Annotated in this window: 54 protein-coding genes (1 of these 54 cut by a window edge); 38 read left to right on the forward strand and 16 right to left on the reverse strand. The window is 50.0% G+C overall.

Annotated features, from left to right (window positions below):
• Positions 1–606 precede the first annotated feature (606 nt).
• The 5 genes from Q1A04_RS02005 (at position 607) to Q1A04_RS02025 (ending at position 4689) form a co-directional block, all read left to right on the forward strand.
• Positions 607–1503, forward strand: coding sequence for a DoxX family membrane protein (locus Q1A04_RS02005; RefSeq protein ID WP_299700463.1), 897 nt, complete (start codon positions 607–609; stop codon positions 1501–1503).
• Between the two features lie 91 nt (positions 1504–1594).
• Positions 1595–2224 (forward strand): TlpA disulfide reductase family protein, encoded by a 630-nt coding sequence (locus Q1A04_RS02010; RefSeq protein WP_299700465.1) that lies wholly within the window; start codon positions 1595–1597, stop codon positions 2222–2224.
• Positions 2225–2380: 156 nt separating this feature from the next.
• Entirely contained in the window at positions 2381–2833 is a 453-nt protein-coding gene (locus Q1A04_RS02015; protein WP_299700467.1) for a DsrE family protein, read from the forward strand.
• A gap of 22 nt (positions 2834–2855) precedes the next feature.
• Positions 2856–3797 carry a sterol desaturase family protein gene (locus tag Q1A04_RS02020; protein WP_299700470.1) on the forward strand — a complete coding sequence of 314 codons (942 nt, stop codon included), beginning with the start codon at positions 2856–2858 and terminating at the stop codon, positions 3795–3797.
• Positions 3798–3960: 163 nt separating this feature from the next.
• Complete coding sequence (locus tag Q1A04_RS02025) at positions 3961–4689, forward strand: VIT1/CCC1 transporter family protein (protein WP_299700473.1); 729 nt, start codon at positions 3961–3963, stop codon at positions 4687–4689.
• An 80-nt stretch (positions 4690–4769) separates the two neighbouring features.
• Here Q1A04_RS02025 and Q1A04_RS02030 read toward each other — a convergent pair whose 3' ends face one another.
• The gene (locus Q1A04_RS02030) at positions 4770–6398 is read right to left on the reverse strand and encodes a bifunctional UDP-sugar hydrolase/5'-nucleotidase (RefSeq protein WP_299700476.1); all 1629 of its coding nucleotides are present in this window, start codon (positions 6396–6398) and stop codon (positions 4770–4772) included.
• A 63-nt stretch (positions 6399–6461) separates the two neighbouring features.
• Entirely contained in the window at positions 6462–7910 is a 1449-nt protein-coding gene (locus Q1A04_RS02035) for a 5'-nucleotidase C-terminal domain-containing protein (protein ID WP_299700479.1), read from the reverse strand.
• Between the two features lie 214 nt (positions 7911–8124).
• Here Q1A04_RS02035 and Q1A04_RS02040 point away from each other — a divergent pair, with 214 nt between their 5' ends.
• The 13 genes from Q1A04_RS02040 to Q1A04_RS02100 all read left to right on the forward strand — a co-directional run bounded on the left by Q1A04_RS02040 (position 8125) and on the right by Q1A04_RS02100 (position 19077).
• Positions 8125–8478 carry a hypothetical protein gene (locus Q1A04_RS02040; RefSeq protein WP_299700482.1) on the forward strand — a complete coding sequence of 118 codons (354 nt, stop codon included), beginning with the start codon at positions 8125–8127 and terminating at the stop codon, positions 8476–8478.
• Positions 8479–8693: 215 nt separating this feature from the next.
• Entirely contained in the window at positions 8694–9149 is a 456-nt protein-coding gene (locus tag Q1A04_RS02045) for a DsrE family protein (protein ID WP_299700485.1), read from the forward strand.
• Positions 9150–9160: 11 nt separating this feature from the next.
• Positions 9161–10813, forward strand: coding sequence for a bifunctional metallophosphatase/5'-nucleotidase (locus tag Q1A04_RS02050; RefSeq protein ID WP_299700488.1), 1653 nt, complete (start codon positions 9161–9163; stop codon positions 10811–10813).
• Between the two features lie 234 nt (positions 10814–11047).
• A complete protein-coding gene (locus Q1A04_RS02055; protein ID WP_299700491.1) occupies positions 11048–12109 on the forward strand; it encodes a c-type cytochrome in 1062 nt (353 codons plus the stop codon).
• A gap of 155 nt (positions 12110–12264) precedes the next feature.
• Positions 12265–12651, forward strand: a complete 387-nt coding sequence (locus tag Q1A04_RS02060; protein WP_299700494.1) for a hypothetical protein — start codon at positions 12265–12267, stop codon at positions 12649–12651.
• 268 nt (positions 12652–12919) lie between these two features.
• Positions 12920–13132, forward strand: a complete 213-nt coding sequence (locus Q1A04_RS02065; protein WP_299700497.1) for a twin-arginine translocase TatA/TatE family subunit — start codon at positions 12920–12922, stop codon at positions 13130–13132.
• Positions 13133–13165: 33 nt separating this feature from the next.
• Positions 13166–13828 (forward strand): DedA family protein, encoded by a 663-nt coding sequence (locus Q1A04_RS02070; RefSeq protein WP_299700500.1) that lies wholly within the window; start codon positions 13166–13168, stop codon positions 13826–13828.
• 28 nt (positions 13829–13856) lie between these two features.
• Positions 13857–15281: a cation:dicarboxylase symporter family transporter gene (locus Q1A04_RS02075; RefSeq protein ID WP_299700503.1), complete on the forward strand. Its 1425-nt coding sequence runs from the start codon at positions 13857–13859 to the stop codon at positions 15279–15281.
• A gap of 16 nt (positions 15282–15297) precedes the next feature.
• Positions 15298–16434, forward strand: coding sequence for a hypothetical protein (locus tag Q1A04_RS02080; RefSeq protein ID WP_299700506.1), 1137 nt, complete (start codon positions 15298–15300; stop codon positions 16432–16434).
• A gap of 34 nt (positions 16435–16468) precedes the next feature.
• A complete protein-coding gene (locus Q1A04_RS02085; protein WP_299700509.1) occupies positions 16469–16936 on the forward strand; it encodes a small multi-drug export protein in 468 nt (155 codons plus the stop codon).
• Between the two features lie 61 nt (positions 16937–16997).
• Entirely contained in the window at positions 16998–17954 is a 957-nt protein-coding gene (locus tag Q1A04_RS02090) for a calcium/sodium antiporter (RefSeq protein ID WP_299700512.1), read from the forward strand.
• A 153-nt stretch (positions 17955–18107) separates the two neighbouring features.
• Positions 18108–18362, forward strand: coding sequence for a hypothetical protein (locus Q1A04_RS02095; RefSeq protein WP_299700515.1), 255 nt, complete (start codon positions 18108–18110; stop codon positions 18360–18362).
• A gap of 367 nt (positions 18363–18729) precedes the next feature.
• Positions 18730–19077, forward strand: a complete 348-nt coding sequence (locus tag Q1A04_RS02100; RefSeq protein ID WP_299700518.1) for a hypothetical protein — start codon at positions 18730–18732, stop codon at positions 19075–19077.
• 195 nt (positions 19078–19272) lie between these two features.
• Here Q1A04_RS02100 and Q1A04_RS02105 read toward each other — a convergent pair whose 3' ends face one another.
• Positions 19273–22161, reverse strand: a complete 2889-nt coding sequence (locus Q1A04_RS02105; RefSeq protein WP_299700520.1) for a PKD domain-containing protein — start codon at positions 22159–22161, stop codon at positions 19273–19275.
• A 941-nt stretch (positions 22162–23102) separates the two neighbouring features.
• On the opposite strand from Q1A04_RS02105, the gene Q1A04_RS02110 reads away from it, so the two are divergent.
• The 3 genes from Q1A04_RS02110 (at position 23103) to Q1A04_RS02120 (ending at position 28340) form a co-directional block, all read left to right on the forward strand.
• Entirely contained in the window at positions 23103–23588 is a 486-nt protein-coding gene (locus tag Q1A04_RS02110; protein ID WP_299700523.1) for a hypothetical protein, read from the forward strand.
• Positions 23589–23668: 80 nt separating this feature from the next.
• Positions 23669–24766: a hypothetical protein gene (locus Q1A04_RS02115; protein WP_299700526.1), complete on the forward strand. Its 1098-nt coding sequence runs from the start codon at positions 23669–23671 to the stop codon at positions 24764–24766.
• A 106-nt stretch (positions 24767–24872) separates the two neighbouring features.
• The gene (locus tag Q1A04_RS02120) at positions 24873–28340 is read left to right on the forward strand and encodes a DNA methyltransferase (protein ID WP_299700529.1); all 3468 of its coding nucleotides are present in this window, start codon (positions 24873–24875) and stop codon (positions 28338–28340) included.
• An 86-nt stretch (positions 28341–28426) separates the two neighbouring features.
• Here Q1A04_RS02120 and Q1A04_RS02125 read toward each other — a convergent pair whose 3' ends face one another.
• From Q1A04_RS02125 to Q1A04_RS02135, 3 genes are all read right to left on the reverse strand, one after another.
• Complete coding sequence (locus tag Q1A04_RS02125) at positions 28427–28693, reverse strand: hypothetical protein (RefSeq protein WP_299700532.1); 267 nt, start codon at positions 28691–28693, stop codon at positions 28427–28429.
• 325 nt (positions 28694–29018) lie between these two features.
• On the reverse strand, positions 29019–29513 hold the full coding sequence (locus Q1A04_RS02130; protein ID WP_299700534.1) for a hypothetical protein: 495 nt from the start codon (positions 29511–29513) through the stop codon (positions 29019–29021).
• Between the two features lie 131 nt (positions 29514–29644).
• The gene (locus Q1A04_RS02135; protein ID WP_299700537.1) at positions 29645–30082 is read right to left on the reverse strand and encodes a hypothetical protein; all 438 of its coding nucleotides are present in this window, start codon (positions 30080–30082) and stop codon (positions 29645–29647) included.
• 148 nt (positions 30083–30230) lie between these two features.
• Between Q1A04_RS02135 and Q1A04_RS02140 the strand changes: the two genes are divergently transcribed.
• The 3 genes from Q1A04_RS02140 (at position 30231) to Q1A04_RS02150 (ending at position 32619) form a co-directional block, all read left to right on the forward strand.
• The gene (locus Q1A04_RS02140) at positions 30231–30425 is read left to right on the forward strand and encodes a hypothetical protein (protein ID WP_299700540.1); all 195 of its coding nucleotides are present in this window, start codon (positions 30231–30233) and stop codon (positions 30423–30425) included.
• 10 nt (positions 30426–30435) lie between these two features.
• On the forward strand, positions 30436–31206 hold the full coding sequence (locus tag Q1A04_RS02145; RefSeq protein ID WP_299700543.1) for a PRC-barrel domain-containing protein: 771 nt from the start codon (positions 30436–30438) through the stop codon (positions 31204–31206).
• Between the two features lie 150 nt (positions 31207–31356).
• A complete protein-coding gene (locus Q1A04_RS02150; protein WP_299700546.1) occupies positions 31357–32619 on the forward strand; it encodes a PQQ-dependent sugar dehydrogenase in 1263 nt (420 codons plus the stop codon).
• A 74-nt stretch (positions 32620–32693) separates the two neighbouring features.
• On the opposite strand, the gene Q1A04_RS02155 is transcribed toward Q1A04_RS02150, so the two are convergent.
• From Q1A04_RS02155 to Q1A04_RS02165, 3 genes are all read right to left on the reverse strand, one after another.
• Positions 32694–33338 carry a DUF2911 domain-containing protein gene (locus Q1A04_RS02155; protein WP_299700549.1) on the reverse strand — a complete coding sequence of 215 codons (645 nt, stop codon included), beginning with the start codon at positions 33336–33338 and terminating at the stop codon, positions 32694–32696.
• Between the two features lie 149 nt (positions 33339–33487).
• Positions 33488–36079, reverse strand: a complete 2592-nt coding sequence (locus Q1A04_RS02160) for a multicopper oxidase domain-containing protein (protein WP_299700552.1) — start codon at positions 36077–36079, stop codon at positions 33488–33490.
• 145 nt (positions 36080–36224) lie between these two features.
• Entirely contained in the window at positions 36225–36536 is a 312-nt protein-coding gene (locus tag Q1A04_RS02165) for a four-helix bundle copper-binding protein (RefSeq protein WP_299700555.1), read from the reverse strand.
• A gap of 328 nt (positions 36537–36864) precedes the next feature.
• Here Q1A04_RS02165 and Q1A04_RS02170 point away from each other — a divergent pair, with 328 nt between their 5' ends.
• The 6 genes from Q1A04_RS02170 to Q1A04_RS02195 all read left to right on the forward strand — a co-directional run bounded on the left by Q1A04_RS02170 (position 36865) and on the right by Q1A04_RS02195 (position 42369).
• A complete protein-coding gene (locus Q1A04_RS02170) occupies positions 36865–37437 on the forward strand; it encodes an AraC family transcriptional regulator (protein ID WP_299700558.1) in 573 nt (190 codons plus the stop codon).
• Positions 37438–37470: 33 nt separating this feature from the next.
• On the forward strand, positions 37471–37773 hold the full coding sequence (locus Q1A04_RS02175) for a phosphoribosylpyrophosphate synthetase (protein WP_299700561.1): 303 nt from the start codon (positions 37471–37473) through the stop codon (positions 37771–37773).
• Positions 37774–37786: 13 nt separating this feature from the next.
• Positions 37787–39889 carry a copper-translocating P-type ATPase gene (locus Q1A04_RS02180; RefSeq protein ID WP_299700564.1) on the forward strand — a complete coding sequence of 701 codons (2103 nt, stop codon included), beginning with the start codon at positions 37787–37789 and terminating at the stop codon, positions 39887–39889.
• Between the two features lie 87 nt (positions 39890–39976).
• Entirely contained in the window at positions 39977–40711 is a 735-nt protein-coding gene (locus Q1A04_RS02185) for a DUF305 domain-containing protein (RefSeq protein ID WP_299700567.1), read from the forward strand.
• Between the two features lie 76 nt (positions 40712–40787).
• Positions 40788–41243: a hypothetical protein gene (locus Q1A04_RS02190; protein ID WP_299700570.1), complete on the forward strand. Its 456-nt coding sequence runs from the start codon at positions 40788–40790 to the stop codon at positions 41241–41243.
• Positions 41244–41352: 109 nt separating this feature from the next.
• Entirely contained in the window at positions 41353–42369 is a 1017-nt protein-coding gene (locus Q1A04_RS02195) for a potassium channel family protein (protein ID WP_299700573.1), read from the forward strand.
• A gap of 52 nt (positions 42370–42421) precedes the next feature.
• Here Q1A04_RS02195 and Q1A04_RS02200 read toward each other — a convergent pair whose 3' ends face one another.
• The 5 genes from Q1A04_RS02200 to Q1A04_RS02220 form a co-directional block, all read right to left on the reverse strand.
• Positions 42422–42727 carry a hypothetical protein gene (locus Q1A04_RS02200; protein ID WP_299700576.1) on the reverse strand — a complete coding sequence of 102 codons (306 nt, stop codon included), beginning with the start codon at positions 42725–42727 and terminating at the stop codon, positions 42422–42424.
• 20 nt (positions 42728–42747) lie between these two features.
• Positions 42748–43560 (reverse strand): DsbA family protein, encoded by an 813-nt coding sequence (locus Q1A04_RS02205; RefSeq protein WP_299700579.1) that lies wholly within the window; start codon positions 43558–43560, stop codon positions 42748–42750.
• A gap of 19 nt (positions 43561–43579) precedes the next feature.
• Positions 43580–44524, reverse strand: a complete 945-nt coding sequence (locus tag Q1A04_RS02210; RefSeq protein WP_299700582.1) for a manganese catalase family protein — start codon at positions 44522–44524, stop codon at positions 43580–43582.
• Positions 44525–44618: 94 nt separating this feature from the next.
• Positions 44619–45944, reverse strand: a complete 1326-nt coding sequence (locus tag Q1A04_RS02215) for a trehalase family glycosidase (RefSeq protein WP_299700585.1) — start codon at positions 45942–45944, stop codon at positions 44619–44621.
• Entirely contained in the window at positions 45928–47517 is a 1590-nt protein-coding gene (locus tag Q1A04_RS02220; protein ID WP_299700588.1) for a vitamin K epoxide reductase family protein, read from the reverse strand. Before Q1A04_RS02220 ends, Q1A04_RS02215 begins: the two co-directional genes overlap by 17 nt.
• Positions 47518–47731: 214 nt before the next feature.
• On the opposite strand from Q1A04_RS02220, the gene Q1A04_RS02225 reads away from it, so the two are divergent.
• The 4 genes from Q1A04_RS02225 to Q1A04_RS02240 all read left to right on the forward strand — a co-directional run bounded on the left by Q1A04_RS02225 (position 47732) and on the right by Q1A04_RS02240 (position 50988).
• Positions 47732–48739, forward strand: coding sequence for an SDR family oxidoreductase (locus Q1A04_RS02225; protein ID WP_299700590.1), 1008 nt, complete (start codon positions 47732–47734; stop codon positions 48737–48739).
• A gap of 35 nt (positions 48740–48774) precedes the next feature.
• The gene (locus tag Q1A04_RS02230) at positions 48775–49671 is read left to right on the forward strand and encodes a hypothetical protein (RefSeq protein WP_299700592.1); all 897 of its coding nucleotides are present in this window, start codon (positions 48775–48777) and stop codon (positions 49669–49671) included.
• Positions 49672–49756: 85 nt separating this feature from the next.
• Positions 49757–50089, forward strand: a complete 333-nt coding sequence (locus Q1A04_RS02235) for a metalloregulator ArsR/SmtB family transcription factor (protein WP_299700595.1) — start codon at positions 49757–49759, stop codon at positions 50087–50089.
• A 53-nt stretch (positions 50090–50142) separates the two neighbouring features.
• Positions 50143–50988, forward strand: coding sequence for an arsenite methyltransferase (locus tag Q1A04_RS02240; protein WP_299700598.1), 846 nt, complete (start codon positions 50143–50145; stop codon positions 50986–50988).
• Positions 50989–51092: 104 nt separating this feature from the next.
• On the opposite strand, the gene Q1A04_RS02245 is transcribed toward Q1A04_RS02240, so the two are convergent.
• Positions 51093–51812, reverse strand: a complete 720-nt coding sequence (locus Q1A04_RS02245; protein WP_299700601.1) for a hypothetical protein — start codon at positions 51810–51812, stop codon at positions 51093–51095.
• A gap of 215 nt (positions 51813–52027) precedes the next feature.
• On the opposite strand from Q1A04_RS02245, the gene Q1A04_RS02250 reads away from it, so the two are divergent.
• The 3 genes from Q1A04_RS02250 to Q1A04_RS02260 all read left to right on the forward strand — a co-directional run bounded on the left by Q1A04_RS02250 (position 52028) and on the right by Q1A04_RS02260 (position 54722).
• Positions 52028–53551: a hypothetical protein gene (locus Q1A04_RS02250; protein ID WP_299700604.1), complete on the forward strand. Its 1524-nt coding sequence runs from the start codon at positions 52028–52030 to the stop codon at positions 53549–53551.
• An 88-nt stretch (positions 53552–53639) separates the two neighbouring features.
• Complete coding sequence (locus tag Q1A04_RS02255; protein WP_299700607.1) at positions 53640–54137, forward strand: VOC family protein; 498 nt, start codon at positions 53640–53642, stop codon at positions 54135–54137.
• A 24-nt stretch (positions 54138–54161) separates the two neighbouring features.
• A complete protein-coding gene (locus Q1A04_RS02260) occupies positions 54162–54722 on the forward strand; it encodes an NADPH-dependent FMN reductase (protein ID WP_299700609.1) in 561 nt (186 codons plus the stop codon).
• A gap of 3 nt (positions 54723–54725) precedes the next feature.
• Here Q1A04_RS02260 and Q1A04_RS02265 read toward each other — a convergent pair whose 3' ends face one another.
• Complete coding sequence (locus Q1A04_RS02265) at positions 54726–55163, reverse strand: thioesterase family protein (RefSeq protein WP_299700612.1); 438 nt, start codon at positions 55161–55163, stop codon at positions 54726–54728.
• 271 nt (positions 55164–55434) lie between these two features.
• Between Q1A04_RS02265 and Q1A04_RS02270 the strand changes: the two genes are divergently transcribed.
• On the forward strand, positions 55435–57209 hold the beginning of the coding sequence (locus Q1A04_RS02270; RefSeq protein ID WP_299700615.1) for an IPT/TIG domain-containing protein. The gene runs 2632 nt beyond the window's last position; the window shows 1775 of its 4407 coding nt (coding positions 1–1775); it begins with the start codon at positions 55435–55437; its stop codon lies beyond the right edge, outside the window.

Below are 57209 nucleotides of genomic sequence, written 5' to 3' on the forward strand. Positions count from 1 at the left end.
CGGCCAAGGATGCGAAACAAAAAGACTCCTGAGCTTGGCATTTTAGATCTACGCGAGAACTGGCTGGCTATACCTGCTGAAAATCCGAAAAATGAACCACTATCTGCTAGTACTTTTAAGCACGTTGCTTTTCCTTTTCACTCTGGCACAACCACAAAAGCCAGCGAACGGGTTTGCCTGCACGCTTAAAAGTGAGTTAAAGACAGCAGATGATCACAAAAAACTTAAGCGTCCCTGCGCTAAAAAATGTCTGAAGCACCAGACGCATTCTGAGCAGAAAGACGCAGCTAATATACCAATTGACTGCGGCCAGCAGCTTCACGCTATTGTGGACGACAGGCAGTCCAATACTCTTTTCAATTCCAGTGCTAGGCAGCAGTTCTTGGCTTCTGCCCACCTCAAGCACCTTGCTCCTAACTTAGGAGCTGATCCTGACCCTCCGAGATTTTCTTAAAATACTGTACGCATTATGCTGACACAGCCGAAACATAACGGGTTTACACATATTTCTATCACAACCCTGCTGCTGTGCCTTATTCGACATGTCAACGCGATAGGTATACCCTGTACCGCCGAGACCATTATTTCAAGAAAATAATCTCAATCATGGAAAATAATTCTTTGCAAAAAATATCATTTCTGGTGCTACGTGTCATGGGTAGCCTTATCTTCATCATGGCTGGCTTCAACCACCTAGTACAAACAGCCGGAGCCGCTGCCCGCCTCGAAAAGGCACCCTTTGCCCAGCTAGCTACTTGGATGGCACCTGCCGAAACCCTGATCATCCTGTCAGGCGTTGGTTTACTGATTGGCGGCTCTATGCTGTTGGTCGGTTTCAAAACCAGAATCGCGGCCGCTTTGCTGCTTTCCATCCTGATTCCGATCACCCTGACGGTGCAGGTAGGCGCCGAAGGCTCTGGGCCCCTCTTTAAGAACATCGCGCTAATTGGGATGCTCGTATTTTTCATCGTGAATGGCGCTATCTATTACGGATTGGACCAGTCACTTTTTCAAAATAAGCAAATGAAATCAAGCCTTAAGAATAAATTAAATGGTAAAATTGTAACCGTGCTGGCATTCGGGCTGACGATGTTCCTCGGCTCATGCGCCACAGGTACAACGGTTGCCCAAAGCACTGCCACACCGGGAGCTGTCACAGAAACGAACGCTAAAAAATACGCCGTCCTGATCAGTCAGCCCAACCACCTGAAAGCCGCAGTGAACACAGCTGAAACCATTACAAAAGAAAGTCGCTACAAGCGTGAAAGTTTTGTGGTGATGGCCTGCGGCAAGTCCGTGGAAGCCTTTGTGAAAGGGAGCAACATGGCACAGGAATTTGAAAAAGGCAAAGCGGCCGGCATTACCTACAGGGTTTGCGGCATGTCGCTCAAGCAATTCAACATAGACGCCAGTTCGCTGGTTGAAGGTGTGGAAGTGATCCCGAACGGTTTGACCTACATGTTCGATCTGCAGGAACAAGGCTATACCACAGTGGAACTCTAAGCCTGAGAAGACGAAGCGTTACGCTCAAATTGACTAAATAAAATTGATTTAGACTGATTCGGGAAAGCCGAATTCTATTAACAATAATATCATGGACAAGAATAAATTTTCAATCAAAAACATACCCGGTTGGGCTGTGATGCTGGCCATTTTCGGTATCCTCTACCTGACTGGTTTGCATACCGAAGCCATCGGGCAGGTGCAGCGCATACTGTTGGCGACAGGTATAAAAAACGCTGATGTGCCAGCCATTGATGAAGTTTCCACCGCAACTGAAACGGCAGCTTACGAAACTGCCGGAGCGCCTATGGCGGGTGCCGGCTTCAAGATGGTGGATCTAGAGGGTAAAACCGTTGAGTTTGAAAGCCTGAAAGGCAAAGTGATCTTCCTCAACATCTGGGCGACTTGGTGTCCGCCATGTATTGCGGAGATGCCGAACATACAGAAACTCCACGATAAAGTAGGTTCAGACAAAATCGCTTTCGTTATGTTGTCAGTGGATGAAGGCGGTATGGCCAAGGTGAAAAAATTCATCGATAAGAAGGGCTATACCTTCCCGGTATACATGCCGGCAAGCCAGTTTCCGCAGGAGTTTTACAGCACTGCTATACCTACCACTTTCATTATCTCGCCGGAGGGCAAGATAGTAGCCAAGCAGGAAGGTATGGCTGAGTACGACACCAAGGAAGTACGCGAATTCCTACTGGGTATGGCAAAATAATGCATAAAACAAGCTGGCTGAGATGTATCGGCCAGCTTGTTTTATTAAATGCCTATACCTGACCTTCAACTGAAACAAAGCACTACTGGGCTTGTGTTATAGTGCACAAGCTTATACCTTGACCTTACATTCCAACATCTCATTTATCTGCCTGTTATGAAACTGAAACTGATCTTTGTTATCCTGCTGGCGGTACTGGCTGCTCCAACAGCCTTCGCCCAAAAGCAAACGAATAAAAAGGCAACAGCTGCCAAGGCTGAGCAAACCACGCCGCGCCGCATTGTGTACGATATGGCCGAAGGGGACACGGCCCGGCATAGCGGACTGATGCGGCAGCTCAACAACATCAAACGCGGCTGGCCTGACGCACAGGTTGAAATTGTGGTACATGGCAAGGCACTTAACCTGCTCGTGACAGACAAAACCACACAGGCAGCCGCAATTAAATCCTTGCAGGAAAAAGGCGTTAGTTTTGTGGCCTGCGAAAACACCATGCGGGTGCAAAAAGTGGAGAAAAACCAGCTGCTGCCCGGCGTGACGACAGTACCGATGGGTATAGGCGAAATCATTACAAAACAGGACGAGGGCTGGGGCTATATAAAGTTTTAAGCCGCTAGCTCAGGTATAGTACATGGAAAAATACTGGAACATTTTCACGAGCTCTTTTTCGGACTACGGTAACTACCTGTGGCGTGAAATGCTGCACCCTAGCTGGGGCAACTATTTCTACTGGCTGCTGGGCTTGTCACTGTTTTTCTGGCTGCTCGAGATCGTGTTACCGTGGCGTAAAAGTCAGGCCAAAATAAGGCAGGATTTTTGGCTCGACGGCTTCTACATGTTCTTCAATTTCTTCCTGTTCTCGCTGGTCGGATTCAATGCCATTTCCAATATCGGCGTAGAGGCTTTCAACGACTTTCTGGCCCTGTTCGGAATCCAGAATCTGGTGGCCTTCGAGATACAGTCGTGGCCGGTATGGGCGCAGCTGCTCACACTGTTTGTGCTGCGCGATTTTATTCAGTGGAACGTGCACCGCCTGCTGCACCGCTCCGATTTCCTGTGGCGTTTCCACAAAGTGCACCACTCGGTGCAACAAATGGGCTTTGCAGCGCACCTGCGCTTCCACTGGGGCGAAACGGTGGTATACCGCACCCTCGAGTATATCCCCTTAGCCATGATCGGCTTCGGCATACAAGACTTCTTTCTGGTGCACATTTTCGCTACGGCCATCGGGCATTTTAACCACTCCAACCTGCATATTCCGCTGGGTCCGCTGCGCTTCCTGTTCAACAACCCGCAAATGCACATCTGGCATCACGCCAAGCACATGCCGCACCGCTACGGCGCCAACTACGGCATCAGCCTGAGCGTGTGGGATTACCTCTTCGGCACGGCCTATATGCCGGACGACGGACGCGATATCGAGCTCGGTTTTGAGGAAGTCGAAGCTTATCCAAAGTCCTTTTTAGAACAGCAGTTTTATCCTTTCCGTGAGCGCGCGGTTATAGCTGAAGAAGTAGTATCGCAGAAAGAGAAGGATTCTATACCTGCTGAAGAAGTGGGGCAGTTGAATTAAGATCTGTACTGCAATGTAGAACCCTTATATGGCGCGAGTCGCAGATCCCGTACTAGATTCGAACAGGTCGCGACCTGTCCCTACAAATAATGAAATCATCCGATTTTTTGTTAACTTTCTACCTTATAATGTTTCCAACTAGCTAATTCCTAAAACTTCCCCCATGCAGCACCACGAAGTTCAATCGGAAGACAAAATACTTTTCTTCAAGAAAGAGTACATCTCGGAGTTCGTGTATGGGGGTATAGATGGGGCAATTACAACCTTTGCCGTGGTAGCAGGAGCTGAAGGGGCGAGTTTGGGTATAGCGGTGGTCATCATTCTTGGCTTGGCTAACCTGATTGCGGATGGTTTCTCTATGTCAGTCGGAAACTATTTCTCTACAAAAGCGCAGCGTGACAACTTTGACCGTCACCGAGCCCGTGAATATTGGGAAGTCGATAACTTAGGGGAAATCGAGAAAGAGGAGATACGGGAAATTTACGAGGCTAAAGGCTTTAAAGGCGAACTGCTCAATCAAGTGGTGGAGGTGATCACAGCCGATAAAGACGTATGGGTGGACACCATGATGAAGGAGGAACTGGAAATGACCAAAGACGACAAAACCCCCATCAAAACTGCTTCCGTTACCTTCATCAGCTTTATCATTGTGGGGTCTATACCGCTGCTGGCCTACATTTTTGCCGGCCTCGACTCAGGTATAGCAGGCGCCGATCTTTTCATATACTCCAGCGTGCTCACAGGTATAGCCCTTACAATTGTGGGTGCTCTGAAAAGTATTGTAACGGAACGCAATATCATGGCAGGTATAGCCGAAACACTGCTGCTCGGTGGTCTGGCTGCCACACTAGCCTATGTTGTGGGCGATGTGCTCGAAAGCGTGTTTATGTAATCACACCATAGCTGAAACAAAAAGTCACACAACCTTAAACAGTTCATGTGACTTTTTCCACTGTTTGAGCGAAGTTAAACTTACTGTCTGATAATCTTCGCTTCTCCCATATTCTCCGGCATACCGACTGTCTTCTTTTCCTTCAGTTTTTCGATGATAAATTCCGTTAAGGGCTTTTCAGTTCTATTGATGTTCTGTCCTTTTCCGATCTCGTCGAAGTTGTGCAGACCGGTTAGCAGTCCGTTGTGAGTGACCACTTCGTAGGTCTTCGAATCGCTTACCGCGCTATTGCCAATCTGCATGTTGTTAATTCGCTGTCCGATGGGCTTGGTGAGGTCCATCTGGTAGGCTATACCTGATGTTTGAATGAGACCTCCGACTGCGTCGAGTTTGTTGTCAGGTTTAAGGTTTTTGGCGGCTTGCTCGAGGGTTTGCTTGAGTTGCTTGCCTGTCATTTGCAGGGTTACGATTTTGGATGGGTGCGGCAACAGTTTGTATACCTCCTCGCTGGATACAGGTCCGGGCTTAAACGATATGCCATAGCCAACGCCTGGCATGATCGCCACTTCGCCCTTATACCCTTCCAGCAGTAGGTTGCCTACCAGTTTGTCAAACGGGCTCTCCGATTTATACTGCCTTCCGATCACATCGCGGCTGTCCACCACTTTCTCCTGCAATTTGTTAAGATGTGGCTTTCTCAACTCATCCACTATAATTTGCACCTCCGGATCAGGCTGCCACTCCTCGTGCCACAGCCAGTGGTAGTGGTCCTTCACATCCACCAGTTTATTGCCTGACAGGATCAGTTCCGTATCACCCAAAATCGAAGCGTCTGACATAGCCTGCACCACGTACGTTTGCCCGATTTTCTTGCGCGGCTCAATGATGTCGTGGCTGTGCGCCCCGATGATCAGGTCTATCCCTTCCACTTCACGAGCCATCTTGTAATCCACTGCCGTGCCTTCATGCGAGAGCACTACCACCACATCGGCCTGCTCGCGCAGTTTCGGCACATACTGCTGAGCCACTTCCTGCCCTATGCTGAAGCGGAGTCCTTTCACATTATCCGGGTTGCCTGTCTTGGGTGTGTTGCGATAACCCAGCGTGAGAATCGCTATTTTCACGCCTTGTTTTTCGGTGATGATATAAGGTTCCCCAAAGATCGGCTGCTGCGTCTGCTCGTCTACAATATTAGCCGCGCGCATCGGGAAATTCGCCAGTTGCTCAAGCTCGCGGGTTCTTTCCAAACCATAATCGAAGTCATGGTTGCCCAATGCCATCAGGTCGTATTGCACTGTATTCATCAGCCGGATCATGGCCTCTCCCTTGGTGAGGTTACCCAACTGGTCGTCGCTAAAGGTGTCACCGCCATCCAGTAGCAGTACGTTCTCCTCCCCCTTTTCCTGCCGCACTTTCTTGATCGCACTAGCCAGATAGGCAAAGCCTCCGATCTCGGCTTCTTTTCCGAACGTAATCAGCGTATCACGTCCCGCGTCACCGGTCTGGGCGGTAGCGTTATCAGCCGTTGTCCGGAATGGCATATAAGATCCGTGCATATCATTGGTGTGCAGGATCGTGATGGACTTGTTATCTCCTTCTGCCATATCGGTAGCTTCTGTAGTTGATTCGTTTGTCGTAGAAGTGCAGGCACCGGCCAATAAAAGCGGAGCGAACAGCACAGGTATAAAATGACTTTTTTTCAGGTTCATTGATTTAAAGTTTTATAAGTAAAACCGGTTTTATGACTTTACCAATTAATATGAAAAGTTGATTTACACAGCTGTGAAAGTGCCCAACAGCTTTATCTCCACAGGTGAGTGCTTCTGCAGGTATTGCTTCATGGCTTCGATGGCTTTTATACCTGCAGCCTCTCGTTGCTGACCGTAATTTTCGGGTACGCCCTGCTCGGTTACAAAAGCTGCCTTATACCTGCGCTGCGGGTCCAGCTCCTCTCCGTTCACGAAGAGTTTCTGAATACGATTGCCTTTCGGCGCTTCGATTTTAATGAAAGCCTTCAATCCGAAACTGCGCTTCACGAAACCTCCCAACTGGTTATAGGCATCCGGCGCAAAAGTCTTCTCTAGATTATCCTCCAGCATCTCCAGTAGTTCCTCGCCGCTTATGTTCACAGTTTGAACAGGCGGGTTCATCGGGATAATATTGTAAAGATCATTCAGAGTGATGGGACCGGGCACAATGGGAGCTCCATAGCGCCAGCCGTTTGAAAAAGCCAGTTCAGCACCGGTTGCCTCCAGCATGCTATGCAGTAGGAGATTATCCATGGTCGACTCCAGAATGGTATTGCGGTCGAGGGCTGTTGTGGTCTCCCCTACTTGCTGACTCAACTCCTCCCGGTAAGGCTTTACTGCTTCTTCCACCAGTTGCTTTACCTGCCCGTCCTCCGGCAGTTTATCTGACACTTCCACTAATTCGTGCTTAAAATCAGTGATTTTTCCGTCCTCTATGTCCAGGTCCAACCTGCCTAGAAAAGAGCCGTGGCAGCCGGACTCGATCACGATCGTGTTGCCCTGTCTGGCTGGTTTGGCCGTGCGATAATGTGTGTGGCTACTCAGGCAGACATCCACCCCCTCCACTTCCGAAAGTAGTTTCATGTTCTGTGGAAATCCCAAGTGCGAGATCAGCACGATCAAGTCGACTTTTTCTTCTTCTCTGAGTTTTTGAATGTAGCCGGGTAGCTCTTCGTTGCCAAGGGTGAATCGCAACCCTTCGCTGAAATGTGGTGGCATGGTCTTGTCCACGATGTTGCAAGCGATCCCGATGATACCGACTTTCAAACCTTTCAGTTCCTGTACGATGTAGGGCTTATAAACCAGCTCATCGGTCTGCTTCTCGTAGATGTTGATGGCCAGCATGGGATAGTTGAGCTGGGAGGTGAGCTTTTTGAATTGCTCCGGCCCGTAGGCAAACTCCCAGTGGGCCGTCATAGCTGCCAGTCCCAGTGCATTCAAAATTGGCAGCATGGCTTCGCCTTTGGTAGCCACAGCCGGGTAGGTGCCATGAAAGGTATCGCCGCAGTCAAGTGCCAGCACCGCCACATTCTGTTCTCGGCGCAGTTGCTGCAGGTAGCCGGCTATACGGGCAAACCCGCCGGCCTGCCGGTAGACCTGTCCGCCTTTCTCCCAGAACATTTCTTGGTGCGGCTCTAGGTAGGCATGACTGTCGTTGAGCTGCAGTATGGTCAGCTTGTTTTCGTTTTTCATAGTCTGAGTTTTAGGTTGCTTCTTAAAAATTGTCGTTATGAATGCAGCCACATGCTCCAAGTAACATGTATAAATTTTCACCTGCTGTGACAAAAGTCACAGTATGCCGGCTAGACAATCATCATATTTGTATGACAAAGCTGTAAAACAGTCTTTTATACCTTAGAAACAGACCGCTCATTTGAAGCACATTCTTAAAATATGGTCCCTGCTGATGTTATTCATACATCTCTCCTCGCTGGCTTTCGTGAGCTTTCTGCCGGGAGCGAACGCGGGTGTGGCCATAAAAAAAGTGTGTCTTCGACAGCAAGACCAGACAAAGGTGTCTCTATCCCATACGAGCACAGTCGATTTTAAGCGTTTGTTAGCCATCGAAACTGATGGGGCTGAAAAGCCAGACAGCGAGGCTGAGATCCGGCTTTGTAATGTGAAGTTGTTCTGTACGCCCGCTAGCACCTCTGCGGCCTTCAACCATTCCCACAGCCCGTACCAAGAACCCGGTTATATGGCTGTCGCTTACTACTCCCAAACCACCCCGATCGAACCAGACCCGCCCCGGTTCAGCTGATCCTATTGTGCTTTTTTTGAGCTAAAAACTCACCCTATATCCTTGTAAAGCTGATTCGGATATAATAATCGGAATCCAGATAGAGGGCCTATGCCACCAACTATTGTGAGTTTCCTGACCAGCGCGAACCAGCAATAGAATACAGGTATTCGGAAACCCCTTATGGTCATATTTCGGATTGATATATCCGAAAAAGCAAAGGAACCTTTAAAAACATGCTTTTAAATTTAAAAAACATACTAGCGGCTATTGCCTTGCTCGTGTTACTAGGCGGCACTACAACATTCGCCCAAAGTCTTCCTCCACTTACTGCTCAGGAAAAAGCTGATCTGCAACAACACCAGCACTACGCCTTTTTAGCCAAGGAAGAACGGCATATAAAAGGTGCTTGGGAAACTTATCAGCAACTTAAAAACTCAGGAGTTCCTGTGCGTCAGTTCGAAGTGGTCGCTATTGGAAATGCAGTTAAAAACATCACAGCAGAACAGGAACTGGGAAGATTCATACAGGAAAAATCAGACGGTGCTTTCAGCATAATGATTTGCCAGATTGCATTGGACCGACATCATATTAATAAGCAAAATTTACCAAAGGCTGCTGGCGTAGTATCGAACGGTTACATCCGCTTATACCAGCTACAGGCAAAAAATTATCTACTTATTCAACCTTAAGCATTAAAGAAATGATCAGTATACTAAAAAAGACTTTACTCTCGGCCATACCTATCCTAGGACTCACATTTGCAACCTCCTGCCAGTCGAGCAATACGGAGGAAACACAGGCCAAAGAAGATGGCGTCGAAACCATTACCATTTTGCAGACCGCCGACATCCACGGACAGCTGATGCCGCATCAGGAAATGTTCATCGAGAACGGTGAGTTTGTGTTCAAAGAGCGCGGCGGCGTGGCCAACATCCAGACTATTTTCAAGCAGGTGAAAGCCGAAAACCCGGGCGGCACCGTGATCGTGGATGGCGGTGACCTGATACAGGGTAGCGCTGTGGCTGCCCTTTCGGAGGGCGCCGTTTTCGGACCTGTGATCAAAGCCATGGACTACGATTTCCTGATCCCCGGTAACTGGGAAGTGATCTTCGGCAGCCAGAAAATGCGTGACGTGCTGGCCTCTTACGGCAAGCCGGTGGTGTGCGCCAACATCTACGACGAGGCTAGTTCTGATATGCTCTATCCGCCTTATATCGTGAAAGAAATAAAAGGCGTGAAACTGGGCTTTATCTCATACAACGACCCCGAAGTGCCTGTTCGCCAAAACCCGTCGTTCAGCAAGGGCCTTATCTTCAAACAGCTCGAAGACAATATTGAGCCGCTCATAAAAGAGCTCAAGGAAGAACAGGGCGTGGATATTCTTTTCCTAGTAACACACCTTGGCATTTCGAAGCAGCTATACCTGGCTGATCAGGAACAGATCAAAGGCGTTGACTTTATCTTGGGCAACGACACGCACGAACGCATCCGCAAACCGCTACAGGGCAAATATGCGCAGGTAGTGGAGCCGGGAGCATTCGCTTCGTTTGTTGGCCGTTTGGACTTGGACGTAAAGGACGGTAAGATCGTGGACCAGCGCTACGAACTGATCGATGTAGACCCAGCCGTATACCCGGCCGACCCGGAAGTACAGCGTGTGGTTGACGAGCAAATGGCTCCTTATAAGAAGCAAATGGAGCGTGTGCTGGGCCATACCACCACCCCACTTTATCGTTATCTGGTCGTTGAAAACCCGATGGACAACATGATTACCGATGCGGTGCGCTGGAAGACAGGCGTTGACATTGCCATCTCCAACGGTTTCCGCTTTAGTACACCTATCGTACCGGATGAAACAGGCAAGGCCGCTATTACTTATAGCGATGTTTGGAACATGCTGCCCGTGAATGAGAACGTGAAGATCGGTAAGGCCACCGGTAAGCAGATACAGGACTGGATGGAGCAGGAACTGCACAACGTGTTCGCCGAAAAGCCGCTGGAGCGTTTTGGTGGCTGGGTGATCCGCTTCTCAGGTATGGAAATGACCTTCAACGCCAATGCGCCGAAAGGACAGCGCGTGGAGTCAATTACGGTTGGCGGCAAACCGCTCGACCCGAACAAACTCTATTCCATGGGAGCCTGCCTGCGTCGCGGCGAACCGGACCACATGCTTTGCCGCATGCCAAACGCCGTGGAAACGCAAGTGCTCGACTATACTATTCATGATGTGATAGAGGAGTATCTGAAAGAAAAAGGCACGGTTTCTCCTAAGACGGATGGCAGAGCGAAGGCGCTTGACCTGCCTGCCCCGGTATTGTCGCAGTTGCCAAATGTAGACTATACCTTTAGATAATTTCTTAAGAGCAGGAAGCTTAGCTTTCTGCTCTTTTTTTTGTTTTTGTTCGGCTGATAATATGCTATTAATCAGCTGGGGGAATTACAGAAAAGCACTTTAATTCGTATACCTAGTAATAGTCCTCCTCCTGCCGAATAAAAATCGAATCCGCTCCAATGTGACAAATGTCACATACTTCTGAGGTATAAAAACATAACTTGTTTTCACCCCACCTTATACATTCGTACTATCATGAAATTGAATCAAGAAAATGAAGAAGTCGGCTTTCTACTGAAGATTTCTAATGTAGTTGGCTTGAGCGCTATTGCGGTGATTTTGATGTTAGGCATTGTGGTGTTTCTGGAGCTCTCTGGCACTGAAGTAAGTCTGCCCTCACTCACGGAAAGCACGACCCCCACAACGGCTCCCGCCACAGCTCCGACTGTACCTACTCAGCCGGCAGAAACGATGTGGAGAGCCCCCGACCTCGCCTCGCTGCCCGCCACACCCGAGGCAGACCAAATCCGGTATGGCCGCGAACTGGTGGCGCACACGGCACAGTACCTCGGCCCGGAGGGAAGCGTGCTGCAAATCGCCAATGGCATGAATTGCCAGAACTGCCACCTCGACGCTGGCACAAAGCCTTTCGGCAACAACTACTCGCTTGTGGCTTCTACCTATCCTAAGTTCCGGGGCCGCTCTGGCACGGAAGAGGATGTGGTAAAACGCGTAACCGATTGCTTTGAGCGCAGTCTGAACGGCGAGGCCCCCAAACCGGAATCCAAAGAAATGCAGGCCATGGTGGCTTACATCAAATGGGTGGGACAAGATGTGCAGAAAGATGAGACCCCGAATGGAGCCGGCTTGATCGATATCGAGTACCTCGACCGGGCCGCCAGTCCGGAACTGGGCAAGGCGGTGTATGTGCAGAAGTGCCAAGTATGCCACGGCGATAACGGGCAGGGTATGAAACCAGTCGGCAATACAGAATACATCTACCCACCGCTCTGGGGGGACGACAGTTACAACGCTGGCGCTGGACTATACCGTGTATCCACCTTCGCCCGCTACGTGAAAGCCAACATGCCCCTCGGTGCCACCCACGACAGCCCGATGCTCACCGACGAAGAATCATGGGATCTGGCGGCTTACGTAAACTCCATGCCACGTCCGAAAAAAGACCTCAGCAAAGACTGGCCGGACATCTCCAAGAAACCGGTCGATCATCCTTTCGGCCCCTATTCCGACAGTTTCAGTGAAGAGCAGCACAAGTACGGCCCGTACAAACCGATCATCGAGGCCCGCAAAAAGTAATCATGTATTCCCAAAGAAAGGCCTGCTCTTCTGGAGCAGGCCTTTTGGTTTTCGGACTGGTTTTATTTAAATAATCACCGGACGCAAACAGGCCGTAAAATTATATTTCCAGTTCGATAGCTTGCTCGCAATTAGTAGTATATTTGCGGTTGCTTATGGCCCTGATTCAGCCTAAATACCGCTCCCTTAGACACTTGATGGTGTCGCTCACTCTGCTCTGGGCTCTCCTGTCCCAAAGCGCGGGAGCGTATGCCCATTCTACGGCGCAAATAGCCTCCGGGAACCCGGCAGGTATGGCGCAAACCGAATCCCTGAGCAGCGAAGACAGCGCTACGGGACTGCAGCAGGCTATGGTATACTTGGCGCAGGAAGGAACGGCCTCCACAATTACGTTCAGTCTACAGCAGGTGGCTACCGTTGCAAAAGCGCATGTGGTTAAGTTTTCAGGCGATAAGGCGATCCCTCCCTATGCGGCGCGGGCTCCCGGCGATAACTTCTTCTGTCAATTTTTCTATACTTCCAGTCAGCCACAAGCTCCCTAGGCTGCTCCCCTATTCCCTTTCATCAATATAAACCTGCCCCAGAACGGTTCGCAAACCTAGCTTAACGTCCGCAGGTATAGGCAGCGCTGTTCCGCAGTCTGCTTTTAAATCATTTACTCCATTGTTTTTGCTGCATAGGTAAGCCATGCAGCTTTTGCCGCCCTTTACACGCTGTAAAGCGGCTGATGCTTCCTGTTGCTGTCCTTTTGGTCACAGAGGAGTAATTGAATCATTTTTTATCAAACCGAAATTCATTAATACATCATAGATGAACAGCATTGGAATTTTTGCCTTCATAGGAAGCTTGGGAGGCGCGGAAGTAACCGTTATCATATTTGCCATTCTGCTACTGTTTGGCGCCAAGCGCATACCTGAACTCGCCCGCGGCATGGGCCGTGGCATCCGCGAGTTCAAGGACGCCACAAACGAGATCAAAAGTGAGCTCGACAAGTCTATACACGACAAGCCGGAAAAGAAATAACGGGCTTGTCCGGCACGAGTAGCTCCTTTTCAGATGGATATCCTTTATTACGTTGCAGATTTTGTGCTGCACATTGACCAGCATTTGGTTCAGTTGGTGCGGGAGTACCAGCAGTGGATCTACCTCATCCTGTTTCTCATTGTGTTCTGTGAGACCGGCTTGGTCGTAACTCCTTTTTTACCGGGGGATTCGCTGCTGTTTGCGCTCGGCGCACTGGCTGCCATACCTGCTTCGGGCCTTAACCTGCTGCTGTTGATGGGGCTGCTGATCATGGCTGCCATTCTCGGTGACTCCTTCAACTATTTTACCGGAAGCAAAATCGGAAGCCGCATTTACCTGCGCGACTTCTGGTTTTTGCGCCGGTCGCACATAGACCAGACACAGCGATTCTACGAGCGGTATGGCGGACGCACCATCATTTATGCGCGTTTTGTGCCGATCATTCGCACATTTGCGCCTTTTGTGGCAGGAGTAGCCAAGATGAATTACAGACGCTTCTTCAGCTTCAATGTGGTGGGTGCAATCGTATGGGTGGTCTTTTTTATGCTGATGGGCTATCTGTTCGGAAACCTGCCGGCAGTAAAGCGGCATTTTTCGCTGCTTATTCTGGCTATCATCGTGCTGTCTATGGCCCCTCCTATTGTGGCCGCCCTAAAGAACTGGCTGTCAAAAAGAAGTACCTCGCAGATTAGATAAAACAATAAAGCTTTAGACGAATAAATTTATGAAGAAGGCCTATTTGCCTCTGGCTACGCTGCTTTGCATTACCATAGCGGCTATCCTCACGGTGCTTCAGCAGTATGAAGCCATTTCTCTCCCAGCCGAAGCCCTCGCTGCCATCCGCTGGACCGGCACGGCCGTGCTACTGCTTTATGGTTTGCAAAAGCGCTCACTCACGACTTGGATCCTGATCAGCATGGTGGTCGGCGCCCAGATCGGCTACGATTTCCCGCAGGTCGCGCAAAACCTGAACGTGCTGAGCAAGGTGTTTCTGAAACTCATCAAGACGATCATCGCGCCGCTCATCTTCGCCACGCTGGTGGTAGGTATAGCCGGACACGCTAACCTGAAACAGATCGGCAGCATGGGCTGGAAAGCGATCCTGTACTTTGAGATCGTGACCACACTGGCGCTCTTCATCGGTCTGGCGGCCATCAACATCAGCAAAGCCGGTGAAGGCATCAACATGGCGGGTATAGCCGAGACCGACGAGATTCAGGCTCCTGTCAAGCAGACTTGGGCCGACATCATTTTGCATGTGTTTCCGGAGAACATTGCCAAGTCCATTGCCGAGGGGCAGGTGCTGCAGATCGTGGTATTCAGTGTGATCTTCGCGATCGGTCTGGCCATGGTGTCGGAGAACAAGCGCAAGCCCATGCTCGACTTCTGCGAGAGCCTTTCCGAGACCATGTTCAAGTTCACGAACATCATCATGTACTTCGCTCCAATCGGGGTGGGCGCAGCTATCGCCTACACGGTGGGCCACATGGGCTTCGGCATTTTGGTGAACCTGTTCCAGTTGCTGGCTACCCTCTATGTGGCGCTGCTGGCTTTTGTGCTGCTGGTGCTCTTGCCTGTCGCGCTCATCGCCCGCATTCCGATCGTGCGTTTCCTGAAGGCCATTTCCGGTCCGGTTTCCATTGCGTTTGCCACCACCAGTTCGGAGGCGGCCCTGCCGCGTGCCATGGAGGAGATGGAGAAACTGGGCGTACCGCGCCGTATCGTGGCCTTTGTGATGCCGACCGGTTACAGCTTTAACCTCGACGGCACGACGCTATACCTGGCCCTCGCCGCGGTGTTCGTGGCGCAGGCCGCCGGTATAGACCTGACCTGGGAACAGCAGTTGCTGATGGTGTTCACGCTCATGCTCACCAGCAAAGGCGTGGCCGGTGTGCCGCGCGCCTCCCTCGTGATTTTGCTCGGCACGGTCGCTTCCTTTAACCTGCCGGTCTGGCCGCTGTTTGCCATCTTGGGTATAGACGAGCTCATGGACATGGCCCGCACCTCCATCAACGTGACCGGCAACTGTCTGGCAACCGCCGTGGTCGCGCGCTGGGAAGGTGAGTTTGATCCGCAGCCGGAAGTAGGTCTGGTGGAGACGACGAACCCCGAATTGGAAGTAAGAAAAGAGGAAGAAGTGAACGCATAAGCCTAGTTAAACTCAAATGACCAAGACACAAAAGAAGCGGCCGCATCTGGCCCCTATTCAGCCTTATAAATTCAGGAAGCGCTACAATCAGTTTGATATCATTTTCCAGAAAGAGAAGAAGTTCCTTTATTTTATCGCCTTCTCGCTCTTTATGGCCGGTATAGTATACCCTTACCCGCACATTGCCATGTGGGTGGGCTTTGCCTTCGCCGGCTACTCCGCCATCGCCAACGACAGCATCCAGACCATCGGTACGTTCATCGTGTCCAACGAAGACAAAAAGTGGTACTGGCAGTGGCTGTTTATGGGCCTTATTTTTCTAGGCACCGTTACCTACAGCTGGTACGCCTTCGACGGGGACGTAACCTACCAACGCTTGGCCACCCCGGGACTCGAAAAGGCCCCGGAAAGCTTTGTATACCTGCAGTTGGCCTCTCCGGTCGTACTGCTGCTCCTGACGCGGTTCCGCATCCCGGTTTCTACCACGTTCATGCTGCTGAGTGTTTTCACGGCCACAAGCGCCACAGTGCTCGGTATGATCAACAAAAGTCTGGCGGGGTATGCACTGGCATTTGTCTCCGCCCTCGTGATTTACCTCTTGCTTTCCAAAGTGATCAAACGCTTTATAAAAGGCGAGGCGCACGTGCTTTGGACTGTGGCACAGTGGCTAATTAGCGGTTTCTTGTGGTACATATGGCTGGTGCAGGACTTGGCCAACATCGCCGTATACCTGCCCCGTCAGCTGGGCGGCATGGAGTTTCTGGCTTTCGCGGGTTTCATCTTTCTGGGGCTTGGTTTCCTGTTCTACATGAAGGGCGACAAAATACAGCACATCATCAATGAGAAATCTGAAGTACGTGATGTGCGAAGTGCTACAATTATTGACCTAGTGTACGCGTTGATCCTCTATTATTTCAAGGAACTGAACAACATGCCGATGAGTACCACGTGGGTTTTTGTGGGCTTGCTGGCTGGCCGTGAACTGGGTATGCGCATTCGGGCACAAGACTCTACGGCGGCATTCAGCAAAACATTTAAGCTGATCGGTAAAGACGTATTATCTGTCACCATCGGTTTGATCATTTCAGTTATTCTGGCTGTTGCCATCAATCCGGTAATGCAGCAGGAGTTGCTGGACTTTTTCTTTAAATAAGCCACTGCACCAATTTTTTATCAGTAAAATATTTATGCTGGAAACCTTAATTTATACCTTTCTGCTCAGCATCTCCCCTTTTGGGGAGGCGCGAGCGGGCATTCCCTACGCAGTGATTAACGACATGCCCCTGTTGTGGGCTTTTGTGGTCGGTCTGATCGCCAATCTACTCATTTTTCCGGTGCTTGCCTGGCTGATCGAGACCTTCAGCAGAAAGCTCTGGCCTAACCGGATCTACAAAAAAGGAGTAGTTAAACTGGGCAGAAGGGCCAAAAAAGGCGTTGGGGCCGACATCCGGAAGTATGGTTTCTGGGGACTGATGATCTTTGTGATGATCCCGCTTCCCGGAACAGGCGCCTATATGGGCACGCTGGCCGCTTACTTTCTAAAGATCGAGCGTGGCAAGGCTTTCTTATCCGTTAGCATTGGCGTGTTCATTTCCTGTGTCATCATGGCCGTCGGATCATACCTTGGCAGCATGGGGTTTGAAGCTTACCAGTAAAATACACTACCTTCGCAGCGAATAAAAATTCACGCGAAGGCTATTTCAAATACAATCTGTAATGTTGAACATCTTATTACTATTAGCAGGCTTCGTCGCCTTGATTTTCGGGGCTGACAAATTGGTTGACGCCTCCTCCAGTCTGGCAAAAAAACTGGGTATACCTAACATTGTCATCGGCCTTACCATTGTGGCCTTCGGTACATCGGCGCCAGAGTTGGTGGTGAACGTATTCGCCGCTGTTAACAACAACACGGAGATGGTACTGGGCAACGTACTGGGCAGTAACATCTTCAACGTACTCGCCATTCTCGGTATCTCCTCCATTATCTACCCGCTTACCGTCAAGCGCAACACGACTTGGCTCGAAATTCCGCTGAGCTTGCTGGCTGCAGTAGCGGTCCTTTTTGTCGCGAACGACATCTTTCTGGACACTGCGGGCTCCAACTTGGTGTCTAGGTCAGACGGACTCATCCTGCTCTTGTTCTTCAGCATTTTCCTGGTTTACAATTTGATGATCGCGAAAGGCGGTAACGACGACGAAGAAACTGAAACCAAGGACTATACCTACCTGAAGGCCATCCTGTTCATCGCGCTTGGCTTGGGCGGTCTAATATTGGGCGGCCGACTGATCGTGACCAGTGCCGTAGGTATCGCGCAGGCCTTTGGCTTGTCTGAGCGGATCATTGGTCTTACCATCGTCTCCATTGGCACCTCGCTGCCGGAACTGGCTACCTCCATTGTAGCGGTCAGAAAGAAAAACGTGGACATTGCTATCGGTAACGTGGTAGGCTCCAACATTTTCAACATTTTCCTGATTCTAGGCGTGTCAACAGTTATCACACCACTTGCGGTAAGCGCCGCCTCCTTCACCGATATCATCGTCAACATCGGAGCTGGATTGCTGTTGTTCATTTTCATTTTCACAGGCAGAGGCCGTCAGCTGGCGCGTTGGGAAGGGATGGTGTTTGTGCTGCTCTATGTGGCGTATCTGGTGTTACTGGTTAGTCAGGAGTAGGCAAATAGCAAATGACACTATTCCTAATAATTTGCTATGCCCTATATTTGCCATTTAGCTTACTTTGAAGATTTATAATTTAAGTTTTTAACATATTATTATTTTAGACCTTACTGCCGTTAAGTAAGCTACCCAATACTCCGTCTTAACGAAATGAATGAATTAGTTAAGTTTTTAGGCAAGCTCGATTCTTGCGAGTGCGATTTGGTGGTCCTCACTTTTATCAGTGATGATCGCTTGTACTGCCGTTTCTTTCAAGGCGGCATGTATAAAGACCGTATGTTCATCAATAATGAAGGTATCATAGCTCAACTGCGTGCTGTTTGCGGGGAAGGGGAAGAGATAGATACCGTTGGGATAAGCAAGCTACGCGAAGTGTTTTCAACTCAGGCAAGTGACCCAGCGTGAATGTAATAGCCATCTGAATCAGCACATCTATCTACCTCTACTATCTAGCCAGCTTAGACTGTTAAAAACACTCCTATATAGGTAAAACCTTATCTTTTTGCATTATTGCATTTCTCTGATAAAAAGGGCAGGATATTTCCGTTGAACAGGCTTGCAAATGAAAGCTACACAGCCTATGTTTAGGCATGTAAGCTTTCTCTATGGTCACTAACAGTGCCTGCTCGATGAAACATTATACATCATCTTGCTATAAGCATTTTTGGACTATGTGCAGGTTGCATTTTGAATGTGAAGACCAGTTATCACAGAAAAAAACGGGGTAAGGCCGAAAAACCAAAGGAGTAGAAAACTTAAATCAAATAAATTCATGAAACGAATCCCTTTTCTGATGTTGCTGCTGCTTTTTGCAGTGACATTGAGTAGCTGTGACAAATGTGATGGAGAAAAGCCGAGAGCGAGGATCATTAACAACGGTTCCGATGTAGCAAGCGTCCAGATTAAAACATCCGGCGGCAGTACTGAGAACCTCAACAATGTCCCGGCTGGCTCCACCTCAGATTTCAGAAGCTATGATGCAGGCTCGGTTACCTTCACCGTAACCGTAGATAAAGTGGAGTATGTGGAGGACGTACCAATGAGCGAGTGTTACGAGTACGATATAGCCATTGATGCCAACAACAACATCACAACTGTTGCAAGAGACAGGAACGAATAAACAATAGCAAACACTGAGGGGGCTGAACGTTACCTATAGGCTTGTCGTAAAACATGTAATTTCCCAGTGAAGAAAAGCTTGGCACCCTAGGGTGCCAAGCTTTTCTGTTTTTATCAAAAGGCACCCGAAGCTATTTAATCCTACATCAACTTCAGGAAAGCTTCAGGCCTTTCTGTTTTAATAAAATGAACTTACCTAACGCTTCAAGATGCTTTTCAGGCTCTGGATTTTGGTGGAAGTCGTCAGACGGGTAATATACACACCCTCTGCCATGCCATCGCCTCTCAGCTCAAACTCATACACCTTGTTTGCTTCGGCTGTGCCGTTTGCAATGCGTTTCACCAAGGCACCTCGCACGTCAAATACTTCAAGCGTATAGTCTTCTTCCCGATCCAGAGAGAAGGCAATTGTTGTTCTGTCGGAGAAGGCCGTCGGGTAGGTATAGAAGTCACGGCTTGACTTAACCTCCAACCCATCTGTGCTCGTAAGCTTTTTACCGCCAGAAGCCTTGAGCGCTTCATGTACCACAATGGAGCCTCCGCCTATCATAGTCTCGGCAAAAGCGTCATCCGAACCATCACCAAGATTATTGTCATACACCACAAGGTCGTTGTTGTTTTTGTCCCAGATCTTGATGCGGAACTTATCATAGCCTCCGCCTCCAGTCACTTGACCGTCTATGGCTGAGAGTATAAAACCGTAGTTGCCGCTGCCGTTGATGGTGCCCACGCCTTTGTAACGCGCCGTCGCCCCCGACACAACCAGCCATTCGTAACTGGTGCTGCTGAAGTGCAGATCAGCTACCTGAAACTGGAAGTTAGTGTGGCCGGTCGGTATTTTTGCACCTTTCTGGTACTTGGAAACAAAACCGAAGTTTGCTCTGCCTTCTAAAGAACCATCAGGTCTATAAGCCCCTGCAGGAGAGTCTATCCAACCGCCACCAGTTACGAAGCCGCCGCTTGGGTCGAAGACAACAATGTATTGGTAAGTTGTAAATGTCGAACTGTTACAGGCATCCGTTACAGTTAGCCCCACCGTGTAAACACCTGGATCGCCGTAAGTCTTGCTACCTGTTATGGTTCCAGTACCTATACTGCCTGAAGAGGTGGTCCCATCACCCCAGTCCCATGTTGCGGTTTGGAGGTTGTTATCGGTATAAGATGCGCTAGTCGTAATTGCTGTATTTATTTGCACCGGATCAAAAGTAGAAGGAGTAATGGCACTCAGCACAGGCGCATCATTCGTTACCGTTACGGTAAAAGTTTCACTATCCGTACCGCAGTCACTAGTGGCTGTGGCCGTGACGGTGGTAGTACCTACTGGGAAGGTATGAGGTGAAGTGATAATCTCTTCCTGCCCGTTCACTAAGATGGTGTAAACGATACTTGGCTCGGGAGTTCCAGTCGCTGTGGCTTCAAATGGAACAGAAGCTCCACAAGTACTTGCAACATTTAATACTGGAGCAATTGATGGCATTGTTAAAACAGGCGCAGTACAGGAGGAGCCCACTTCATTGGTTGCATTATCACTTAGGCTACCTACACTGGCAACTATATTGTCTGAGCCATCATTGGCCGGCCTGTAACAGTATTCTGCTACCCCACTTGCATCTGTGTTTGCAAAGCCAGTAGTAGAGTTTGCTCCACTTACTGTGAAATCAACACGTATACCTTCCAATGGATTTCCATCCTGATCCAACACCGTTGCCTTTACGCAATGATCACTCCCCCTTGGGGTATTGGCTGTTTTTGGTGTCAGAGAGATTGATGTAACTTGTGCAATTGGAGCGAGAGACATGCCTCCTGGGTATCCATAGGAATCAGCATTATCAAATCCATATACGAAAGAACCAATAGGATAATTTACTCCATTTACAATATGAGTCCCCAAACTAATATTGAGCTGAGCACCGGAAAATCCAGTACTGCCAATTGGTGTAAAGCTTGATGCTGGTATAGGGACACCATCTAAAGTAACTGTACCAATGCTAGCATTTGGAGCTACTATATTAATGTAATTTCCACTGAAACCGCTTGCGGGCGTTGATACAGTGTAATTCCCCAGAAATTGTTCAAATGGTGGGATAAGCATCATAAAAGGGTCTGATACCACACCATCATAGGTAGTAGAGTTGGAATACTGCGCAACTAAGATTGGCTCAGTGGCGACTATCTCTGCAGCACCATTTATAATTTGCTCATGATACTGACCATTATTTAATGTAGCCACTACTATACCATTAACCTTTACTTGTGTGTTATTGACAGAAGCTAAAAACCTGAAAGTATCACCATTCTGTCTTGTGGCTAGCGGAACAGTAACAAACTGTTTACCCCATGCAGAAGTAGGTGGGAGTTGCTCCACTATATAGTCACAATATACCTCCCCACTAGGAATATTAGCACATGCATGGCCTCCGAAAACTGCAATCGGATGATTTGAAGTAATCTTGGTACCAGTTAAATCACTTGGAGCAGAGTCACGATTTCTTAGTAAGTATGTTTGGCCTTGATTCAATGTAATTGAATAAGGAACACCCGCAGTGTGACCATCAGTTGTAACGGATGGTACAATAGTTATATTGGTACTATTAGTCGTTGCAACTATAGCAAGCTGAGAAGCATTTACGACATTAACATTTTTATAACCAAGGTTGATATATTCAGTACCAAGAATATCAGTTGGTAAAGCTAAAAAAGCATCAGTAGAAGCTTGTTTTCTATTTAAACCGTAAACTGTAACATCATTATTTGCAGTAATATGAATACCGAGATTCTGAATGGTATTAGAGGATTGCAGTTGTACATTTGTTGGAAGCATTACTGAGGTAACGGTTCCGGGCGTAACAGTAAAAGCGGCAGTAAAGGCTAACCCTGGTATAGTTACAGTACCTGTAGTCGCTTCATCCCCAGCAATAAATAGGGTTATAAAACTGTCTTGTGAATTATTCCCAGGAAATGTTAACCAAAAATCATTTCCTTTACTGCCCTGTGCAGCGTAGGATTTCATAAAGCTAAAGAGAATTAGAAAACACATTAAGCAAATACGCCTAAGTGATTCAAGTTTGTTAGTAGAGCTTTTCATGTTTTATTGGATTTAGAGTTTATAAAATAATATGGAATAGAAAGCTTTATTTTTTACTCAAGGGAGTTGAGGCTGGGCTTATGCATTCCATAGGTTGTAGAGTATGAATGGTAGTTAGAAATACTATTCCAACCATTCTTTACAAAATAGATCAAACTAAAGAATCAAAAAGTCCTGTACTGTGAATGCGGTAAAATCTTTGGGTGATAAAGATAGATGTGTAACAGTGAGGCGTTTTGGTATACTTGTAAAATTTATACGCACTAATATAACTTTAGTAATTTATAATTTACTTTTAAGATAAATATATAGTGTTAAAATGCCATAAAACTTGGTAGAAGTAAAATTTTTATTAGTTTAATAAAATATATATCATAAAATATTTACCCTATACTTTCTCCCGAATTTTTTCTAATCCGCATACCATTAACTTTATGTTTATCAGCACGATAAGCTGGCATTTCCGTCGAAAAGGATTTGCTATACTATACCACTTGCAGTGTCTTATCTAGCTTCAGCATTCTTAGGAGAATATGACTATAAGGTTAATACATTATTGCAATACCAAAGCCTAATCAGCAATTAAAGCGAGCAACTGTAACTTAGGGGCAGTATAAGAGCTAGAGAGGGCTTAAAGTATCAACCGTGTTTGCTTGCTCTATTTGAATATGACTTCTGTAGTCAAAGGCAGCAATAATTCAGCCCTTGAGAATCCTAGTTATAGTCAAAGTGCATGTATTACCATGACAATGTACAAATTGCTTGACAAGTATATGCTTAACCTTCACTAGAAAATCATGACTCTTAACAGAGAATGCACATACAAATATTGTGTGATACCGTAATTAAATATAATAAATACAATATTTTTCTTGCATTAGCGGCAACAGAAGAGCCTGCACCCACCTCAGTTTGCTTGATATCTAACAAACACTATTGTTATGGCTAGAAAAACCTGTTCCAGTTGTGGTGGCACCGGTTATTTTCCAAAATCAGAGAAAGTATGGGATGGCCAGATGTGGACCTACCAACACACTAAAGAAGCATGTGGTTACTGCCATGGCTCAGGCACCGTGTATGAGCCTGACCCTCCACCACCTCCTCCAATATACCCAAAGCCGCCAAAGCCACCTAAACCTCCGATAGGAGGTACAGAGATCGATCCTCATATTAAAAAAAAGAAAAATGTTCAGAAAGAACGCAAACAAACGAGTTGGCTGCTTGCTCTAGTCGGTGCCTTTATTGGATACATCTATGCTAGCCCTGACGGTGATTCAACAGGAGGCTGGGTAATTTTGGGAGGACTGATTGGCTTTTTCTCTTATGGAATTGTCTACTTTATAGCAAAACTGCTTTGGGGTGCATTCATGGTTTTCTTCACGCTCTTCATATTATACCTGATATACCATTTCATCACAGGCACTTAATATTATGGAAGTTCAGTTTCTACAAAAACATTATACCTATGAAAACAGCCATATAGCAACACAGTAAATCCACTATGCTTATGAGTTTGCTTGACAAAATACCTACACCAGAATGGAACATCAGAAAGTATGCATACGCCTATACCACGGCATTTCTAATTACTTACTTCTTTCATTTTCCTACTGCTCGTGCTCAAATACTGGATATTTGTAACCAAGGGACAGTCTCTGCTTATGTAGCTGGGGCTTATTATCAGCAACTGACAAATTCAGCCATAGTGGTAGGTTGGGTAGAGGTAAAGCCCGGCGATTGCGTTCGTGTCACCAGACACCTAATACCATCGGGCTGGAGCGTTGGCAGACTCCAAAGGTTTTATTACGGCATTATGATTCAGAATGGGAAAGGAGAATGGGGAATGTATAATGCCCAGCCCCTGAACAACCGCAATAGCCGACTACGCCCTACGGACCAAGTCTTTTGTGTAAACCCAAAGAAGAACTTCAGGAAGAATGGTAAGATGTCAGCCTTGGTGAACTGCTCGAGTGAGGAACAACTTGGCAAGTTCAGTGGATATTTTGATGGAAAAAACGAAACAATCATTACGTATGAGTTTGCGATATACCCAACTCGTTCGTCTAAAATCATCCCATTCGAAAATACTACTACCTCTGGAGAAAACAGCAGCAATTCAGCCAACAGTGAGAACCCTTCAGAAAGGCTACTTTTTGAGAGAGCTGTTCCTAAAATCGTGAACCGGTTAATTCAAGAATCTCCAACAGGCTTCGCTTCAATCAAAGGCCAACCATCCGCAAACTCACCTAATTGGCCTTCCCGGCAAGGGCACGAATCACGGGTTGAGCTTCCTGATTTAGAAACCTTTGTGCACGAAGCTAAAATATGGGACAGTGGCGATGGCAATGTTGCACACGAAATAACCTATATCTACGACAAAGACATTGGTGCATTTGGTTTAAGTTACTTTCATAGAATCAAAGATATCATTGACAAAAGTATTCCAGAGCATTGGAAAAGGGAAGAGGCCTCCAATCAGAAGGAAATATTTTACAAATGGTGCGACACAGAAAAACATAATAGGTCCTTCTGGCTGTATTCCGACAGAAAGCGAACCTTCAAATTCATTACACTACACACAGACAATGCCACACCTTGCAATTAACAGGTTGATTAAGAGTAGGCTATTTAAATAGCAAAACCCCTATACTTTCTCCCCAATTTTTCCTAAACTGCATACCATAAAACTGCATTGCATAAGGAAACAAACCATGCCCCACACCCCTACCCCGGCCATTCAATCCTTCATCACCCGTTGGAAAGCTTCCGGCGCTTCGGAACGTGCTAATTACCAGTTGTTTTTGTCGGAGTTGTGCGAGTTGCTAGGCGTGGAGAAACCGCGGCCGGCTTCGGATAAGGTGCACGAGGCGACCTATACCTTTGAGCGGCCCGTGGTATTTGATGATGGGGAGGGCAAGACGAGCACCAACTTTATAGACCTGTACAAGAAGGACTGCTTTGTGCTGGAGGCCAAGCAGGGCGCTGACAAAGCAGGTATAACCGAGGCCGAGCAGCTGGGTGGCGAGCGTGTGAAAACCAAAACCGGCACCGCTACCCGCGAGACCCGTACTTGGGAGCGCGAAATGAAAAAGGCCAAGGAACAGGCCCTGCGCTATGCCCGCTCCCTGCCGACTACCGAGGGATGGCCGCCTTTTCTGGCTGTGGTGGATGTGGGCTATTGTATCGATCTGTACGCTGACTTTGCGCGGCAGGGCAAGACCTATGTGCCTTTCCCCGATCCGCAGAACTATAGAATTACCCTCGACGAACTGCACCGCACCGAGGTGCGCGAGCGCCTGCGCCTGCTCTTTACCGAGCCGCTTGAGCTGGACCCGAGCCGCCGTGCAGCCCGTGTTACCAGAGAGCTGGCCGAGCGACTGGCGAAGCTGGCTTCCTCGCTCGAAGGGGCGGGCCACTCGCCCGAGCAGGTGTCGGGTTTCCTGATGCGCTGCCTCTTTACCATGTTTGCCGAGGATGTGCAGCTGCTGCCCGACAACTCCTTCACGAAACTGCTACAGGACTACCGCCACAACATACAGCACTTCCCGGATGCGCTCCGGGCGCTGTGGCTGAACATGGACAAAGGCGGTTTCGATCCGGCCCTGCGTACGGTAATTCCGCAGTTCAACGGCTATCTGTTTAAAGAGCCCGAGGCGCTGCCGATTTCGGAGGCGCAGCTGGATTTGCTGATACTGGCTGCCGAAGCCGACTGGGCCGAGGTGGAGCCTGCCATTTTCGGTACTTTGCTGGAGCGGGCGCTGCAGCCGCGCGAGCGCCACAAACTGGGTGCCCACTACACGCCTCGCGCCTACGTGGAGCGCCTTGTGATGCCGACCGTCATTGAGCCGCTGCGCGAAGAGTGGGAAGCGGCCCGCACGGCTTCTGCCATTCTCGAAGACGCTGGCGACGAAGTCGGAGCCCGCAAAGAGATCGACAATTTCCACCGCCGCCTGTGCTCGGTGCGCGTGCTCGACCCGGCCTGCGGAAGCGGCAATTTCCTGTACGTGACGCTGGAGCACCTCAAGCGACTGGAGGGTGAAGTGCGCGAGCACCTCGACCATTTCCCGGGGCAGCAAACCCTCGACATGACGGGCGGCTATACCGTAACGCCAGCTCAGTTGCTGGGGCTGGAAGTCAACCCACGGGCAGCGGCCATCGCCGATGTGGTGCTTTGGATCGGCTACCTGCAGTGGCACTTCCGGGCGCACGGTTCGGCTACCCGCCTCAGCAACCCGATTTTGCGCGAGTACGGCAACATCAAACAGCAGGACGCGGTACTGAGCTATACGAACCGCAAACAACGACTCGACGCCAACGGACAGCCCGTTACCCGTTGGGACGGCCACAGCACCAAACCGCACCCGGTTACCGGACAGGAAGTGCCCGACGAAACCGCCTGCACCATCGTCTACGATTACCTCGACCCCAAACCTGCTTCATGGCCCGAAGCCGATTTTATTGTTGGCAATCCGCCGTTTATTGGTCCTGGTAAAATGCGCGAAGCATTAGGTGATGGCTACACCGAAGCACTCCGCAAGGTATACAAAGGCGCTGTACCTGAAAGTGCCGACTTCGTGATGTTCTGGTGGCACAAGGCCGCTGAAATTGTTCGTGCCGGAAAGGCTGAACGCTTCGGCTTCATCACCACGAACAGTATAAAACAGACCTTCAACCGCCGCGTGATGGAAGCACAAATGCAGGCTAACCCTTCGCTTTCCATCACACTTGCAATACCCGACCATCCGTGGGTAGATAGTGCCGACGGTGCAGCAGTAGATATTGCTATGACTGTTGCTGAAACTGGCAAAATCAACGGGAGAGTTTTAACAGTTATATCTGAAACAAAAACAGAAGGCTTGGAAGTGCTAGTAAGCTTTAATGAGAAAGATGGTTCTATTCAGTCTGACTTAACAGTTGGAGCAGCTGTAGCTAGCGCAAAGGCTTTAAAAGCTAATTCCGATATGAGTAATAAGGGTGTCTTATTAATCGGTTCGGGATTTATAATTACACCTGAAAAAGCTATAGAACTTGGTTTAGGAATAATACCAGAAACCGAAAAGATAATATCCGATTACAGAAACGGTAAGGATTTACTTGCTTCACCAAGAGATGTTAAAGTGATTGATTTATATGGCTATACTTCAAATGAAGTCAGAATTAAATTTCCCAAAGTCTATCAGCATATATTGGAGAATGTTAAGCCTGAAAGAGATCAAAACAAACGAGCTTCACGACGAGAGAAATGGTGGTTATTTGGAGAGACCAACCCAAAGCTTAGAAGTATGATTAATGGGCTTGATAGCTATATAGTAACAGTTGAGACTTCTAAGCATAGAGCTTTTATCAAGCTAGACAAGAGTATAAAACCTGATAATAAGCTTGTTGTCATAGCTCTACAAGATGATTATCATTTTGGTGTACTAAGTAGCAAAATTCATGTAACATGGGCCTTAGCTGCTGGTAGCACTTTAGAAGACAGGCCGGTTTATGTCAAGAGCACATGCTTTGAGACCTTCCCCTTCCCTACCCCAACCGAAGCCCAAAGAGAGCAGATTCGAGGTATAGCCGAGCAGCTGGACGCGCACCGCAAGCAGCGGCAGGCGCAGCACCTTACGCTCACCATCACCGACATGTATAACGTGCTCGAGAAACTACGATCGGGTGAGGCCCTTTCGGCCAAAGAGCAGAAAATCCACGAGCAGGGGCTGGTGAGTATTTTGCTGCAACTCCACACCGAACTCGACGCCGCCGTGTCCGCCGCCTACGGCTGGCCCGCCAACCTGCCCGAAGAGGAAATACTGGAGCGCCTCGTAGCCCTCAACAAAGAACGCGCCGCCGAAGAGGCACGCGGACTTGTGCGCTGGCTTCGTCCCGAGTACCAGAATCCGCAGGGCACGCAGCAAACCGAGATCGGCCTGAGCACTAAAACCAAAGCCGCCAAAGCCACCGCCAAAGAGGTGCTGGCCTGGCCAAAAACGCTATCGGAACAGGCGCAAGCCGTACAACGCGCCTTGCAGCTGCACGAGCGTCCGGCCACAGCCGAAGACCTGCTTTTCCAGTTTAAGCCCGTTGCCAAGCCGCAGCAAGGCCAGCGCCTCCAGCAAATCGACAGCCTGCTGCAAACGCTTCATGGCTTGGGTTTATTAAGGAAAACGGAGCAGGAGCAGTATGTGAAGTAAGCTCCCGTTGCCCCTACCAAGGGCAGAACCGTTAAGTTCTGCCTACCGAGGTGTAGCGGTAGAGTAATCCGCCGCTTATTGCGCCCTTATTTAGAGAGTTCTTCGATGATCCGACGCTTCACGCCGCGCTCTATTTCGCGCTCAACGTTTATCGTATCGACCGCACCGATCTTGTTCGCCAGCGAGTCGATACCGGTGTAGCGTTCCAGCTCCTTGTTGGCGGTGTGGTGCAGCGAGTCAAGGGCCATGTTGGCACCGGATTCCACTACATTGTAAAGGGTGTCTTGCAAATTATTGTCTGAGGAGCAGGCTGTAGCGGATACAGCAATCGCCACATAAAGTAATTTCTTCATTATTTTTTTAATAGTCATGGCTAAGATACCACTATAACCGGCATGTACCATACCAACGAATAGTAGTAGCCCCCAACAAACCTTTATTAATTACAAACAACTAAAATAGCAACCTATAAAGCAGGTATAGCCAGCCAGATGCACAGCGGTCAAACAGGGCGGACGCCTCGACCCAAAGCTGACCTACAGCCGGTAATAATACTTTCAGAAAAGCCAAGCGTCTTTTAAAAACAAGAAAGGGCCAGTTCGAAAAGGCAAAACCAATTATCGGCTTATACCTCCACAAACTGGCCCTCCTGTTTGCAGCCTGATCGCTGCTTTCGTATTACACTTTTACTGCCTGCGGTGTTACTACTGCGCTTTGCAAAATCGCATTCCACTTCTCAGCCAAAGGCAGCTCGTTGCTCAGCATCATGCTGCCCTCCTTGGTATAAAACGGCAGGTATAGCTCCGGCGCTTTCGCACCATGCAGGGACACGCGCAACCCGATGCTGTCGATAATGCGGTTGCCGTTGACCTCGCGGTACATGTTTTCGACCGTGCTTCTGCGCACCGTTCCCAAGTCAATCAACACCTCCTGCGGATCTACCGCATCGTTGTGCCAATAATAGAGTTTGCCTTTTGTCTCATCCAGTCCGATGCCGTACTGCTCGTTCCAAAGATCATGTTTGCTGAGGTGCAGGCCCTGCTGCTCGGCGGCCGCCAAAAAGACCTTCAAGGCTTTGTTGGTTTGCCCCGTCTGCATGCGTTGAATATAAAAAATAGGCACTAAAAAGGCCCCTAGGCACAGTAAGCCCAATATGATTGTTTCGAAATCCATTTTTCTCTTCTCTTTAAAAAACTAAAAATTAACAGGCAGAAAGGTATAGCGCTCCTCAACTTGTTGAGCCTATACCAATCTGATTTACCTTCCGGGCTATACCCGGCGGGTGCTACAAAAAGAAAAGGGAATTACCAGAAATAATGGAAAGGGAAAATGATGTCGAGGGTCCTGAGTCCGGGACTGAACCGCTCGGCGCGTTGCAGGTACAGTGTCGTCCGCAGCCTTAGCCTGAACTCCAGCGCCTCTGCAAACGACTGAAAGCCGTTGGAGCTGTGCTTGAGCGATGCCGTGGGCCTTGGTTGCAATACCCGCACCTGCTCCTCCGCCTGCAACAGACCCGGCGAATGGTATAGCTCGCCTTTGTCCACACGCGCCAGTTCGCCCTGCGCGGCCGGAGCGTGCAGCTCCGTTGCAGAGACTTCCACAGCCATTCCCTGCTGCCAACCGAAGCAGGCAAAAAAGAGCGTGAGCGTGAGCAGGATATTTTTAACGGCGTAAGGCACGATGCAAATTACATGGAATAACAATACGTGATGATGTGCGGCCCAAATAAATTTAGAGAACATAGTTAATTGAGCCAAAAGCGGTTAGATTAGGATATACCTTTCTTTTAATTCAACAATCATTTCATTATCAGCGTAATAAAATCAGCAACGCGAAGCCGCCAGTAGGCGGTGCTGCAAACGCATTAGAAGCGCATAAACAAAAAGCGAAATGACTGAGATAAGAATTGAAAAAAAGAAAAAGCCGGTATGGCCATGGATCCTGTTGGTGGTGATACTACTCCTGCTGGGCTGGGCTATTTATGAACTGGTAGTGGAAAATGAAATGGCGCATGTGCCGCTTGCGCCTCCTGCCTTGGTGCACACGCCAAGCCCTGAACTGACACTTGAACAAGCAAGAACCTAAACAGACTGCTATGAACGACAACGATTTGAGAAATGAACGGCTGGTGCCTTTGAGCGAACTCAAAGATTACCAAGTGGCCAAAGACAATACCGACGTGACCGGTTGGCGCGTAGTGGGCGCCGACGGGGAGAAACTCGGCGATGTAAAAGACCTGATCGTGGACATGGACGCCATGAAAGTCCGCTACCTCTCGGTGCTGGGCGACCACCGCTTCTTCGACCGAGACCGCGACACCTACATGCTCGTGCCCATAGGGGCGGCTGCCCTCGACCGCAAAGGCAAGAACATCTTCCTCGCCTCTGTTGACTCCGCCAGTGTCAGCCGCTATCCGGTATACCCGGGCGGCCCTATCTCGCCGGACTACGAGTACGCCGTACGCGACAACTTCCGCAGAGCCCACAACGACACCATCGGTGAATCTTCGGATTACAAGACCGAGTTTGACGATGCCGTGAACAGGCAGCCGGACAGTAACCGCCGCATCAGCGATGACTTTTACAATGACGAGACCTACAATGCGGACCGCTTCTATACCTCTAATGTAACGACGCATGACCGGGACAGAGACAGAGACAGAGACAGAGACAGAGACAGAGACCGGGACCTAGACGAACCTCGCCGAACCGTGACCGATCATTCAGACGCTTCCCACCGGGAGCCCCGCATCAAGCCTGTAGAAGACTCCATTACCACCATAGAGCGCTTGGAGGACCTGCGTGACAGAGGCTCCATCACCGAGGAGGAGTTCATTCTGCTCAAGAAAAGAGCCCTCGACTCCTAGGCCACTCGCGTATGAAAGGCAAACAAATAGAGCCGCACCACCACACCGTGCGGCTTTGTTGTTTCCGGTCTCAAAGAACATATTCAAAACAATTTAGTACAACAAGGAATTAAACCTTGTATAGACACCGACCACTTAAAGCAAAACACTATGAAACTATCTAGACTCATCGTCTTTTCGGCTCTCGGGATGGCGACCATGGGGGCCTCCTGCAGCGAAGACACGACCCGACAGCAGGACAGCGACCGACAGGAGCCTGTAGCCAGCCAAGAGGATTGCCAGCCGATCGATATGGGCGACCCTAACTCACCTGAGCAAAGACCGACCTTCGAGGGCCAGACCCGCGCCTGCGAAATGACCTCCGAAACACAATTTGATGTGCAGGTGCTCACCACCAATTTGGATAAGCCTTGGGCCGTGGAGCCACTGCCGGACGGTGACCTCCTAGTCACAGAAAAACCCGGACGCATGCGCATCGTGTCGGCATCCGGCCAAATCGGCAACCCGATAGCAGGGGTGCCGGAGGTAGACTCCCGTGGACAGGGCGGTCTGTTGGATGTGGCCCTTGGTCCTGACTTTGGCTCCGACCGCATGCTCTACTGGAGCTATTCAGAACCTAGAAGAGGTGGCAACGCGACCAGTGTGGCCCGCGGCAAACTAAGCGACGACCGCAGCCGACTGGAGAACGTGGAGGTAATTTTTCAGGCCTTGCCCACCTACAACGGCACCATGCACTATGGCTCCCGTCTGGCTTTCGGTCCGGATGGCATGCTCTACGTGACCTTGGGTGAGCGCTCCGACAAGGAGATTCGTCCGCAGGCCCAGCAGATGAACAGCCACATGGGCAAGCTCATCCGCATAGCGCCGGATGGCAAAGTGCCGAACGACAATCCGTTTGTGAATCAGGAAAACACCCTGCCTGAGATCTGGACTGCCGGTCACCGCAATGTGCAGTCGGCAGCCTTTAACAGCGAAGGACAATTGTGGATCGTGGAGATGGGTCCGCAGGGTGGCGATGAACTGAACCTGATCAAGAAAGGCGAAAACTACGGCTGGCCTGTGGTAACCTTTGGCGAGGAATACTCAGGCGCGCCGGTACCCAATTCCGTGACCACCAAAGAGGGCTTCGTGGACCCGGTATACTACTGGGATCCGGTGATCGCTCCGTCCGGTGCGCAGTTCTACACCGGCAATGCCTTCCCGGAGTGGAAAGGTAATTTGTTTGTGGGCGGTCTGCGCTCTCAGGTACTGGTAAGACTCAAGATTGAGGACAACCGTGTGACCGGCGAAGAGCACCTGCTCGGCGACCGCAAGCAGCGCATACGCGATGTGCGCCAAGGCCCGGACGGCGCCCTATACCTTGTGACCGACCAGCAGAAAGGAGAGCTTTGGAAGATCACACCTCGACAGTAAGCAAAACTAAAAAAGCATAAAAGCAAAAGGACAGGCCTAGGCCTGTCCTTTTGCTTTTCATATGATCCGGCAGCTTACTGCTTCGCAACAGGAAGCGTCACGCGCAGCATATCCCATGTAATCTGGATGCTACCTTTGTCGCTACCATCTGAAATAATCGTGTAACGAAGTCTCTCCTGTTTTGTGGGGGCAATTTCAGGCTTCACGGTAAAGCGCAGCACATCGTCCGTCTCCGCATAGTCATCGGCTAAGTGCTGCTCCCAGTTTTTATTAATGATGATGGTCCACTCCTCTTCGCCGGGTATGGTGAACAAGGCATATTTGCCGGCTGGAAGGTTCTTCCCTCCTATGGTAATGTCCTTGTCCGTCATGATGCTCGTGGCCGAGTGCGCGCCTGTTACCCATACCTGATTGTAAGCAACCAGTCCGCCCCAGATCTGACGACCGCGCACAGCCGGCGAATGGTAGGCGATAGTCAAATGCGCGTCGCCAATCATCCCGTGGGCTTCCGCTTTTAGACTGCCTTTGAGCGTGTCTGCTTCGGCTTGTTCCCCGATAGTGGTAGCACCCTCGCTCGGCTGCATGTCATGTCCGGCATGGCTGTCCTGTTCTACTGGGGTTTCCTGCACTTGCTCCTGTTCCTGTTCAGGCTGATTGCAATACGTGAGGGTGGCGCCGAGTAGAAGAACCGAAGCAATCTTTGTAAAGTTTTTGTTCATGATGATTATCAGTATAAGAGGTTACAAATGATAGAGCTAAATGAAAACTCTTCTTTATGAGCTCTAAAGCTACAAATATTATGGCTTAAGTCAGCTTCATGGCTTTTTAGTTAAATCAAAATGCCAAGCCTTCCTACACTTTGAGAGCTTTAATATATAAATGTGAGGCCAGCTCCAAACTTCATGTCGCTGTCGTAATGCGTAGACAGCGAAACGTACTTGGTTACTATGTAGCGCAAACCAGCCATGTATTCCTTATCTGTGTTCCCCATTAGGTTCAGGCGCAGGCGGTTGGTCAGTGGTACATCCTCACGCCGTAACTGGAAGCGCAGTTTCCCCTCCGTGTCTACCCGCATTTCCGACACGATCAGCATGGGCAACGTGTATTGCACACCGGCTACTGCAACCTTACGGTTATCTTGGTTGCTTAATTGACCGAACATGTTTTTCTCCGGCTCATTCTCTACACTGTTATAGTGATAGTCAAAGCCTATGAAAGGAAAGAGCCACTGCATTTTACCAATGTAACGGCCAAAGTAGGTTTCACTTTCTATACCGTACTCCTTCTTAAAACCAATCCGCCATTCTGTGGACAGCTCATAACGGGAGCTGCCCAGTATAAACTCTCCATCGCTGCCGTTGCTTTCCAGCCCTATCTGTGCTGACGGCAGGAAAACCTTGTCTTCGCGGTTAAACATTTTGCGAGCTTTTTCAGGATCCGGAAGCTCCGGGTTTGGAGGTGAATTCTGGTAGGTGAACACGCGGCCCATGCCGGCAATCATGTGGTAGAGTATATGACAGTGAAAAAACCAGTCGCCACTTTCGGAGGCTGCAAACTCGATCGTGTCCGTCTCCATCGGCAATATGTCGAGCACATTTTTCATAGGTGCGTATTCCCCATGCTTATTCAGCACCCTAAAATCGTGTCCGTGCAAGTGCATGGGGTGGCGCATCATGGAGTTGTTGAACATGATGATCTTCACGTTCTCCCCTTTTTTGATCAGTATCCTGTCAGACTCTGAAACTGTCTTGTTGTCCATGGTCCACACATAGCGGTTCATGTTGCCGGTGAGCTCAAAACGCAAGACTTTCACGGGGCCGGGTCTGAGGGTTGTTTTTTCAGGAGCCCGCAACATGCCATAGTTCAGGGTTACCATCTCGCCATTGCTGCCGCTCATGTTCTGCATTTCGTGCCCTTGCATGTCATGGCCCTCATGTGAAGTGGTATCAGGCTGCTGCTTCATTTCCTCTCCTCCATGCATACTGTGGTCCTGCCCTGAAATCTCCGGGTACATCACGCTGTTCATGTCCATCTGCTGGTTGCTCATTTCCATGCCCATCGGTTCCATGTCCCCGCTCATTGTCATCATGTCGTTCATCATCTTCATACCCTCAAAGTAGTTCAGCTTGCCTAAACGCTGTGCCTTCATTTTCATACCCCTGCCCAGCCACAGCGATGTGGTATTGGAACGGTCTTCGGCAGTGGCCAGAAACTCGTACTGCATGTTTTCAGGTATGGTGACCAGCAAATCGTAGGTTTCGGCAGGCGCGATGATCAGGCGGTCCACCTCCACAGGCTCCACATCGTTGCCATCGTTGCCCACCACCGTTAGTTTGCCCCCGGAGTAGGTCAGCCAGAAGTAAGTGGAGGCACCGCCATTCACGACCCTGAGCTTCACCACGTCCCCGGCCGTGAAATGCGTTTGCTCCGCTATATCCTGCCCATTGGTCAGAAATTTTTCATAAGACACATCGCTCACATCCATCGCTTCCATCCGCTTCCACTCATTCTTCAGTTTAGTGCCGAAATGGCCTTTTTTTATGGCCTCCGCATAGCCCTGCGTCGCACCTTTCTGTATAGAAAACCAATCGTTTGCGCTGCGCAATGAGCGGTATACCTCTCTGGGGTTCAAATCTGTCCAGTCGCTTAGCACGATCGGGATGGCCGGCATGTCCGGTTCATTCACTTTATGAAAGATCAGGGCACCGTACATGCCGCTCTGTTCCTGAAAGGCGCTGTGGCTGTGGTACCAGTATGTACCATTCTGTATGATCGGGAATTTGTAGAGGTAAGTGGAATGAGGCTTGATCGGCTGCTGGGTAAGCCAGGGCACTCCATCGAACCGGTTGGGCAGGAACACCCCGTGCCAATGTATGGAAGTTTCCACATCCATCTCATTGTGCACGTAGATCTCGGCCGTGTCGCCCTGGGTAAAGGTCAGGGCGGGCGCCGGAATGCTGCCATTTATTGCCACGGCTCTTCTGGTTCTGCCTGTGAAGTTGACCAGCGTGTCCCGCACATACAGGTCGTAACGCACCGTCCGCGGCACACGTCTTTGGCCCGGGCTCTCCGGCTCATGCCCCGCTTTATGGACGGGCTTCTCTATTTCCTCCGGGTTCTGTACAGGTGTGACAGGGTCTTTCTGTGTCGGCTTCGCCTGATGCTGAACAGGCTTTGCTTTTTGCTGCTGCACCGGTTTTTTAGCCGGTGTGGCGGGTTTGGCTTTCACAGCTTTTTTTGGTGGAGCCTGCTCTTGCTTAGCCGGAGCTTTTGGTTTTTGCTTCACCAGCGTCATGCCGCACTTGGGACATTTGCCCGGTTTTGTGCTTTGCACCTCGGGATGCATCGGGCAGGTATAGATATCAGTCTGCTGTTGCTGGGTTGGTTTGTGGTGCTCGTGCTGCGCGTAGGTAAAGGGAGCGGTTCCGAGCAGCAGCAGTGTGATCAAAAGCTTATACATCGTTATCTTTCATTTATGAAAAGGGCTATTCATAGTGTCTTCTATCTTAGGCTATGACCATAAAAAACACCCTGACCGCTACTATGAATTATAGAGCAATCAGGGTGATGCTTTGGTCATGCATTTCGTCAGCATGCAAAGACAATTATGCCTGCTGGCAGGCCTGCTCGCAACGGCGGCAAGCTTCGGCGCACATCTGGCAGTGGTCGTGCTTGTGCTTGGCGCACTCCTCGCCACATGCACGGCATGCCTTGGCGCACAGGTCCAGCACTTCTCGCTTCATCGTGGAGTCACGCGCCACATAGTCCATCGCCATTTTACAGATGGCGGCGCAGTCCAAATCAAGGCGGATGCAGCGCTCCATCATTTTCACATCGTCCTCCTTCAGACAGGAAACGGCACAGTAGTTACATGCTGCTGCGCATTCTGCCAGCACACTAATAAGTTCTCTATTCATAGTTGCGTTCATAGTGAGTATTGTTTGGTTATAAGTCCTCTCTTATACATACCACTTCACGGATCAGTTTTACAGATTTTTGACTAATTTTTATAGATAACATCTTCAGCTTCCTCTAAAACATCAAGTTATAGTGTACAAATCAACATGTCTGACTATGGCTATTAAGCTGTAACAAGCCACTCTTTTTTGGCATTCCTATCCTTTACGATTTTGCAGCCGTACAAATCATGACTGGCATAAAAGATGGTCAGTACGAAGTACAAAACAGAAATAATAAATGGTAGACACTGACTGTGAGCAGTTATTGACACTGCATATAAAGAACATGGTATGTCCCCGGTGCATCAAAGTGGTCAGGGACGAATTGCAGACAATTGGTCTGACGGTAAAAGAAGTGGTTTTAGGCCGGGCTATCGTCCACAGAACCGAGGGCGTATCTTGGGAGGATATACGACAGGTCTTAGGCAATAACGGGTTTGACTTGATTCAGGATGACGAATCGAAACTAGTAGAACAAACCAAGCTTGTCATTATAAACCTACTGTACCAAGAAAATCCCGAGCAAATCACTAGTACTATTTCGCAATACCTCGCCCATGTTTTAAATAGAGACTATACCTACATCAGCGCGACATTCAAAGCCTCGGAAAAGATACCGCTCAGTCGCTATGTCATTTTGCAGAAAGTAGAGCGCGCTAAAGAACTGCTAGAGTACAATGAGCGAAACGTAAGTGAGATCGCCGGCCTGTTAGGGTACAAAAGTGTGCAGCACTTCTCAGCCCAATTCAAAGAAATAACAGGCATATGCCCACTGAGGTACCGTAACCAGCAACTTTACCAGCGGCAACCGATCTGTGCTATCCAAAATCTGAAAGAGACTCTGTCAGAATTAAAATAAAAATTTAATGACTCCATAAAATCCATACCCACTATGAACGACAACAGCTACGATACCCTGTCCCAAGCCTTGAACGATTTGAAAAAGCGCGGCTATACCGAAGACTTCAATTTAAAAGAGAACTGCATTGTCTGCACGACCAAACCGATGGAACTGAGCCCGGAGGAGTTTGATGTCGATGAGGTGCACCGCTTCGAGGGCATGAGCTACCCGGGTGACAATTCGGTGGTGTACGCCATCTCCTCCTCCCGAGGTGTGAAGGGCGTGCTGGTGGATGCCTACGGCGCCTATGCCGAAGCGATCACACCGGAGATGGCACAGAAACTGAGAGCGTAAACCGGCAACAGTCATGGACCAGCACCACCATCACCGAAACGACCAGAAGGAGCAGGCAAAGACCCAGAAAGACCAGCTAACGGAACGGCTGGAGGAAAAGACGCTGCACGGGCACGAGCACGCCATGCACGAAGACACCAGCGGACACCCGCCCCACGGCGAGCACGGCCACGACCATCACCGCATGATGATCGAGGACTTCAAAAAGCGCTTCTGGATCTCGCTCGCACTCTCTATACCCGTGATCATCCTGAGCCCGATGGTGCAGCACATTCTGGGCTTTACGCTGGATGTGCCCTACGGCATGTACATCGCTTTCGTGCTCTCCTCCATCATCTACTTCTACGGCGGCTGGCCTTTCCTGACGGGTCTGGCCGAAGAGGTGAAGAAAGGCGTGCCGGGTATGATGACGCTGATCGGGGTGGCCATCACGGTGGCCTACCTCTACAGCACCGCCATCGTGTTCGGGCTGGAGGGGATGGACTTTTTCTGGGAGCTGGCCACGCTGATCGTGATCATGCTGCTGGGGCACTGGATTGAAATGCGCTCGGTGCTCGGCGCCTCCAAAGCGCTGGAACTGCTGGTGAGCATGATGCCCGCCGAAGCCATGCTGATCAAGGATGGGGAGACGGTGCGCGTGCACATCGAGGACCTGCAAAAAGGCGACCTGATTCTGGTGAAGCCCGGCGAGAAAGTGCCGGCTGATGGCGTGGTGGAAGACGGCGAAAGCTACCTGAACGAGAGCATGCTGACCGGCGAGAGCAAACCGGTCAAAAAGCTCAAAGACGATAAAGTGATTGGCGGCTCTATCAACGGCAACGGCGCCCTGCGGGTGCGGGTGGAGTTTACCGGCAAAGAGAGCTACCTCAACAAAGTGATCAAGCTGGTGCAGGATGCCCAGAAGACAAAATCGGAAACGCAGCGTCTGGCTGACCGTGCCGCCAAGTGGCTCACCTATATTGCCCTTTTCGCCGGCTTCGGCACGCTAGCCGTTTGGCTCATGCTGGGGCAGGAATTTGCGTTTGCGCTGGAGCGCATGGTGACGGTTATGGTCATCTCCTGTCCGCACGCACTCGGGCTGGCAGTGCCGCTGGTGGTAGCGATATCCACCGCCGTTTCCGCCAACAACGGCCTGCTCATCCGGAACCGAACCGCTTTCGAAAACTCCAGACTCATCACCACCATCATCTTCGACAAGACCGGCACCCTCACGCAGGGCTCGCATGAAATCGCCTCAGTGGTCACGTTTGACAATGAAATGGACGAACGGGAAATGCTGCGGCTGGCGGCCGGTGTGGAGCAGAACTCGGAGCACTTTATCTCCCAGAGCATCCTCCGGAAAGTGAAGGCCGAAGGTATAGCGGTGCCACCCTCACAGTCTTTCAACTACCTGCCCGGCAAAGGACTGGAAGGTATGGTAGAGGGCAAGGATGTGAAAGTGGTGGGCCCAAACTACATCAAGGAGTTTAACATAGCGGTACCTTCCAGCGAGGCAGAAGAAGGCGTGGAAACGGTGGTCTATACGCTGGTAGAAGGAAAGCCGGTCGGCTACATCACCATGCGCGACCAGATACGGGAAGAGTCGGCAGAAGCCATCCGCGTGCTGAAAGAGAACGGCATCAAGAACCTGCTGCTCACCGGCGACAACGAGCGGGTGGCCAAAAGCGTGAGCGACAAACTGCAAATGGACGGTTATCTGGCCAACGTGCTACCGCACCAAAAACAGGAGAAGGTAAAGGAACTGCAGGACCAGGGTGAATTCGTGGCCATGACCGGCGACGGCGTGAACGACGCCCCTGCCTTGGCACAGGCCGATGTAGGGATAGCCGTGGGCTCCGGAACAGACGTGGCAGCCGAAACCGCTGACATCATTTTGGTCAACAGCAACCCGCAGGACATTGCCTCGCTCATCCTCTTTGGCAAAGCCACCTACCGCAAAATGATACAGAACCTGATCTGGGCAACCGGTTACAACGTCATCGCACTTCCCTTGGCCGCTGGTGTTTTATACAGCCAAGGGATCATGATATCGCCTGCTGTGGGTGCCGCCCTCATGAGCTTGAGTACCGTGATTGTAGCCATCAATGCACAATTGCTTCGCCGCCAGATCAGGTGAAATATATGATGTTCACGATCACCATACCTGCTGATGATCAAAGCGTATATAATAATCACAATTCAGCTTACTCCAAAAAACAAAACTATGAAAAAACGAATCAGTCAATTTCCAATCAAATCCCTCCTGCTGGGTATGGCACTTCTGATCAGTGCCTGTAGCCAAGAGGGTAACAGAGCAGACACCGCCACCACTACCGAGGCGGAAACAGATACCACCATGATGCGCGACGATCCTATGCAGCAGGGCGCCATGCAAGGTGGCCGGATGGGCGGCCAAATGGGTGGCATGATGGGTCACATGCAACAGCACAGGCAGGACATGCAGGAAATGCGACCGAAGATGACAGGTGACCCGGACTATGATTTTGCCCTGATGATGACGCGGCACCACCAAGGGGGTATTCGGATGTCAGAACAGGAAATAGCGAACGGTACCGATAGCCAATTGAAGGATATTGCCAACAGGACCATCACAAGGAACAGAGAAGATATACAGCAGCTGGAGAATTTCACGAAAAGCCACACCCCAGCCACAGGAGACACAGCCAGCACCATGCGTATGATGCAGCCGATGCGGAAGATGATGGGTGGTATGGGACAAGGCAGAATGGGTATGGGAATGGACATGGACACCACAAACATGGACCGGTTCTATGCCAGCATGATGATCCGGCACCACCAGATGGGCAACGAAATGTCGCGGGAGTTCCTGAAGCAGGGCAAGACACCGGAGATGAAACAAATGGCACAGGAGATAGTGAATGAGCAGGAGAAGGAGATAAAAGAACTGGAAGCCTGGCAAAGCAAAAACAAACAATAACATTATTAACAGCTTAAAACAAAGCCACTTCTTCCCAAAGGCGTGGCTTTGCTCTAAAATAAAACCCGTAAAGACTATGAAAAAATATCTACTTCCCTTCCTTGCCCTCCTGTTGATCAGCATCAGCGGTTGCCAAAACTCTGACAATGCACAGACAATGCTACAGGACGAAAACGAGCGCCAACAGGTATACAATACCATATTGGAAAATGAGGAGATGCGAAACGAGCTGATGGTCCAGATGCGAGAGCGCAACATGGGTGAAAGCATGATGGGTCGGGGCGGTATGGCGGGAAACCGCGGTATGGTGGGCGACACAACGGGCATGTCCAGCATGAACCGCCAACAGATGCAGGCGCGGATGCAGGAAATGATGGCGCAGTGCGACACAGACACAGCCGCCTGTACCATGATGTCAGAGATGATGCTCCAGAACCGGGCCCTGATGGGCAACATGATGCGCCAGATAAGACAGCGAGGCCAGATGGACCAAGGTTGCATGCAGCAGTTGATGCGTGAGATAGGCCTCTAAGCCACCCCTATACCTGAGCGGGCGCATCAACTTGTTTCAATCACAGCCCTGCCTACTAACCCTTATAATCAAAAGCCGTTTAGAAAGCAGCGCATAGCGAATCCACCTTATGAACTACCTATACCTCCTGAGTGGGATTGTACTTTTTGCGGTTATCGCAATGGATATTGTCAAAACCACTTTATCATCTAAAGGCGGCGGAGTAATCACCAGCAAGCTCTCCCGTGGGGTGTGGAACATCTTTTTTGTCGCCTCCGGCAAAAATGGCACCTCCACCCTCCTCTCCTATGCGGGGCTGGCTGTACTGTGTTCTGTGCTGCTGTTCTGGGTGGCGGCACTTTGGCTCGCGTTGTTTCTGATGCTGCTGGCAGAACCCGATTCCATTGTAAACAGCAGTACGATGGCCAAAGCAAGTTCTTTAGAGAAGTTATACTACGCCGGGTTTACGCTTTCTACCCTAGGCGTTGGGGACTACAAGGCAACATCAGACCTGTGGCGCATTGTAACCAGCGTGGCGGCTTTTTCCGGGCTTGCTTTTATCACCACCTCCATTACTTATTTTGTGCCGGTACTGCAGGCAGTTGGTCTGCAAAGCAAGCTCAGTCTGTACCTCAGCAGCATGGGCAAAACACCGCAGGAGATACTGACTAACAGCTGGGATGGCAAAGGCTTCTCGTCTTTTTTCGACAACACCTCTGATATCTGCCAAATGCTCATACAGCATACGATGCACCACCACTCCTACCCTGTCATACACTATTTCCATAAGAAGCAGCCAGAACAGGCAATAGCTCCGGCCATGGTGCTGCTAACCGAAACATACCACCTGCTCAAGGAGACGGTAAGCGGGCAGGAAGAGGAAAACGGACTCCAGATGTCGATGTTGCAGACCACGCTTGATTCCTACTTGGAAATGTTAAAAAGCGGTTTTCTGAAAGACGCCTCTCCAAAGGGGGATGCTCCCATCCTCGATTTGAAAGAACTGAAAGCTGCAGGTATACCGCTTGCAGAAGAAGGGGCGTTGAAGTACTCATCTGCACAGGCTACGCAGGAGCGCAGAGAGTTACTCACGCTGCTGCTTGAAAAAGACGGTTGGTCGTGGCAGCAAGTTTACGGGGAGAGGTGATCGGGCAATCATCACCCTTGGCAGTTAAAATAACTGCAGCAGAACAGAAGCCCTATTCAAACTCAATCACAATAGTGAAAGGGCTTTCAGCAGGCTCGGCTGTGACCACGACAGAGAGGTGGTCATAGAAGACGAATTTCTTGTTGACTTCTACAGTATCCGTACCCTCATCCTGTGCCGGGTCCAAGAGGTGGCTGTAAATGGGAATGTCCTTTTCATCCAACACGATCAATTTTATGCGGGCATCTGATGTAGGCCATTTCTTGACTACGAGGTTTTTGATGTCCATGCTTCTGGTGGATTTACTTCCTTCAATCCGCAATGTTGAGTTTAACTCGTTAAGCTCTACTGTTTTCATAGGTATACTTCCAAGTCTGATTATTCTGCCTTAGGAGATGCAGCTTTTTCCTGCTGCAGGGCTTCCTTCACCTCGCGCTCTGTTACACTCCCCCAGTACCTTCTGTACTCCATCTCGTCGGTGGTGTGCTGTATCGGCTGCAGTTCCGGCGCCACCTGCTTCAAAGCCTGTTGCAAGGCCTCGTAAGGCCGATAGCCCACGATCATCACCCCCGTTTCCTCCCCTTCTTTTTTCAGCGTGAGGGTCGGGAAACGGCTGATGCCGTGGATACGCACCTGCATCAGGTCCTGCTCAAAGGCTTTGCGGGCTTCTTCACCGCCCAGAGCCCGCTCGAATGCGGCGGCATCAAATACAGCAGGTCTTTCTTCGGACAGCTTTCCGCCAACCTCCAACAGCACTTCCCGATCCGCTATGTTCTGCCCATGCAACATCACCGTCTCGCGCACCCTGCGCAGGTAAGCCTCCGCCGCCACCGGCGACTGCAGCCCGGCAGCCTTTACGGCAATGCAGGCGGGGTAAGAGGAAGCCGGCGGGTTTTCATACCATACCCTGTCCTGAATCGGCATACCGGATACGTGCTTCGCCTCCATCCAGAGCGGCCCCATCTGGAGCGGCCGGGTGACTGTGTTCAAGGGATCCTGGAAACTGTCCCAGTTAGGAATGAGACCGCCCATGCGGTAGCGCCACTTTACCATGCCGCTGTACTCGAAGCGCAGACGCCGCCACTGGGGCTCCAGTGCCCAACTCCAGCAACAAAGAGGGTCGGTGTAGTATTCTATCTCCACCGACCCTGCTTCCTGTTTTTTTTCTCGTTTGTTTTCTCTTTCAGCCATTATCAATTGTTTCTCCTGCTTACAGGCTATCCTGCGGGTACTCGCACCACTGGTTTTCTCCCTTAGGTACGGCTGCTTTGACTTTTTTGCTTCGCTCCTGGCTGAGTGTCTTGTCCATTTTCTCTACAGACTTCATCGTACGGTCGGTACCATTCGTTTTGTGGTCGATCATACCGTTGGAATCCACCACGTGCCGGAAGGGTTCTTCCACGTACTGCCAAGTCTCACCGAGGCCGGGACTCTTGCCTTCGTTCCATGGGCCTCTCACATCAACTCCGTTGGACATGTTAAAGTAGCTGTTGCTGTAACGCGGATCGCCCTGCAGTACGCCCGGCGGGAAGTTGGGTTGTATTGTTTGCAGTGCCGCCTCAAACATCTGGAAGTGCGCCACCTCCCGTGTCATCAGAAAACTGAGGGTCTCCTTTACATAAGGGTCATCCGTGAACTGCATCAGATACTCGTACACGATCTTGGCCCTGGACTCAGCTGCTATGTTAGACCGGAGGTCAACGGTAGGATCTCCGTTGGCATCCACATAAGAGCCATTCCACGGCACCCCTTGGCTGTTGGTCAGGGTTGGGCCGCCGCCACTCAGCACGAAGAACTGCGGGTTGACCATGGCGTTGTGGATGAAATCCTCTTTCTTCGCCTTCCCCTGCAGCAACTGCATGATCTCAGCCTCCTCGGCCGCGTTCTTCAACTCACCGTTGATCGGCCCCAGCAGCATCTGGATAGTAGCACCCACAATTTCGAGATGGCTGAACTCCTCTGTGGCGATATCCATCAGCATGTCATACTGATCCGGATGGGGTTGGCGCACAGTAAAGGCCTGCACAAAATACTGCATCGCGGCTTTCAGCTCTCCGTTTGCCCCCCCAAACTGCTCCAGCAGCAGGCTGGCAAATGCTGGATCTGGTTTTGAAACCCTTGCATTGAACTGTAACTCTTTTACATGATAAAACATCTGACCTCCTTCTTTAAATTTAAACAACTACTTAAGTTAGAGTAAACGAATAGCACCCAATTAAGATATTGGTTATCAAATAACTACAACTCATCTACTCATATAATTCATCCTGCTGCCTGTTGATCATGTCCACTACAAGACCGGACCAAGTGAACTCCTCTGCCCCATGCCCTTCGCCTGTGAAGGGATCGTAATACTCCCTAAATCCGCTTTTGGAAATCAGCCGCTTCACACTTAGCAGCAGCTCCCGGGCCTCCTGCTCGTGCCCCTTCTCCAGCAGGTACTCATGCAGGAACCAGTTGAATACCACCCACGTGGGACCACGCCAGATGTAGAGTGACTCATCGGGATTGAATGCCGGTTCGTTCACAGAAAGAGAGGGAACGGGATAAGGCACATGAAAACCATCCTTCTGCAGTAGGTGCCTTTCCAACACTTGTTTGCATATCTCCTTCGACACGCTCTGCAGCACCAGCGGAAAAAAGATGGTAGCCGTGCAGATTCTCAACTTGCTGAAATGGTGACCTTCCAAGTCATAAAAGGCGGCATCCTTTTCATCATACATATAGCGCACTATGCTCTCCTCTGTTTTTTTGCCTAGCTTCCTGAACTGCTGCCAGTCATCATCCTGTACCAGTTGACACAAGTAGGCCAGCGCCTCCAGGTTCTGGGCATAGATGGTGTTGAAGGCGGCGTCTTTGACGATGAACCTGTTACTCCTGTAGATGCGGGGAAGATCATACCCCTTGAGGAAATTATGCGCGTCTACCTGCAGCACCTTTAAGAACAGCAGCGGACCAGCCTTGCCTTTATCATAACCCAACACAGGATCGTAACTGGGTTTCCAATCCATGCCCGACTCGAAGGGGGATATGATAGACAAGAGCCCCTCCCCTTCAAAATCCCTATTTTCTGCCAGCCACAGATAAAACTTTTTGAGCTTGGGGAGCATCTCCCTGACAAAGGACAGCTCATGGTCATGTTTATAAATCCGGAGTACGGCCTGTGCGGCAAGGGGAGGCTGTACCAGTGCCGACATGTGCGGCTTGTAGAGCCGCAGCACATCGCGGGGGCGCAGCTGCAGCAGATCTGTGACACGTCCGGGCCACAGCCGTTTCCAGTAGCTCATGTGGCCTACAAAACCATCTGGCAGCTGCATTTCGAACAGGCTTTGCACGTGTTCTTTGGCCATGTCCACCTCGTCCAGGGCCGTCAGCGTGTAGACATGGAAACAGGTGTCCCAGAAAAACTGGAAGGGGTAAGTTTCAGGAGAAGGCTTCGTGAAATGGTAAGTGAACCCAGCTCTCTCGCCGCTTACCATATTCCTGTAGAGCACCTCCCTTACCTGAGACTTTAGCTCCTCATCACTCAGAATACCCTGCTCCTCAACCTGTCCCTGTCTATTTGATGTACTCATCCCAACCTGCGTATCGTTGTGTTTTAGGTCCGCGCGGTAATGCCAGAGCAGCTACAGCAAGGCCAAGCACCACACCTGTTATACTTAATGCTGTCGGACTACTCTCGAGGAACCAAGGTCCGACTGCTAGGATGAGTCCCAGCAGTATATTGAGATAACGTCCTATTCGCAAGGGCTCTCCCATACAGATCACGGATACCACGACTATAAGCGAGCCGCTCAGATGGAAAATATTGGCAGCTGTCTCATTTATACTCACTCCGAACACGCCCGGGGCAAACATCACGGCGACACCCAGTAGCGTAGACACCAGTAGTGTCCACGGGAAGCTCATGCCCCAGATGGAAGCCCTGTACACGGCACCCGGCTTCTCTGGGAACTTCATCATTTCCGGCGCTTGATCTTCTTCATCACTCTCAATGTTGCCGCCTTTCCAGAAGAGCTTCCAGAATCCTTCTTTTCCTTTCTTGAGTTTCTTTTTCATAAACTGAATCATGGCAATTACCTCATCCGCTTCCAGCGGAATCATGGGTAACATGATGGCTGCTGCCAGCAGACAGAAGGTACACCAAGCACCTACCATCACGGGCTGACTGATCACTAGGAAGATGTGCACCAGACCGAGCGGGATAACCAGTATACCAAACACGGCCACCATCCAAGGCATGGTGCGCCAGCGGGCGGGGCTGCCCATCCAGCCCATCAAGAATTCCAACGTGTAGGCAATGGCACCCAGTCCTGCATCTGATATTGGCAGTGAATGTGACATACTGGAGTTCAGCACCTGCACACTCTGTTCCCCAAAGAAAGGGTCCCACATGGTGTTGATGTACCCCAATTGAAAAGCAGCCAGGTAGCGCGATACGATCCACCCGAGGAAGGCAAGCACCATCATGATCCAGCGCTGCGGCCAGCTGGAGGGGTTGTAGCTCCAGCCCGGAGGCGTTTCCGGCCCCATCTTCATGTACATGATCATGTTGGGCATACCGGGAATCAGAATGGTCAGGGCGATGATAAGCGCACCCACCATGGTATCGTTCAGGTAGGCAACAGAAGAGGGTGACCAGAATAAGATAGGGGCCATGGTCAGCCAGATACCGATAAAGCAGCAAATCCAGAGGCTGACCGGTCGGTTGGGCGTAAGGCCGCGCCACCCGAAAAAGATCAGCAGCGCACCACTGAGGATGTCACTCCACTTCATGAACTGTATGCGCTGCTCCATGGAGAGCCACACGCTTCTGCCGCCGGATGGCTCCACAGTACCGATACCGTAGTCGAAGGTGAGCGGCGAAAACAACACCCATACCCCGAGGATGATGATCATCCAGTATACCCACAGCGTTTGCATGTGGTGCATGTGGAGCATTTGCTTCCGCATATCATCGGACATCATGCCGTCGTGGCCTTCGCCTTTCCCCTGTTGATGCTCGTCATGTTCTTGGCCGCCATCCCCTTGCATTTGCTTGTTGTGCTGACGAATCTTCTTCTCGGCCATGGGGCGTGTTACACCACGCATTCCCATCCCGCCCTGATGCTGGCCATCATCCTGTTCCTTGTCCTGATCCTTCTCCATGCTTTAATTTCAGTATACCATGAAAACCAATATTCACACCCTTGTTTTACAATTCATTCAAAAGCAAGGTTTTATATATTTATTGACATTTATTATAGATGTCTGGCAGCACAAGGACGGATTGGCCCCGCTTCCCTGCGCCTCCAAAACTTATTAAAAGAAGCGGGCGTAACTACAGCTGAAGAAAAGATGGTGTTAATCAACGCAATGAGCTATGAATTCATACAGAGAAAAACGGCGCGGTGTAGTCGTCGTAACAGGAGCCTCGGCTGGACTCGGGAGGTCCATAGCCCGTACTTTCGCCCAAAACGGGTATGATGTATCGCTTCTGGCAAGAGGTGTGGACGGTCTGAAGGGAGCACAGAAAGAGATTGAGGCAATGGGACGTAAGGCTGTCTATTTTGAGGTAGACGTGGCGGATGCACAAGCAGTGGAGAACGCCGCCGCCAAAACCGAAGAACAGCTCGGCCCGATTGACGTGTGGGTCAACAATGCGATGAACAGTGTCTTCAGCCCCATAAAAGAAATGGAGCCTGAGGATTACAAGCGTGTCACAGATGTAACGTATCTGGGACAGGTATACGGCACACTGTCCGCTTTGAAGCGCATGCTACCGCGTGACAAGGGCAAGATTGTGCTGGTAGGCTCAGCTTTGGCCTACAGAGGCATCCCGCTACAGTCGGCGTACTGCGGGGCAAAGCATGCTATACAGGGTTTCTTTGACTCGCTTCGCACAGAGCTTATGCACGACAAAAGCAAGGTACAGGTAACCATGGTACAGCTTCCGGCCATGAACACGACTCAGTTCGGATTCGTGAAAAGCAGGCTACCCAATAAGCCCAAACCCATGGGCAAGATATACCAACCTGAGGTGGCGGCGGAGGCCATACTCTATGCCGCAGAACATGACAGACGGGAGATAAACGTGGGATGGCCTACCCTACAGGCTATTGTGGGGAATAAAATAGCTCCCTGGTACGCTGACTATGTGCTGGCGAAAAACGGGTATGAAGGACAGCAGACAGATGAACCCGAGGATCCGAACAGGAAGAACAACCTGTGGGAGCCGCTGCCCGGAGACCACGGCGCTCACGGCACTTTTGGCGATCAGGCAACCGATTTCAGCCCGCAATTGTGGGTGAGTCTGCATCGCAAAGAGATCCTGTCCACAGCTGCAGCTGTGAGCGCGATCCTTTTGCTCGGAAAGTGGCTGAAAGGTTGACGTCTGAGGCCCAAGAAGCATAGCAAAAGCGGAAAATGAAGAACAGGAAGGTAATCAGCATTCTGGTTGTTCTCCTTGTCGTGGCAGCAGCCGTTGCCACCACGACTGGGATCATGTCCGAGGAAGGCCCTGGCCCTTTCCAACATGAGACGGTGCGGGGTAAGACAGTGACCATTTACGGAAAAGGTGTATACCAGCATATGTCAGCCGAGGTGGCCCCGCAAGGTATAGCGCAGGATTACGTGACCCTGCTGCTGGGCATTCCGCTTCTCATCATAGCCTTGTTGGCGGCACGAACCGGCTCCCTAATAGCCCGCTTTCTGTTGGCGGGCACGCTAGGCTACTTCTTGGTCACCTATCTCTTTTACCTCCTGATGGGCATGTACAACGTGCTCTTTCTGGTGTATGTGTTTTTGCTGGCCACCTCTTTCTTCGCTTTTATCCTGACTCTCCTCTCCTTCGACAGGCGGCTGCTCCCCTCCTCCTTTCTGTCTTCAACCCCTCATCGTCTGACAGGCGGTTTCCTTATCTTTCAGGCTGTCGCGATCGCCTTACTTTGGCTTAGCATTGTAGTGCCACCGCTGCTGGACCGAAGCATCATACCGGTGCAGGTAGAGCATTATACCACACTGGTGGTGCAGGGCCTTGACCTTGGCCTGCTACTGCCGGCTGGTTTTGTCGCTGGTATTTTGTTTTTCAAGAAGAAGCCATTCGGCTACCTTTTCGCACCGGTCTATTTTGTGTTTCTGTCTTTGCTGATGACCGCCCTTACCGCCAAAGTGATTGCCATGGCGCTATTGGGTTACCAAGTGATTCCGGCAATTTTTATCATCCCTGTCTTTAACATTCTTTCAATTCTATCCGGCGTGCTGATCCTCAAAAATATAGGAGAAAAGGGCAACTATGGGCAAACGGAGAGCAGCTCATCCTAGTCCCTCTATTACCAGAAAATAATTTCAGTTATTCGCTTGAATACTTGCAACTATTATCGTAATTTTACGATAATAAATTTTAGGTATGGGAATCTCCAAAACAGAACAGTTCACGGAAACAGACATCAGGCTGGCAGGGTACGCCAAAGCGCTGGCACATCCGGCACGCATCGCTATCCTGCGCATCCTGTTAGAGCGCAACGCGTGTATCTGCGGCGACATCGTGGAGGAACTCCCCCTGTCCCAGTCAACTGTGTCGCAGCACCTGAAAGAGCTGAAGGAAGCAGGACTGATACAGGGCGACATAGACGGGAAGAAGGTATGCTATTGCATAAACGAAAAGACTTGGAAAGAAGCCCAAGAAATGCTGCACATGTTTTTCTCAAACGCTAGAGCCTGTGGCAGCAAGTGCGGCTAAAAAAATTTGCTTAACATCATCGTAATATACCGATAACTTAAAAAGAAAAGATTATGAACACGGCAGAAGAACTTAAGAAAATTGTAAAAGACAAGTACAGCGAGATCGCCTTGCAGAGCAAGGAACAGAACGAGGCTTCCTGCTGCGGTGCAACAGGCTGCGGCACGGTAGACTACGCCATCTTTGCAGACAACTACACCGAGCTCGAAGGGTACAATCCGGATGCTGACCTTGGTTTGGGCTGCGGTGTGCCGACGGAGTTTGCCCAGATCAAAAAAGGGGACATCGTGCTGGACCTCGGTTCAGGAGCAGGCAACGACTGCTTTGTGGCCCGTGCCTTGGTAGGTGAAAGCGGCAAAGTGATCGGGGTGGATATGACAGAAGCCATGATCGCCAAGGCACGCGAAAATGCCGACAAGCTTGGCTTTAACAATGTGGAGTTCCGGCAGGGCGAGATCGAATCGCTTCCATTGGCCGCAGACCGCGTCGATGTGGTGATCAGCAACTGCGTGCTCAATCTGGTGCCCGATAAGCGCAAGGCCTTTGCCGAAACTTTCCGTGTGCTCAAGACCGGTGGACACTTCAGCATTTCTGACGTGGTGCTGGTAGGCGATTTGCCGGAAGGAATCGTGCAGGCTAGCGAAATGTATGCCGGTTGTGTGTCAGGCGCGATCCAGAAAGAAGACTACCTGCAGATCATCCGAGAGGTCGGTTTTGAGAATATCACGGTGCAGAAGGAAAAAGCCATTCATGTGCCCGACGAAATTCTGCATGACTACCTGGACGCAGAAGGTATAAAGGCCTTCCGCGAGAGCAACACCGGTATCTACAGCATTACGGTGTACGGCGAAAAGCCAGTAGAGAAGACTGACTGTGTTCCGGGCGGCGGTTGCTGCTAGGCTTAAACGCTAAGTAAAAATATACCAGCTCGGAAGGTGCCGTCTGTTAGCAGTAGGCCACTCCCGAGCTGGTTTATTTACTTTAGATCGAATAGTCCGATGGCTTAGTACTTGCGTGAATTAAAGCCGAACAAGAGACTAAAACGTGCTCCGTCTTTGGAAGGCGCCACCGCGAAATTGACCGGGAAGTTCACCCCCTGACTCTGAAAATTGGTACCAACCGCAAGTACCAGTCCCGCCCCTCCAAGCGACACATTCGGGCCAAGACCAAACTCCAGTCCTTTTGCACTTCTTATACCTACCAGCGCACTCAGGCTAGGCAAAAACTTGCCCTGCTCCAGACCGCCTACCAAGGGCACAAACTCAAACAGCCCCGAGGTGCCATTCTCCAACGTGAATACCCGCGTCTCGAACTGCCAGCCGAACTGGGTCATAATAGCGCTTACATCCGAGTCAAACTCATCTTTGATATGATCGCGGTAGGACTGGCTGAGTACGGTGAAGCCCAGTCGCGGTCCGCCAAGCTTCAGGTTCTCCTGCGGATAACCGGTGCGTTGGGCATACACGGGCTCTTGCACAGCGGGACGCGTTTCGTTCATGGTCACCTTGGTGCCGTTCTCATACTTGATCATAAAGACATCGGCCTTGGCAATGGAAATGACAGGCCCTTCCAGGTTATCGAAGCGCTTGTATTTTACCTCCCTGAGATCGATCTCAAGCACCTTTACCTCCAGCTCATCGCCGTTGCGTTTGATGATAATATCTTGGGCTTGCGCGGCATAAAATACGGCGGAGGCGAGCAATGTGAACAATAGCTTTTTCATGGTCGATGTGTGTTTGGCTGTTTATTGTTTATTCCTTGTTGATGATGTAGTAAAGGTATAGCACACCCGACCTGTTTGAAAGCCATGCTTTTGATATTAAGGACATTTCATTTTTATATTATTCAATGCTATCAAGTTATCATCCAGTTACTTACATTTACATAATCAGACTTTATAAATTTAAAACAAGGCCTCGGTTCAATAAAATAAAGTGCATGGATGACCTGAAGATTACACTGGAGACGCTCGATGCAGAAGACAGGCGAGAACTGGGTGCTTTTATACAGCGACAGAAAAAGAAGAAGAGCCGAAAGGACCTCGAACTCTACAAGCTGCTGCTACAGGAGAAACACTACAAGCCCGAGCAATTAATCGCCCGCATATACCCGGAAGACCCCAACCCCGTGGCCTACTATGCGCTTCGCAAAAGGCTGACACGGCACCTGACTGATTTCATCATGCTGAAGCGGATGGAAGAGGACAGCACGGCCGCCGCCACGATCATGGGCCTGCTTTCGCTGGCCCGTTACCTGTTTGACGCGCGGGTGGAGCGGCTGGCGTGGACCTACCTTTCCAAAGCCGAGAAACTGGCCGCCGCCAACGAGCAGTACGATCTGCTCAACACCATTTACAACCTGCAGATCGAGAAAGCGGACAGTGCGTATGCCGAGGATCTAAGTCAGATCATTTCGCGTCGCAACCAGAACAAAATAGCCGCCGACGAAGATGAGCGGGCCAACATCGCCAGCAGCATAATTAACCAACGACTACAGGCCGTCCGACGTCAGGGCAGCGACCTGCATTTCGACAAGATCATACAGGAGGTGCTCCACGGTTACAACCTGACCGAGGCGGTGAGCAAGCGCCCCTCCCTACTTTACAAGCTGATGTCCATCGCCCGAAGCGCGGTGCTGGCCCGTAAGGATTTTCTTTCCTTTGAGCCCTACATCATCAGTCAATATCACGAAACGGAACAGAAGCATGGCTTTATCAAAGCACACCAGTACTACAAGCTCAGCCTGCTTTACATGATCGCGCACGTGCTGTACCGTAACAAGAAATTCGGGGAGTCGGTACATTATCTGGCTGAGCTGAATAACTGCCTGAACGGAGAGGGCAAGAGCCATTACGCCACCTTCTACCCGCGCTATATTTTTCTGATGGTGGCCAATCTGGTTTTTCTGCGCTGCAACGACGAGGCCGTCGCGCTGATGGAGAAGCTACTCTACAAGAGCAAAGTGAACCTGAGTCAGCGTGACCAGCTGACCGCCCAATTGGGCTTGAGTTTCAACTACTTTGCGCAGGGGTCGTTTGGCAAGGCGAACCGAGTGCTGATGGGCATGAAGCGATCCGACAAATGGCTGGAGTCGACAATGGGCCGCGAGTGGGTGCTGAAGAAGAAAATGGGTGAGCTTATTCTGCAGTACGAGCTCGGCAACGAAGATCTTGTGCTGAACAGAATACGCGCCTTTGAGCGCACTTTCAAAGAACTGCTGCAGCAGCCCGCCTACCATAACGTGAAGCAGTATTTGCAATTGATCAAGCACATGGTTGACCAACCGGAAGCCGTGGCAGGTCCTGCCTTTTTTCAGCAGGTGGAACAGAGTCTCGAGTTCGATTCTTTTGAAAACACTGATATCCAAGCCATGAGCTTCTACGCTTGGCTGAAAGCCAAAATGCTTCGTCGGCCCTACTACGAAATACTGCTCGAACTGGCCCAAAGCGATAGAGGCAGCTAAACACCGACGGCAATCAAAACACAAAAAACGGGCGCGCTCGTATGGGCTAGTAAGATAAATTGGAAATATCAGCAAAGAGAAACAGACCATGGCAGCAGACAAGTATACCGTTCCGGCGCAGACACGCATAGGGCATGTGCATCTTAAAGTGGCCGACCTGGATCGGGCACTGGCCTTTTACCGCGACCTGCTCGGTTTTGAACTCGTGATGATGTACGGACCGGACGCGGCATTTATTTCAGCAGGGGGCTACCACCACCACATCGGTCTGAATACGTGGTATAGCAAAGGAGGTACACCGCCGCCGCCAAGCAGCACCGGCCTTTTTCATACCGCCATCCTCTACCCTTCCCGCAAAGATCTGGCTGCCATTCTGAAGCGCATTAAAGAGGCCGACTACCGACTTGACGGTGCCTCGGACCACGGTGTTTCAGAGGCGCTATACCTGTCGGACCCCGACGGAAACGGGGTGGAGCTGTACTGGGACCGACCGCAGGAAAACTGGCCTCGAACCGAGGATGGCTCCATCACCATGTATACCCAGCCACTCGACCTGCAAGACCTGCTCAGCGAGTTAGAAAAGTAAAACAGGAATCCAACTGATCGCACTATGCCTCACATCGCCATCATCTCCTCCAGCGTGCGCACCGGTCGCAAAAGTCATCGGGTGGCCCTCTATTTTAAGACATATTTAGAAGAGCATCAACACGCCTCCGCTGAGATCATCGACCTGAAAAGCTACGATTTTCCTGTGTTTGAAGAGCGCTACAGTCGACAGCACGAACCTACCGTTGCGATGCGCGAGTTCAGAGATAAAATTCTAGAGGCTGACGGCATCATCATCGTGACCCCGGAGTACAACGGAGGCTATCCTGCCAGCTTAAAAAACGTGGTCGACCTGCTTTACGATGAGTGGCATCGCAAGCCTGTTGCCATCTCCACCGTTTCGGGGGGCGCATTCGGCGGCACGCAGGTGATCACGTCGCTGCAGTTCACGCTCTGGAAAATGCATGCTTGGACCGTACCTGCCATGTTCCCTGTGCCCAAGGTACAGGACAATTACGACGCAGAAGGTAAACCCGCAGACAAGGAAGCCACAGACAAGCGGGCCGCTGCTTTTGTGGGTGAGTTGCTCTGGTGTGTGGAGGCTAAAAGGAAGATGGAGGACTAACCCCTACCCTTCCATCTCCACATAGTCAGCGCTGCGTGGCAGTTCCATGAAATGCTGAGCCAGTTCTTCCGGCAGTGTGGCAAGTTTCCGCTTCAAAATATCGATCCAAGCACCCTCTACTTTGATGACGGCCGCTTTTACGCCATCGGCTTTATACAGTTCATGGCGCAGGGCCCAGCGGGAACCGTCTTTGCGGCTGGCCGTCAGCTCTGTCTTGATCGTGATCTCCTCGTTAATGCCCACCTCGCGCAGGTAGGTGGTCTCCTCTTTGAACAGGATCGGACCAATGTGCAGACGCTGAAAAGTTTTAAGGTCCAGCCCCAGTTCTTCGAGGGCTTCGATACGGGCCTGTGCCGCAAAGTCGGCATAGGCGGAGTGGCGCATGTGCATGTTCGCATCCAAGTGCGACCACATGACTTTATTGGTATAGGTATGGGACATGTGTTTTTGTTTTTCAGACTAGAGAAACGGTGTGTAGCCTGCAAAGTTAAAACACTGAAGTATAACACAGGATGATTTTTTAAAGGAGAGGCCAAAATTAGATGATTCTATTGCACTCTGTCTTTAACTTTAATTTTAAATTTACGAAGCAATAGCACCCCACACAGTTTTTCACCCGAGGTATATGAGAATAACTTTACTACTTTTTGCGTTTATTTTTCTTTTTCTTCAGCAAAGCCAAGGACAGGAGACTTCCTTAGAGATTAAACATATGATAGGGCCCACACTCACTACTCCAGTGGGTGTTGTGCTAGATGAGGAGGGAAACTTATATGTCGCCAATAGTTACCAAGTGCGGGTTTTAGAGGCAAACGGTGATTTTAAAAAAGATATCACTTTTGAAGATGCACCTGCCCCAGGCAAAGCACGCGCTATTGCCAAAGACCAGAATGGGAATATCTATATCTGGGATTCATTAACCAGATATCTCTACAAATCAGACAAAGAAGGCAATTTTCTTTTTAAGTTCAGAAACACTTATACAAATACATACCATGGCACAGCTGTAGAAGGAATAGCAGTAGCTCCGGACGGTAGTATTTATATCACGGATGTTTACCAACATGTGGTAAGAAAGTTTAGCAACGATGGCCAGTTTATTCATGAGTTAAATGGCCTTAAAACACCGATTGATGTGGCCGTAGGATCAGATGGAAGTGTATTTGTAGCAGACTCACACCATAGTCGGATAGTGAAATTCTCTGCAGCAGGGCAGCTTGTTACCAGTTACGCTAATCCGGGCAATGCTACTCAAGGATTTAACATGCCTACAGGTATAGAAGTCGATGAAAAAGGTATACTGTATGTAGCAGATGCTGGTACGCGCATGGTACATGCTTTCCATGAAAGTGGGGAGCATCGCATGAGTGTGATGCTGCAAAGCATTGGTCAGGGAATAAATATGGGTGTCGGGCTAGACGCTACCGGCAATATCTATGTATCCGGCAGCGGCAGCCTTACTTTTACACCAATGGGTGGAAAAATCATTAAGCTATCCCCACAAGGTGAAATACTGGCAGAATACGGCTCCCAACTGGCTGCTACAGACAGGCTTGTGTTGACAGCATTAGAGACGGACAGTGCAGGTCATTACTTCTATGCCGGAGATTGGCTGACGCGTAAAGTGCACGTGTTCAACAGGCAAGGGATAAAGCTCAGAGAGTTTGGCACCAACGGGCCTGACTCGGAGTTCAACGCCATACAGGATATTGCTTCGGGCACTGATGGCTCTGTTTATGTTTTGGATAGCCTGAGAGAAGGTCGCGTTCGCAGATATAGCGCAATCGGAAGTTTCATTTCGGAATTTGATGCCATTCCTGATCAGGAAATAAGGTCTCAGCCTCGGCATAAGTTAACACTTGGCTTAGATCAGAATTTCTATGTGCTGGGGACTGGAAAAGTGGTTAAATACAACAAACTGGGCAAACTCCTATCAGTTATACAATTATCCGATACAATTGCTTTCAGCAGTATTCCAACCTATAAAGATATTGCGGTAGATGCGGCAGGTAACCTCTACGTGATCATTCATGAAAACAGGTATGATGCGGGACTGAATGCAGTATATCATGTAAATAAGTATGCTGCATCGGGTGAAATAATTACAAAGTTTGTGACTAGGGGGAGAACAATGGGAGGAGAGAATATCCCTAAAAGTATAGAAATTGACAAACAAGGGAACATTTACATAGCAGGAACCTCGGTTGATATTTTCAATACAGCAGGAGCTCTAACAGGACATGTTCCTGTTTTGGGCGATGAGGTCTCTGTAAGCGCCGATGGTCACAATATGCTCGTCGGTAATACGCATAGAGAACATGTCTATATCCTAAGTAAGTCTTCTGATTCAGACGATTCAAACAGTTATATATCCGGCACCATTTATCATGACGCGAACTCAGACGGCCAATTCGGCTCAAATGAATCAAGGTTAAAAGACATTCTCGTAAGAGTAGAGCCGGGTTCAGTTTTTGGTAAGTCTGATGC

It is taken from the genome of uncultured Pontibacter sp., from assembly GCF_947499215.1.
In the GTDB taxonomy this organism is placed as follows: Bacteria; Bacteroidota; Bacteroidia; order Cytophagales; family Hymenobacteraceae; genus Pontibacter.

What these genes read in the sequence shown, in the direction of transcription:
- Q1A04_RS02005 (WP_299700463.1), top strand. Translation starts at nt 607, where the DNA reads ATGGAAAATAATTCTTTGCAAAAAATATCATTTCTGGTGCTACGTGTC.
- Q1A04_RS02040 (WP_299700482.1), top strand. Translation starts at nt 8,125, where the DNA reads ATGTTATTCATACATCTCTCCTCGCTGGCTTTCGTGAGCTTTCTGCCG.
- Q1A04_RS02150 (WP_299700546.1), top strand. Translation starts at nt 31,357, where the DNA reads ATGAAACTATCTAGACTCATCGTCTTTTCGGCTCTCGGGATGGCGACC.
- Q1A04_RS02155 (WP_299700549.1), bottom strand. Translation starts at nt 33,338, where the DNA reads ATGAACAAAAACTTTACAAAGATTGCTTCGGTTCTTCTACTCGGCGCC.
- Q1A04_RS02185 (WP_299700567.1), top strand. Translation starts at nt 39,977, where the DNA reads ATGAAAAAACGAATCAGTCAATTTCCAATCAAATCCCTCCTGCTGGGT.
- Q1A04_RS02085 (WP_299700509.1), top strand. Translation starts at nt 16,469, where the DNA reads ATGCTGGAAACCTTAATTTATACCTTTCTGCTCAGCATCTCCCCTTTT.
- Q1A04_RS02055 (WP_299700491.1), top strand. Translation starts at nt 11,048, where the DNA reads ATGAAATTGAATCAAGAAAATGAAGAAGTCGGCTTTCTACTGAAGATT.
- Q1A04_RS02075 (WP_299700503.1), top strand. Translation starts at nt 13,857, where the DNA reads ATGAAGAAGGCCTATTTGCCTCTGGCTACGCTGCTTTGCATTACCATA.
- Q1A04_RS02030 (WP_299700476.1), bottom strand. Translation starts at nt 6,398, where the DNA reads ATGAACCTGAAAAAAAGTCATTTTATACCTGTGCTGTTCGCTCCGCTT.
- Q1A04_RS02135 (WP_299700537.1), bottom strand. Translation starts at nt 30,082, where the DNA reads ATGTTCTCTAAATTTATTTGGGCCGCACATCATCACGTATTGTTATTC.
- Q1A04_RS02245 (WP_299700601.1), bottom strand. Translation starts at nt 51,812, where the DNA reads ATGAAAAAGCTATTGTTCACATTGCTCGCCTCCGCCGTATTTTATGCC.
- Q1A04_RS02080 (WP_299700506.1), top strand. Translation starts at nt 15,298, where the DNA reads ATGACCAAGACACAAAAGAAGCGGCCGCATCTGGCCCCTATTCAGCCT.
- Q1A04_RS02210 (WP_299700582.1), bottom strand. Translation starts at nt 44,524, where the DNA reads ATGTTTTATCATGTAAAAGAGTTACAGTTCAATGCAAGGGTTTCAAAA.
- Q1A04_RS02165 (WP_299700555.1), bottom strand. Translation starts at nt 36,536, where the DNA reads ATGAATAGAGAACTTATTAGTGTGCTGGCAGAATGCGCAGCAGCATGT.
- Q1A04_RS02215 (WP_299700585.1), bottom strand. Translation starts at nt 45,944, where the DNA reads ATGAGTACATCAAATAGACAGGGACAGGTTGAGGAGCAGGGTATTCTG.
- Q1A04_RS02225 (WP_299700590.1), top strand. Translation starts at nt 47,732, where the DNA reads ATGAATTCATACAGAGAAAAACGGCGCGGTGTAGTCGTCGTAACAGGA.
- Q1A04_RS02115 (WP_299700526.1), top strand. Translation starts at nt 23,669, where the DNA reads ATGAGTTTGCTTGACAAAATACCTACACCAGAATGGAACATCAGAAAG.
- Q1A04_RS02050 (WP_299700488.1), top strand. Translation starts at nt 9,161, where the DNA reads ATGATCAGTATACTAAAAAAGACTTTACTCTCGGCCATACCTATCCTA.
- Q1A04_RS02035 (WP_299700479.1), bottom strand. Translation starts at nt 7,910, where the DNA reads ATGAAAAACGAAAACAAGCTGACCATACTGCAGCTCAACGACAGTCAT.
- Q1A04_RS02190 (WP_299700570.1), top strand. Translation starts at nt 40,788, where the DNA reads ATGAAAAAATATCTACTTCCCTTCCTTGCCCTCCTGTTGATCAGCATC.
- Q1A04_RS02020 (WP_299700470.1), top strand. Translation starts at nt 2,856, where the DNA reads ATGGAAAAATACTGGAACATTTTCACGAGCTCTTTTTCGGACTACGGT.
- Q1A04_RS02265 (WP_299700612.1), bottom strand. Translation starts at nt 55,163, where the DNA reads ATGTCCCATACCTATACCAATAAAGTCATGTGGTCGCACTTGGATGCG.
- Q1A04_RS02140 (WP_299700540.1), top strand. Translation starts at nt 30,231, where the DNA reads ATGACTGAGATAAGAATTGAAAAAAAGAAAAAGCCGGTATGGCCATGG.
- Q1A04_RS02010 (WP_299700465.1), top strand. Translation starts at nt 1,595, where the DNA reads ATGGACAAGAATAAATTTTCAATCAAAAACATACCCGGTTGGGCTGTG.
- Q1A04_RS02065 (WP_299700497.1), top strand. Translation starts at nt 12,920, where the DNA reads ATGAACAGCATTGGAATTTTTGCCTTCATAGGAAGCTTGGGAGGCGCG.
- Q1A04_RS02145 (WP_299700543.1), top strand. Translation starts at nt 30,436, where the DNA reads ATGAACGACAACGATTTGAGAAATGAACGGCTGGTGCCTTTGAGCGAA.
- Q1A04_RS02015 (WP_299700467.1), top strand. Translation starts at nt 2,381, where the DNA reads ATGAAACTGAAACTGATCTTTGTTATCCTGCTGGCGGTACTGGCTGCT.
- Q1A04_RS02205 (WP_299700579.1), bottom strand. Translation starts at nt 43,560, where the DNA reads ATGGCTGAAAGAGAAAACAAACGAGAAAAAAAACAGGAAGCAGGGTCG.
- Q1A04_RS02200 (WP_299700576.1), bottom strand. Translation starts at nt 42,727, where the DNA reads ATGAAAACAGTAGAGCTTAACGAGTTAAACTCAACATTGCGGATTGAA.
- Q1A04_RS02230 (WP_299700592.1), top strand. Translation starts at nt 48,775, where the DNA reads ATGAAGAACAGGAAGGTAATCAGCATTCTGGTTGTTCTCCTTGTCGTG.
- Q1A04_RS02070 (WP_299700500.1), top strand. Translation starts at nt 13,166, where the DNA reads ATGGATATCCTTTATTACGTTGCAGATTTTGTGCTGCACATTGACCAG.
- Q1A04_RS02130 (WP_299700534.1), bottom strand. Translation starts at nt 29,513, where the DNA reads ATGGATTTCGAAACAATCATATTGGGCTTACTGTGCCTAGGGGCCTTT.
- Q1A04_RS02260 (WP_299700609.1), top strand. Translation starts at nt 54,162, where the DNA reads ATGCCTCACATCGCCATCATCTCCTCCAGCGTGCGCACCGGTCGCAAA.
- Q1A04_RS02110 (WP_299700523.1), top strand. Translation starts at nt 23,103, where the DNA reads ATGGCTAGAAAAACCTGTTCCAGTTGTGGTGGCACCGGTTATTTTCCA.
- Q1A04_RS02120 (WP_299700529.1), top strand. Translation starts at nt 24,873, where the DNA reads ATGCCCCACACCCCTACCCCGGCCATTCAATCCTTCATCACCCGTTGG.
- Q1A04_RS02095 (WP_299700515.1), top strand. Translation starts at nt 18,108, where the DNA reads ATGAATGAATTAGTTAAGTTTTTAGGCAAGCTCGATTCTTGCGAGTGC.
- Q1A04_RS02125 (WP_299700532.1), bottom strand. Translation starts at nt 28,693, where the DNA reads ATGAAGAAATTACTTTATGTGGCGATTGCTGTATCCGCTACAGCCTGC.
- Q1A04_RS02090 (WP_299700512.1), top strand. Translation starts at nt 16,998, where the DNA reads ATGTTGAACATCTTATTACTATTAGCAGGCTTCGTCGCCTTGATTTTC.
- Q1A04_RS02195 (WP_299700573.1), top strand. Translation starts at nt 41,353, where the DNA reads ATGAACTACCTATACCTCCTGAGTGGGATTGTACTTTTTGCGGTTATC.
- Q1A04_RS02160 (WP_299700552.1), bottom strand. Translation starts at nt 36,079, where the DNA reads ATGTATAAGCTTTTGATCACACTGCTGCTGCTCGGAACCGCTCCCTTT.
- Q1A04_RS02100 (WP_299700518.1), top strand. Translation starts at nt 18,730, where the DNA reads ATGAAACGAATCCCTTTTCTGATGTTGCTGCTGCTTTTTGCAGTGACA.
- Q1A04_RS02060 (WP_299700494.1), top strand. Translation starts at nt 12,265, where the DNA reads ATGGCCCTGATTCAGCCTAAATACCGCTCCCTTAGACACTTGATGGTG.
- Q1A04_RS02175 (WP_299700561.1), top strand. Translation starts at nt 37,471, where the DNA reads ATGAACGACAACAGCTACGATACCCTGTCCCAAGCCTTGAACGATTTG.
- Q1A04_RS02105 (WP_299700520.1), bottom strand. Translation starts at nt 22,161, where the DNA reads ATGAAAAGCTCTACTAACAAACTTGAATCACTTAGGCGTATTTGCTTA.
- Q1A04_RS02220 (WP_299700588.1), bottom strand. Translation starts at nt 47,517, where the DNA reads ATGGAGAAGGATCAGGACAAGGAACAGGATGATGGCCAGCATCAGGGC.
- Q1A04_RS02255 (WP_299700607.1), top strand. Translation starts at nt 53,640, where the DNA reads ATGGCAGCAGACAAGTATACCGTTCCGGCGCAGACACGCATAGGGCAT.
- Q1A04_RS02025 (WP_299700473.1), top strand. Translation starts at nt 3,961, where the DNA reads ATGCAGCACCACGAAGTTCAATCGGAAGACAAAATACTTTTCTTCAAG.
- Q1A04_RS02240 (WP_299700598.1), top strand. Translation starts at nt 50,143, where the DNA reads ATGAACACGGCAGAAGAACTTAAGAAAATTGTAAAAGACAAGTACAGC.
- Q1A04_RS02170 (WP_299700558.1), top strand. Translation starts at nt 36,865, where the DNA reads ATGGTATGTCCCCGGTGCATCAAAGTGGTCAGGGACGAATTGCAGACA.
- Q1A04_RS02180 (WP_299700564.1), top strand. Translation starts at nt 37,787, where the DNA reads ATGGACCAGCACCACCATCACCGAAACGACCAGAAGGAGCAGGCAAAG.
- Q1A04_RS02250 (WP_299700604.1), top strand. Translation starts at nt 52,028, where the DNA reads ATGGATGACCTGAAGATTACACTGGAGACGCTCGATGCAGAAGACAGG.
- Q1A04_RS02045 (WP_299700485.1), top strand. Translation starts at nt 8,694, where the DNA reads ATGCTTTTAAATTTAAAAAACATACTAGCGGCTATTGCCTTGCTCGTG.
- Q1A04_RS02235 (WP_299700595.1), top strand. Translation starts at nt 49,757, where the DNA reads ATGGGAATCTCCAAAACAGAACAGTTCACGGAAACAGACATCAGGCTG.